43 protein-coding genes and 1 pseudogene (1 of these 44 only partly in view) are annotated in these 42,057 nt (G+C 57.0%); 24 read left to right on the top strand and 20 right to left on the bottom strand.

What is annotated here, in order from left to right:
* A partial coding sequence (locus HFD92_RS08025) for an aldehyde dehydrogenase family protein (RefSeq protein ID WP_167428705.1) occupies nucleotides 1–641 on the top strand: 641 nt, incomplete at its 5' end.
* A gap of 3 nt (nucleotides 642–644) precedes the next feature.
* Here the strand turns inward: HFD92_RS08025 and HFD92_RS08020 are convergent.
* Together HFD92_RS08020 and zigA are read right to left on the bottom strand one after the other, a co-directional pair.
* Nucleotides 645–1,823, bottom strand: a complete 1,179-nt coding sequence (locus tag HFD92_RS08020) for an FAD-binding oxidoreductase (protein ID WP_167428704.1) — start codon at nucleotides 1,821–1,823, stop codon at nucleotides 645–647.
* A gap of 93 nt (nucleotides 1,824–1,916) precedes the next feature.
* A complete protein-coding gene (gene zigA / locus HFD92_RS08015) occupies nucleotides 1,917–3,146 on the bottom strand; it encodes a zinc metallochaperone GTPase ZigA (protein WP_167428703.1) in 1,230 nt (409 codons plus the stop codon).
* Between the two features lie 90 nt (nucleotides 3,147–3,236).
* Between zigA and HFD92_RS08010 the strand changes: the two genes are divergently transcribed.
* Nucleotides 3,237–3,575 (top strand): hypothetical protein, encoded by a 339-nt coding sequence (locus tag HFD92_RS08010; protein ID WP_167428702.1) that lies wholly within the window; start codon nucleotides 3,237–3,239, stop codon nucleotides 3,573–3,575.
* Here the strand turns inward: HFD92_RS08010 and HFD92_RS08005 are convergent, their stop codons facing one another.
* Nucleotides 3,576–4,124: a helix-turn-helix domain-containing protein gene (locus tag HFD92_RS08005; RefSeq protein WP_046102838.1), complete on the bottom strand. Its 549-nt coding sequence runs from the start codon at nucleotides 4,122–4,124 to the stop codon at nucleotides 3,576–3,578. It abuts the gene before it with no gap.
* Between the two features lie 111 nt (nucleotides 4,125–4,235).
* Between HFD92_RS08005 and HFD92_RS08000 the strand changes: the two genes are divergently transcribed.
* The 3 genes from HFD92_RS08000 to HFD92_RS07990 all read left to right on the top strand — a co-directional run bounded on the left by HFD92_RS08000 (nucleotide 4,236) and on the right by HFD92_RS07990 (nucleotide 6,052).
* On the top strand, nucleotides 4,236–4,904 hold the full coding sequence (locus HFD92_RS08000; protein WP_185185195.1) for an AzlC family ABC transporter permease: 669 nt from the start codon (nucleotides 4,236–4,238) through the stop codon (nucleotides 4,902–4,904).
* Entirely contained in the window at nucleotides 4,901–5,224 is a 324-nt protein-coding gene (locus tag HFD92_RS07995; RefSeq protein ID WP_167428701.1) for an AzlD domain-containing protein, read from the top strand. The genes HFD92_RS08000 and HFD92_RS07995 overlap by 4 nt, the downstream gene beginning before the upstream one ends.
* A gap of 99 nt (nucleotides 5,225–5,323) precedes the next feature.
* Nucleotides 5,324–6,052 (top strand): DJ-1/PfpI family protein, encoded by a 729-nt coding sequence (locus tag HFD92_RS07990; protein ID WP_111207211.1) that lies wholly within the window; start codon nucleotides 5,324–5,326, stop codon nucleotides 6,050–6,052.
* Here HFD92_RS07990 and HFD92_RS07985 read toward each other — a convergent pair.
* Genes HFD92_RS07985 through HFD92_RS07975 form a run of 3 tightly spaced genes read right to left on the bottom strand, consistent with a single transcriptional unit; the run spans nucleotide 6,002 to nucleotide 11,113 of the window.
* Nucleotides 6,002–6,964 carry an acyltransferase family protein gene (locus HFD92_RS07985; protein ID WP_167428700.1) on the bottom strand — a complete coding sequence of 321 codons (963 nt, stop codon included), beginning with the start codon at nucleotides 6,962–6,964 and terminating at the stop codon, nucleotides 6,002–6,004. The genes HFD92_RS07990 and HFD92_RS07985 overlap by 51 nt on opposite strands.
* Nucleotides 6,957–10,025: an efflux RND transporter permease subunit gene (locus HFD92_RS07980; protein WP_167428722.1), complete on the bottom strand. Its 3,069-nt coding sequence runs from the start codon at nucleotides 10,023–10,025 to the stop codon at nucleotides 6,957–6,959. Before HFD92_RS07980 ends, HFD92_RS07985 begins: the two co-directional genes overlap by 8 nt.
* Nucleotides 10,025–11,113 (bottom strand): efflux RND transporter periplasmic adaptor subunit, encoded by a 1,089-nt coding sequence (locus HFD92_RS07975; RefSeq protein ID WP_167428699.1) that lies wholly within the window; start codon nucleotides 11,111–11,113, stop codon nucleotides 10,025–10,027. Before HFD92_RS07975 ends, HFD92_RS07980 begins: the two co-directional genes overlap by 1 nt.
* Here HFD92_RS07975 and HFD92_RS07970 point away from each other — a divergent pair.
* Nucleotides 11,100–11,414 (top strand): hypothetical protein, encoded by a 315-nt coding sequence (locus HFD92_RS07970; protein ID WP_167428698.1) that lies wholly within the window; start codon nucleotides 11,100–11,102, stop codon nucleotides 11,412–11,414. The two genes, HFD92_RS07975 and HFD92_RS07970, sit on opposite strands and share 14 nt — an antisense overlap.
* A gap of 287 nt (nucleotides 11,415–11,701) precedes the next feature.
* A complete protein-coding gene (locus HFD92_RS07965) occupies nucleotides 11,702–14,356 on the top strand; it encodes a cation-transporting P-type ATPase (RefSeq protein ID WP_255461707.1) in 2,655 nt (884 codons plus the stop codon).
* On the opposite strand, the gene HFD92_RS07960 is transcribed toward HFD92_RS07965, so the two are convergent.
* Entirely contained in the window at nucleotides 14,345–15,376 is a 1,032-nt protein-coding gene (locus tag HFD92_RS07960) for an AI-2E family transporter (protein ID WP_140029275.1), read from the bottom strand. The two genes, HFD92_RS07965 and HFD92_RS07960, sit on opposite strands and share 12 nt — an antisense overlap.
* Nucleotides 15,377–15,546: 170 nt before the next feature.
* On the opposite strand from HFD92_RS07960, the gene HFD92_RS07955 reads away from it, so the two are divergent.
* The 7 genes from HFD92_RS07955 to HFD92_RS07925 all read left to right on the top strand — a co-directional run bounded on the left by HFD92_RS07955 (nucleotide 15,547) and on the right by HFD92_RS07925 (nucleotide 21,616).
* Nucleotides 15,547–16,161 carry a TetR/AcrR family transcriptional regulator gene (locus HFD92_RS07955; protein ID WP_111207205.1) on the top strand — a complete coding sequence of 205 codons (615 nt, stop codon included), beginning with the start codon at nucleotides 15,547–15,549 and terminating at the stop codon, nucleotides 16,159–16,161.
* 51 nt (nucleotides 16,162–16,212) lie between these two features.
* A complete protein-coding gene (locus HFD92_RS07950) occupies nucleotides 16,213–17,109 on the top strand; it encodes an alpha/beta fold hydrolase (protein WP_167428697.1) in 897 nt (298 codons plus the stop codon).
* A 241-nt stretch (nucleotides 17,110–17,350) separates the two neighbouring features.
* Nucleotides 17,351–18,541, top strand: a complete 1,191-nt coding sequence (locus HFD92_RS07945; protein ID WP_167428696.1) for a M20 family metallopeptidase — start codon at nucleotides 17,351–17,353, stop codon at nucleotides 18,539–18,541.
* Nucleotides 18,542–18,554: 13 nt separating this feature from the next.
* The gene (locus HFD92_RS07940; RefSeq protein WP_185185194.1) at nucleotides 18,555–19,403 is read left to right on the top strand and encodes a transporter substrate-binding domain-containing protein; all 849 of its coding nucleotides are present in this window, start codon (nucleotides 18,555–18,557) and stop codon (nucleotides 19,401–19,403) included.
* A gap of 6 nt (nucleotides 19,404–19,409) precedes the next feature.
* A complete protein-coding gene (locus tag HFD92_RS07935; RefSeq protein WP_009092725.1) occupies nucleotides 19,410–20,135 on the top strand; it encodes an ABC transporter permease in 726 nt (241 codons plus the stop codon).
* 9 nt (nucleotides 20,136–20,144) lie between these two features.
* Entirely contained in the window at nucleotides 20,145–20,831 is a 687-nt protein-coding gene (locus HFD92_RS07930) for an ABC transporter permease (protein WP_046102848.1), read from the top strand.
* Nucleotides 20,828–21,616: an ABC transporter ATP-binding protein gene (locus HFD92_RS07925; RefSeq protein ID WP_058957239.1), complete on the top strand. Its 789-nt coding sequence runs from the start codon at nucleotides 20,828–20,830 to the stop codon at nucleotides 21,614–21,616. The genes HFD92_RS07930 and HFD92_RS07925 overlap by 4 nt, the downstream gene beginning before the upstream one ends.
* A 135-nt stretch (nucleotides 21,617–21,751) precedes the next feature.
* Here the strand turns inward: HFD92_RS07925 and HFD92_RS07920 are convergent, their stop codons facing one another.
* Nucleotides 21,752–22,414 (bottom strand): glutathione S-transferase, encoded by a 663-nt coding sequence (locus tag HFD92_RS07920; protein ID WP_167428695.1) that lies wholly within the window; start codon nucleotides 22,412–22,414, stop codon nucleotides 21,752–21,754.
* A 181-nt stretch (nucleotides 22,415–22,595) separates the two neighbouring features.
* Here HFD92_RS07920 and HFD92_RS07915 point away from each other — a divergent pair, with 181 nt between their 5' ends.
* Nucleotides 22,596–23,171 carry a TetR/AcrR family transcriptional regulator gene (locus HFD92_RS07915; protein ID WP_009092721.1) on the top strand — a complete coding sequence of 192 codons (576 nt, stop codon included), beginning with the start codon at nucleotides 22,596–22,598 and terminating at the stop codon, nucleotides 23,169–23,171.
* A gap of 76 nt (nucleotides 23,172–23,247) precedes the next feature.
* On the opposite strand, the gene HFD92_RS07910 is transcribed toward HFD92_RS07915, so the two are convergent.
* Nucleotides 23,248–23,847, bottom strand: a complete 600-nt coding sequence (locus HFD92_RS07910; protein ID WP_046102852.1) for a TetR/AcrR family transcriptional regulator — start codon at nucleotides 23,845–23,847, stop codon at nucleotides 23,248–23,250.
* A 141-nt stretch (nucleotides 23,848–23,988) separates the two neighbouring features.
* Here HFD92_RS07910 and HFD92_RS07905 point away from each other — a divergent pair, with 141 nt between their 5' ends.
* Entirely contained in the window at nucleotides 23,989–24,381 is a 393-nt protein-coding gene (locus tag HFD92_RS07905; RefSeq protein WP_009092719.1) for a RidA family protein, read from the top strand.
* A 59-nt stretch (nucleotides 24,382–24,440) separates the two neighbouring features.
* Here the strand turns inward: HFD92_RS07905 and HFD92_RS07900 are convergent, their stop codons facing one another.
* From HFD92_RS07900 to HFD92_RS07890, 3 genes are all read right to left on the bottom strand, one after another.
* The gene (locus HFD92_RS07900) at nucleotides 24,441–25,754 is read right to left on the bottom strand and encodes an FAD-binding oxidoreductase (RefSeq protein WP_167428694.1); all 1,314 of its coding nucleotides are present in this window, start codon (nucleotides 25,752–25,754) and stop codon (nucleotides 24,441–24,443) included.
* Between the two features lie 156 nt (nucleotides 25,755–25,910).
* Nucleotides 25,911–26,519: a dTMP kinase gene (locus HFD92_RS07895; RefSeq protein ID WP_009092717.1), complete on the bottom strand. Its 609-nt coding sequence runs from the start codon at nucleotides 26,517–26,519 to the stop codon at nucleotides 25,911–25,913.
* A gap of 95 nt (nucleotides 26,520–26,614) precedes the next feature.
* Complete coding sequence (locus HFD92_RS07890) at nucleotides 26,615–27,298, bottom strand: hypothetical protein (protein ID WP_167428693.1); 684 nt, start codon at nucleotides 27,296–27,298, stop codon at nucleotides 26,615–26,617.
* 278 nt (nucleotides 27,299–27,576) lie between these two features.
* Here HFD92_RS07890 and HFD92_RS07885 point away from each other — a divergent pair, with 278 nt between their 5' ends.
* Nucleotides 27,577–27,888, top strand: a complete 312-nt coding sequence (locus HFD92_RS07885) for a cupin (protein ID WP_167428692.1) — start codon at nucleotides 27,577–27,579, stop codon at nucleotides 27,886–27,888.
* A 100-nt stretch (nucleotides 27,889–27,988) separates the two neighbouring features.
* Here the strand turns inward: HFD92_RS07885 and HFD92_RS07880 are convergent, their stop codons facing one another.
* On the bottom strand, nucleotides 27,989–28,762 hold the full coding sequence (locus HFD92_RS07880; RefSeq protein ID WP_167428691.1) for a hypothetical protein: 774 nt from the start codon (nucleotides 28,760–28,762) through the stop codon (nucleotides 27,989–27,991).
* 393 nt (nucleotides 28,763–29,155) lie between these two features.
* Between HFD92_RS07880 and HFD92_RS07875 the strand changes: the two genes are divergently transcribed.
* Nucleotides 29,156–30,403 (top strand): sensor domain-containing diguanylate cyclase, encoded by a 1,248-nt coding sequence (locus HFD92_RS07875; protein ID WP_167428690.1) that lies wholly within the window; start codon nucleotides 29,156–29,158, stop codon nucleotides 30,401–30,403.
* Between the two features lie 74 nt (nucleotides 30,404–30,477).
* Here the strand turns inward: HFD92_RS07875 and HFD92_RS07870 are convergent, their stop codons facing one another.
* Entirely contained in the window at nucleotides 30,478–30,858 is a 381-nt protein-coding gene (locus HFD92_RS07870) for a helix-turn-helix domain-containing protein (RefSeq protein ID WP_167428689.1), read from the bottom strand.
* A 98-nt stretch (nucleotides 30,859–30,956) separates the two neighbouring features.
* Between HFD92_RS07870 and HFD92_RS07865 the strand changes: the two genes are divergently transcribed.
* On the top strand, nucleotides 30,957–31,685 hold the full coding sequence (locus HFD92_RS07865) for an SDR family NAD(P)-dependent oxidoreductase (RefSeq protein WP_150029274.1): 729 nt from the start codon (nucleotides 30,957–30,959) through the stop codon (nucleotides 31,683–31,685).
* Nucleotides 31,686–31,762: 77 nt separating this feature from the next.
* Here the strand turns inward: HFD92_RS07865 and bla are convergent, their stop codons facing one another.
* Nucleotides 31,763–32,659, bottom strand: a complete 897-nt coding sequence (gene bla, locus HFD92_RS07860; protein WP_167428688.1) for a class A beta-lactamase — start codon at nucleotides 32,657–32,659, stop codon at nucleotides 31,763–31,765.
* 160 nt (nucleotides 32,660–32,819) lie between these two features.
* Here bla and HFD92_RS07855 point away from each other — a divergent pair, with 160 nt between their 5' ends.
* Complete coding sequence (locus HFD92_RS07855; protein ID WP_140029261.1) at nucleotides 32,820–33,689, top strand: LysR family transcriptional regulator; 870 nt, start codon at nucleotides 32,820–32,822, stop codon at nucleotides 33,687–33,689.
* 70 nt (nucleotides 33,690–33,759) lie between these two features.
* Here HFD92_RS07855 and HFD92_RS07850 read toward each other — a convergent pair whose 3' ends face one another.
* Together HFD92_RS07850 and HFD92_RS07845 are read right to left on the bottom strand one after the other, a co-directional pair.
* A complete protein-coding gene (locus HFD92_RS07850) occupies nucleotides 33,760–34,245 on the bottom strand; it encodes a glutathione peroxidase (RefSeq protein ID WP_167428687.1) in 486 nt (161 codons plus the stop codon).
* 184 nt (nucleotides 34,246–34,429) lie between these two features.
* Nucleotides 34,430–35,230: an SDR family oxidoreductase gene (locus tag HFD92_RS07845; RefSeq protein WP_167428686.1), complete on the bottom strand. Its 801-nt coding sequence runs from the start codon at nucleotides 35,228–35,230 to the stop codon at nucleotides 34,430–34,432.
* Between the two features lie 355 nt (nucleotides 35,231–35,585).
* On the opposite strand from HFD92_RS07845, the gene HFD92_RS07840 reads away from it, so the two are divergent.
* The gene (locus HFD92_RS07840) at nucleotides 35,586–36,050 is read left to right on the top strand and encodes a GNAT family N-acetyltransferase (protein ID WP_167428685.1); all 465 of its coding nucleotides are present in this window, start codon (nucleotides 35,586–35,588) and stop codon (nucleotides 36,048–36,050) included.
* Nucleotides 36,051–36,114: 64 nt separating this feature from the next.
* On the opposite strand, the pseudogene HFD92_RS07835 reads toward HFD92_RS07840, so the two are convergent.
* Nucleotides 36,115–36,585 (bottom strand): annotated as a pseudogene (locus HFD92_RS07835) (DUF1203 domain-containing protein).
* Nucleotides 36,586–37,145: 560 nt separating this feature from the next.
* Between HFD92_RS07835 and HFD92_RS07830 the strand changes: the two are divergent.
* The gene (locus HFD92_RS07830) at nucleotides 37,146–38,486 is read left to right on the top strand and encodes an MFS transporter (protein ID WP_033736842.1); all 1,341 of its coding nucleotides are present in this window, start codon (nucleotides 37,146–37,148) and stop codon (nucleotides 38,484–38,486) included.
* Between the two features lie 551 nt (nucleotides 38,487–39,037).
* Here HFD92_RS07830 and HFD92_RS07825 read toward each other — a convergent pair.
* Entirely contained in the window at nucleotides 39,038–39,988 is a 951-nt protein-coding gene (locus HFD92_RS07825; protein ID WP_167428684.1) for a hydroxyacid dehydrogenase, read from the bottom strand.
* Entirely contained in the window at nucleotides 39,988–40,680 is a 693-nt protein-coding gene (locus HFD92_RS07820) for an RraA family protein (RefSeq protein WP_167428683.1), read from the bottom strand. Before HFD92_RS07820 ends, HFD92_RS07825 begins: the two co-directional genes overlap by 1 nt.
* 172 nt (nucleotides 40,681–40,852) lie before the next feature.
* Between HFD92_RS07820 and HFD92_RS07815 the strand changes: the two genes are divergently transcribed.
* Together HFD92_RS07815 and HFD92_RS07810 are read left to right on the top strand one after the other, a co-directional pair.
* On the top strand, nucleotides 40,853–41,563 hold the full coding sequence (locus HFD92_RS07815) for an IclR family transcriptional regulator (protein WP_009093107.1): 711 nt from the start codon (nucleotides 40,853–40,855) through the stop codon (nucleotides 41,561–41,563).
* 337 nt (nucleotides 41,564–41,900) lie between these two features.
* Nucleotides 41,901–42,057, top strand: partial view of a DUF1852 domain-containing protein gene (locus HFD92_RS07810; protein ID WP_046102876.1) — the 5' portion only. The gene runs 827 nt beyond the window's last position; the window shows 157 of its 984 coding nt (coding positions 1–157); it begins with the start codon at nucleotides 41,901–41,903; its stop codon lies off the right edge, out of view.

The raw sequence follows: 42,057 nt of genomic DNA, 5'->3' as shown, positions 1-42,057 counted from the left end.
ATGAAGCCGTGAAATCAGCCGTCATCGGACGTTTCCAGAACACCGGACAGGTCTGTATGGCTGCCAAGCGCTTTATTGTGGAAGCGCCAATCGCAGAAGCGTTTGAAAAACGCTTCACCGCAGCCGTGCAGGCCCTGACGATGGGCGATCCCCTGGACGAAAAAACGTTCCTCGGCCCGATGGCACGCGCCGATCTGCGCGATGAACTGGATGGTCAGGTTAAGGCGACACTGCGTGAAGGCGCCCGTCTGGTACTGGGCGGCGAGAAGGTAGCAGGGGAGGGGAATTATTATGCTCCGACTATTCTTGCCGATGTTACGCCTGCCATGACCGCTTTCAGAGAGGAGCTGTTCGGCCCCGTCGCCGCCATTGCGGTCGCACGCGATCCACAACATGCACTGGAGATCGCCAACGACAGCGACTTTGGCCTCAGCGCCACCGTCTGGAGCGGTAACGAAGCGATCGCCGATCAGCTGGCGCTGCAGCTGGAAGTCGGGGCCGTCTTTGTGAATGGCAACGGCGCATCCGATCCGCGTGTCACCATCGGCGGCGTGAAAAAAAGCGGCTACGGCCGTGAACTGTCACATTTCGGCGTACATGAGTTCTGTAACGTCCAGACCGTGTGGAAGAATCGCCGCTAAGCGTTACTGTGCAGCCGGAAGATAGGCATGTGCGGGTCTGGAACCCGCACTGAGCGGACGCAGCAGCCGATGAGGAGCAAAAGCACTCAGCATCGGTGAAGCTGTTCCGCTCAGCATCGCCTCTGCCACCAGCCTGCCCAGCAACGGGGCAAGGGTCATCCCGCTATGGCTGACCATCAGGTAGACACGTGAAGCATCACTGATATACCCCAGCGCAGGCAGTCCATCGGACGGCCGCGACCGCTGTCCCGTTTCTATCCGCTCAATCCTCGCGCCCTCGCACTGCCTGAAAAGCCGCTGCAGGCGTCGCAGCATCTCTTTTCCAATCAGCCCATCAGGAGAAGCCGGACGGGCCGGATCGGCGTGCTGATCCAGATCCAGTGCCTGCAGCATCAGACGACCCGCGCCATCCGGGCGCACATTAAGTTCCGGCGTAATCAGATTGCAGTTGAGCGAGACAGGTAACGGCTGCGTCTGTGCCAGAAAACTGCAGGCAACAGGATCGGCCCGGTTCGCATCGGTCATCGCCAGTTGCAGCCCGCACTGGCTCATCAGTTCCGGGGCCCAGCGGCCGCAGGCCAGCACCAGCTGATCCCCCTGCCAGGTTTCACCGCTGGCCAGGGTCAGCTGAACATCACGGTCTGATTCGGTCAGCGTGGTCACCTCATTGTTGCAGACCAGCTGGCCACCACTGGCCCGCAGGTCGGCTATCAGAGAGGCGATAAACAGGCTCGGATAGAGCAGGCATTCCGAAGGAAAAAACCATCCCTGCTGAACGCGGGGATCGAGTCGAAGCTCCGGCAGTGCGCTCAGCAGCGCGGCACGATCGCGGGTTTCGACGGGATAGTGCAGGGCAGAGAGTTTCGCGGCTCGCTGCTCCAGCTGACGCTGAGTGGCTTCATCGCTCGCCCACTCCAGCGTACCGGTTTCCAGCAGCCACTGTGGCGATGACGGGTGTGCAGCCTGCCAGCGCTTGTGTTCGTCAATCGCAGCGGCATTAAGCTCATGGTAACGGGCGGGATCTTTGCCGTTGGCGTTAACCCAGGCATAGCTGATCTGGCTGGTGCCGCAGCCGGGAAGGTTTTTATCAAAGACCGTCACCTGCGCGCCGCGGCAGGAGAGCGACTGCGCAACGGCTAAACCCAGCACGCCGGCACCGATAACGGCAATACGTTGTGGCATAGTTGGCTTCCCCGGAATGAAGATCGGCGGGCGAGGGTCGCCCGCCGGATCAGTCCACTATTACGGAGCCTGGAAGTGCCGTCAACTCTCCTGTCAGGCCGTCACCTCATCAAACCAGGCGGGCACCGGATCGGGCAGGGTGACCCACAGCTCCGGTCCCATCGCCATCTCCTCAGGGGTCAGCAGCGCCTGTTCCAGCGCGTCCCGTATATGTGTCTCGTCCATCTCAATACCGATAAAGACCAGCTCCTGACGTGCATCCCCGGCGCCTTCCTGCCACTGTTCAGCAATGAAGTTAAGGGTATCCGCATCCTGAGGCCAGTCGGATCGTGGCACGCTGGCCCACCAGCGTCCGGCGTAACCCTGGCGCGCTACCGCGCCCGCCTGTGACCAGAGCGCCGCATAACCCGGCCGGCTGGCGAGCCAGAAATATCCTTTAGAGCGGATCACGCCCTCCAACTGGTGATTGACCACCTGCCAGAAGCGCGCGGGATGAAAAGGACGACGGGCGCGCCAGGCAAAACTGCGAATTCCATACTCTTCTGATTCCGGCTGATGCTCACCGCGCAGCGTCTGCAGCCAGCCGGGAGCCTGCGCGGCCCGGTCGAAATCGAACCGGCCGGTGCTGAGCAGCGTCGCCAGCGGAACCTGCCCGAATTCGCTGTTTACGATGCGGGCATGGGGATTGAGAGCCCGCAGCATGCCCTGCAGCTGATGAAGCTCCGCCGGGCTGAGCAGATCCGTTTTGTTCAGCACCAGCAGATCACAGAACTCGATCTGATCCACCAGCAAATCCACCACCGCGCGCTCATCCTGCGCGCCCAGCGACTCGCCGCGCGACTGCAGATCGTCCACCGAACGGTAGTCGCGCAGGAAGTTAAAGCCATCCACTACGGTGATCATACTGTCCAGCCGGGCATAGGCGGAGAGGCTTTCACCCTCTTCATCCTCAAACGTAAAGGTTTCCGCCACGGGCAGCGGCTCCGAAATACCGGTGGATTCAATCACCAGATGGTCAAAACGTCCCGCCTGAGCCAGCCTTTTTACCTCTACCAGCAGATCTTCACGCAGCGTGCAGCAGATGCAGCCGTTACTCATTTCAACCAGTTTTTCATCGGTGCGCGACAGCTGCGCACCGCCGTTACGCACCAGGGCCGCGTCAATATTCACTTCAGACATATCATTGACGATGACCGCGATGCGGCGTCCTTCCCGGTTGTTGAGAATATGGTTAAGCAGGGTGGTTTTACCGGCACCGAGAAAGCCGGAGAGAACCGCAACGGGGAGACGCGGATCTTCTGATGTCAGGGGAGAGAGTGGCATAGTATTACCTGTAATGAGTGACCAATAGATATGTTATAACATAACATTTATGGCGCTCTTTTCAACCGGGACGCCAAAAAAGGAGAGGTCATGCAACAACTCACGCTCGTTCCGCGTCTGATGCCTGAAGTCAGGCGTGGCGAAAAAACCTCGACGGTGCGCTGGCAGGAGGGCGAGATCGTCACCGGTCCGTTGAGGCTGGTCAATCAGCAGAATGCGGCGGACTCGGTGGTGGTGTGGGTGACGCGGATCGACACCCTGCGGTTATCCGATGTCGCCGCCGCACTGGGAAAAGAGGCAGAGTGGCCGGATGCGGTGCTGCTGGCGGGGATGCGTGAGCACTATCCGGCCATCACGCTGGCGTGTCAGGTGCAGCTGATTACCCACCTGACGCCCGAACAGAGTCAGTCTCTCCTGACCGCAGGGTGATCAGTGATTCTCAATAATCATCATCGCCAGCGTATCCGCTTCCAGTGCGCGGAAAAGATGAGGTTCGTCACCCGGATAGGTAATGTAATCCCCGACGTTCAGTTCGACCGCCGTGTCGACCGGCCCGACCAGCGCCCGGCCGCGGGCAATAATAATATGCTCGACCGTATTGGGATTATGCGGATGTGAAACGCGCTCGCTGCCAGGCTGAACCTCCAGCAGGTAGATATCACGCCGGGCACCGGGAGGACAGGAAGCCAGTAAAATGGCCTGATAATCGGCCAGCTCAGCGGTCACTGACAGGCCTTCTCCTCGGCGGATCACCTGCAGCTGACGGGTGTCCGGCTCCATCAGGCGCGAAAAGGGGATGTTCAGCGTCACGCAGAGTGACCACAACGTTTCAATGCCGGGATTGCCCACACCGGCCTCCAGCTGTGACAGGGTCGATTTGGCAATCCCGGCACGGCGTGCCACTTCGGCCAGCGACAGGCCTGCCCGCTGACGTTCCCGCACTAATGCACTGGCGATAATGCTGATAGGGGTATTCACTTGCACTCCTGACAGATGCACTGTTTTTTATATCGAACGAAACGTTCGACTTGTAAATCGATTATAACGTGTTCATTATATCGGATTATATGTTCATTATGAGAGGGAGTGATGCTTTTTCCGCACATGCAGGTTCTGGACAAGGGGGTGATCAAAGCGATCTTTCTTGTCTGCGTCGCTGACGGTATTGTCGGTTTATCCTATGGCTCGCTGGCGTCTGCCGACGGATTCCCGCTCTGGGTGCCGCTGGCCCTCTCAACGCTGGTGCTGGCGGGGGCGTCAGAATTTCTGTTCATCGGCATCGTAGCCGGCGGAGGCAGTCCCTTTACCGCCGCCGCGGCGGGCCTGCTGGTGAATGCGCGTCATCTGCCGTTTGGCATCGCGGTCAAAGATTTGGTGGGTCAGGGACCACGGGGCTGGTTTGGCTGTCACATCATGAATGATGAAAGCGTGGTCTTTGGCATCTCTCAGCCGCAGCTGGCTCAGCGGCGCTGCGCATTCTGGCTGTGCGGCATCGGTATCGGGCTGATCTGGCCGACCACCGTGATGACCGGGGCGATGATTGGTCAGTTCATCCCCGATATTTCGGTCATCGGGCTGGATGCGGTGTTTCCGGCGATTCTTATCGCTCTGATCTTCCCGGCGCTGCGGCAGCGACGCACCCGGATCCCCGCCACCGTTGGCGCGCTGCTGTCACTGGTGGCGACGCCGCTGGTACCGGCAGGCATGCCGGTGCTGTTTTCGCTGCTTGGCCTGCTGACATGGAGATCGCGCAAATGACGCATCAGGGAACCCTCATCGCAGGCATCGCCCTGCTGGCCGCCGGCACCTGGCTGATGCGGTTTGCCGGTGTCAGACTGGGCAACCGTCTTCCTATCAGTGAGCGCTCACAGCAGATGCTCTCCGATGCTGCAACCATCCTGCTGCTGGCGGTGGCGGCGACCACGACGCTGTTTGAAGGTCACCATTTTGCCGGGGTGGCCCGGGTAGCCGGAGTCGGCTTTGCCCTGCTGCTGGCCTGGCGTCGGGCACCGCTGATTATGATTATTCTCGGCGCGGCGGTGATGACGGCGCTGCTGCGGTTTCTCGGTGTGCCCTGACTACGCGGGACTCCTCAGACCGAAAAAAGGGGCGGGACGTTGTATTCGGGTCTGGGATCACGGCATGATGATCCCTTATCTCCTGACAGGAAGTTTTCTATGCCTCGTCCGTTACAGATAGGTCTGCTGCTGTTCCCCGAACTCACCCAGCTTGATTTAACCGGTCCCTGGGAAGTCTTTGCGCGCACGCCCGGCGTGGCGTGCCATCTGATCTGGAAGGATACTCAGCCGGTGCGATCCGATCGTGGCCTGGCGATTGTACCGACCACCACCTTTGAAGCCTGCCCGCCACTGGATGTGATTTTTGTGCCCGGCGGGCCGGGCCAGATTGCGTTGATGTCGGACACGGAAACGCTGGACTTCCTCCGGAAGCGAGCCGGTGAGGCGCAGTGGGTCACCTCGGTCTGCACCGGTTCGCTGGTGCTGGGGGCCGCCGGATTGTTACAGGGCTACCGGGCCACCTCACACTGGAGTTCCCTCGATCAGCTGGCTCTGCTGGGTGCGCAGCCGGTGAGTGAGCGGGTGGTACGGGACCGCAATCGCATCACCGGGGCAGGCGTGACCTCCGGCATCGATTTTGCCCTGACGCTGGTGGCGGAGATTGCAGATGACGCGACAGCCAGAGCGATTCAGCTGCAGATGGAATACGATCCTGCGCCGCCCTATAACAGCGGTTCTCCGCAGAGTGCTCCCCCTCAGGAAGTCGAAGCAGCCCGGACGAAGATGGCGACGTTTATCGCCACGCGCCGTGCGGCCACCGAAGCGGCAGCAGCGCGGCTACAGGCTGATCAGTTTGCGCACGCCGGGGATACGCAGCAGCAGCAGTGACACTGTCATGCTGAATATCAGGGTCAGGGCGATAACCAGCAGCTTATCGCCCAGCGTCTCGATGCGGATTGCTGCGGCCAGCAGTCCAAAAATCAGATAGTGCAGGATGTAAACACCCGTCATGGTTTTTCCCAGTGTGGTCAGCAGCGGCGTCACCCACCGGGCGCGCGCCGGCAGCCGGATGGCGTTGATGCTGATGACGATCAGCACCACCAGCAGATAAACCTGTGAACCGGTCAGCAGCACCTCGTTGCTGGTCGCCAGGAAGCGCGCAATAAAGTAATACCGCTCGTAGAGCCAGGTAAACAGGTAGACCGCAGGCAGCAGCAGGCTGGTTTTTATCACCCGCGGTGAGGTGAAAAAAGGCATGACGGCGGGCGCGGCCATCAGCCGGCCCGACAGGTAGTAGAGCACCCATGTCCAGATGCGATACTGCGGCGGCAGCGATAAAAAGCGCCTCTCAGGAGAGAGACTGGCAAGCAGATCATAGGTAAACGCGAAAATCAGCAGCAGAAAAATGAGTGACGCCATCACGCCCGGCCGCCGGACCAGCCGGTCGATCAGGGGATGCGACACATAAATCACGATCAGCGCGATCACAAACCACGGCTGAATCAGATACCCCTTGTGGTGCATCCCGGCAAGCCAGAAAAAGCTGAACCAGAAGAGAAAGATCAGCAGAATGCGGCGAATCCTGCCGAGCTGCCACGCAGGGGTAGGCTGCTCACCCGCATCCATATAGCCGCTGAGCAGAAAATAGAGCGGCGTGGCGATGGTGGAGACGAAGCTCAGCACGTTGAGCGTCAGGCTGACATCGTAATAGTACCGGTCGTAACTCTGATAAAGCGTAAAAAACGACACCGCCGCGATGCAGGCCAGCGTCTTCAGCATCGCCAGCCCGCTCTTATTCACCCTGCGCCTCCTGCTCCCCATCGTGGAAGCAGCGATACAATACCGGCAGCACCAGCAGCGTCAGCACGGTGGCGAACCCCAGGCCGAAGATAATCACCACCGCCATGCTCTGGAAAAAAACGTCGCGCAGCAGCGGCAGCAGACCCAGCACCGTAGTGAAGGCGGTCAGCAGAATAGGGCGCAGGCGTGACGTCGCGGCATCAGTAATCGCCTGCTGCAAAGGTTTCTCCTGGCGGAACAGCCGGATCTCTTCAATCAGCACGATCCCGTTGCGGATCAGCATACCCGACAGACTCAGCAGGCCAATCAGCGCCATAAAGCCAAACGGAATACCGGTAAGAAGAAAGCCACAGGTCACGCCAATCAAAGCCAGTGGTACCGTAATCCAGATAGCCACGGCGTCGCGCAGCGAGTTGAACATCAGCACGGTAATGATGAACATCGCCAGAAAGCCCACCGGCAGCGAACTGAGCAGGCCGCTCTGCGCTTCACGCGAGCTCTCCAGCTCGCCACCCCATTCCAGCCGGTAACCTGCGGGCAGTCTGAGCTGATCGATCTGCGGCCGGACCCGGGCCACCACCTGGGCTGCGGTCAGCCCCGAAGCCGGATCGGGATCGGTCTGAACGGTCAGCACGCGCGTCCGGTCACGACGCATAATCAGCGGATTTTCCCACTCCAGCCGGAAGTCCGCGATCACATTACTCATCGGGACAACGTGTTGCAGGGCGCTACTCCAGAGCTGGATATTCTCAATATGATCGACGCTCTGCCGCTCCTCATCGGCGGGGTAGAGCATCACCGGCATCAACCGCGAACCGTCACGGAAAAGGCCGACGGCGTCACCGCTGAAATTCATCCTCAGCGCCTGGTCAATATCCCGCTTATCGATGCCCAGCTCCTGCCCGCGCAGCACCGAATAGAGCGGGCGGAGCACCTTGCTGCGCTCCTGCCAGTCGTTACGAACCGGGAAGGCTGAGCCATCAGCCAGGAAAATCGCATCCAGCTGGCTGCCGATATGACGCAGGACTTCAGGATCGGGACCGATAACCCGCAGTGCAATCGCGCTGTCGCTGGCGCTGCCAAACTGGATGCGCTTAATGCGTGGCCTGACCTGCGGATAGTTCTGCTGGATAAACCTCTCGGTTTTCAGCGACAGCGCCTCCATCTGCCTGCCATCCTTCACCCGCACCATAATCTGGGCGAAGTTGCTGTACTGACGTGCGGCGTCATAGGTAAGCGTAAAGCGCAGCGCGCCCTGGCCGACGGTCGTTACCGTCGCCGCGACGTCCGGTTGCTGATTGATAAAACGCGCAATATCCGCTGCCGTCCCGGCGGTATAGTGGATATCGGTGCCGTAGGGCAGCCAGAGATCGGTAAAAAAGATCGGCGTGCCGGAGGAAGGAAAGAAGTTCTGCTTCACCAGGGTAAAGCCATACAGCGACAGGGCTAACAGTGCCACCATCACCGTCAGCGTCGTCAGGCGAAAACGCAGCAGACCACCCAGCGCCTTGCGATAGAGCCGGAAAACCACCCCCTGATAAGGCGCAGAGGCGGCGTTCTGCTCAGGCTGAATCGCACCCCGTCGCCGTTCACTCCAGTGGATAAAGACCGGCGTCAGGGTGAGGGCGGTTATCCAGCTCAGCATCAGGGAGATCAGCAGCACCTGAAACAGCGATTTGCAATATTCACCGGTGGAATCCTGCGACAGTCCAATCGGCGCAAAGGCAAGAATCGCGATGACCGTGGCACCCAGCAGCGGCAGGGCACTGCGACGCACCATGCGGGCAATGGCCTGTTGCAGAGGGCGGCCGCGCTGATGATCGATCTTTATCCCTTCCACCACCACGATGGCGTTATCCACCAGCATGCTGAGTGAAATAATCAGCGCACCCAGCGACACCCGCTGCAGCTCCAGGTTAAAAAGAAACATGATCAGAAGCGTACCGAGCACGTTAAGCGCCAGCGAGGCGGCAATCACCATGCCGCTGCGCAGGCCCATAAACAGCAGCAGCGTGCCCACCACGATGGCAAGCGCCATCAGAAAGTTGAGGATAAAGCCGTCGACCGACTGCCTGACTTCGTGCGCCTGGTTATAGAAAACCTTCAGGCTGATCCCCACGGGGGTGTCCTGCTGATCCTGCTCCAGCTTCGCGGTGAGGGCATTGCCGACGTCGATCACATTGACGCCTGGCGCAAACGAGACGCCAATCGCCAGCGCCGCTTCCCCGTCAGCAAAGTAGAGGTTGGCCGGATTATCGGTCACGCCGCGTGTCAGGGTCGCGATATCACGCAGATGGAGATTCTGCGGACTGCCGGCGGGCAGAAGGGGCAGATCAGCCAGATCGTCAGGCGTCACCAGCTCGCCGGTGGGATGAAAGCGGATCGACTCGCTCTCCACCCGCAGCGCACCGGCACTGGCCACGCCATTGTTGCGGCTCAGCAGGTCCGCCACGCGCTGCGGCGTTATGCCGTAAGCGGTCATCTTGCTGGTAGAGAGCGCGATGCGGATCTCCTCCTGCTCAACGCCTGCCACCGCCACTTTCGCCACACCGGGCACCAGCACCAGATCGCGGCGCAGCTGATCGGCATAGTTGCGCAGCTCGCTGTTGGTAAAGTCTTTGCCGTGGATGACGAAGAAGTAGCCGTAGACGTCGCCAAAGTCGTCGTTGACCAGCGGTGCCTGCACGCCAGGGGGAAACTGCCGGGCCGCATCGCCAACCCGGCGGCGCAACTCATCCCAGATTTGCGGCAGCTGATCGGCCAGATAGCGGGTGTGAATATTCACGGTAATCTGCGACAGGCCATTGCCTGAAATCGAGGTGACGTTGTCCAGATAAAGCAGACGTTGCAGCGCATTTTCCAGCGGCAGCGTAACCTCCTCCTCCACCTGCTGCGCGGATGCGCCGGGATAGTGGGTGACAATCACCGCCGACTTAATGGTAAACAGCGGATCTTCGAGCCGGCCAATATTCAGCAGGGCGTAGATCCCTCCCACGCCCAGCAGCAGAATGACCAGCCAGATGCGGACGGGCTTATCAAGAAAATGCGCCTGAATACCCATCATAACCCCCGCTCACGTTGCCAGATGCGCACCGCTTCACCCTGGCGCAGCTCCCCCACACCAGCGGCGACAATACGGTCGCCCGGCTTCAGCCCGCTCAGGATCTCGATGCCCTGAGCGGTGAGGCGGCCCGTGGTGACCGGCCTGTCAGTGACGCGCAAGCCGTCGCCCGCTTCGTCGACCAGCCAGACGTGCGTTTGATTCGTCGGGCTGCGGTCCGGATTGAACACGGCGGCCACCGGCACCACCAGCCGCGGCTGGGCGGCGGCATTCGGCAGATTATGCAGCCTGACGCGAACCGAGCCGCTGAGGCCGCTGACGCCCGGAAGCTCGGCCGGACGCGGCATGGTCAGCACCACCTGCCAGGTCAGCGTCGCGGCGTTGGTCTGGCTGGTGTGCTCTTTGTACTGCGCGGTAAAAATGCGGCCCGGCAGGGCGTTAAACTGCACTTCGGGCTGATAGTGACGGTTCTGAACGTCCAGCGCGGAGAAGAGGGTTTCCGGCACGGTAAAGATAACGTCCAGCAGATCGGATCGCGTCAGCAGCGCAATGGGTTGCCCGGCGGCCACCACCTGATGATTTCGCGCCTGCACTTTTGCTATCACCCCGTCGAACGGCGCGCGCAGGGTGAGAAACTGCAGCTCTTCCTGCGCGATTTTCAGGGCCGTCGCGGCGGTGTCGCGGTTCGCTCGCTGCACGTCCATCTCTGACTTCGACACGGCGCTGCGCTGCTCCAGCGTGCGGAAACGCTGAAACTGCCGCTCTGCCAGTTGCAGCGCCGTCTGCCGGTCCCGCACCCGCAGCTTCGCATCGGCATCGTTCAGGCTGGCAAGAACCTGTCCCGCTTTCACCGCGGTGCCATCCCGTATATCGAGCTGACTCAACTGGCCCGGCCGTTTAAAGGCGAGATCGGTATTATCTCCGGCCTGAATACGCGCAGGAAAGACCCGGATATTTTGCGCCATGTCCGAATCAAGCGTAAAAACTTTAATTACGCGGGGGGGTTGATCTTCCGGTTCTTTTTTTTCATCGCACGCTGTCATAAAAAAACAGCAGAGAAAAACAGAGATAACTTTGCGTTTAATCATTGTCTTCGCCTTAGCTGCAGCTATTTCACGGCGGCACGATAAACACCAGGGCGTGATTCGCCCTGATGCTTTTCGCAACCGGGATAAAATAAAGTTTAATATTCACTGTCTGCGTCTGCGTCTGCGTCTGCCGCAACGGCAAAAGGTTTGTGAATCCGTTTTATGCCGCCAGCTGCCTCACCACCAGCCAGGTCAGGAGGCCTGTCAGCGTTGTGGCGGTGACCGCGAAAATAACGAAACCGCAAAGCATGATAATGCTCTGATTTTTCATCAGCGTTTCCTTTTTCAAGGCGAAATATAAGCCGAAGCACACTGCCTCAGATGACTTAAACCGTAGTTAAACGAAAAGCATCTTGTCATTCTCATAATATAAGTCAGATTTAATTTAGCCTGTTTATGTTATCCATCGGACGTTTCTTACCTAAATATGATATCGGTCATAACCGGCGGGCACGGCTTCCCGCAAAATGCGTGCCTTTAATTGCGCCTTTAATTCATCGCTAAATGGCACGAGGTTTATATATGCTAAATAATGATAAGCAGGATAAAGCATCAGCTTTATCTGAGCGCCCCTAGTATCAGCGCAGTGTGACAGAGATATTTTCTGATCTGAAAAGCTCGCCCGCCGGATTATCGACTGCCGAAGCCCAGGAACGTCTGCGGAAGCAGGGCCCGAACGCCCTGCCGCAAAAGGCTGACCAGTCTGCGCTGCTCAGATTCATCGCCCATTTTAAAGATGTGCTGATCTATATCCTGCTGGCGGCGGCGGTGATCACCGCGATGATGGGGCACTGGGTGGATACCTTTGTCATTATTGGCGTGGCCGTGATTAACGCCCTTATCGGCTTTGTCCAGGAGAACAATGCCGAGAAATCACTGAAAAGCATCCAGAATATGCTCGCCAGCGAAGCGATGCTGATTCGGGATGGCAAACAGGTCACGGTGCCGACGCGCGATATCGTGGTGGGTGACGTGGTCATGCTGCGGCCCGGCGATAAAATTCCGGCCGACCTGAGACTGTATGAAGTGAATAATCTGCGGGTTGAAGAAGCCATTCTTACCGGCGAATCGACCGTGGTCTCAAAAAACAGCGATACGCTCAGCGGTGAAAAATCGCTGGGCGACCGACTGAATCTGGCCTTCTCCGGCACCACCGTCAGTTCCGGTACTGCATCAGGCGTGGTCATTGCCAGCGGCGGCGACACCGAACTGGGTCATATCAACGCGATGATCAGCGGCATCAGAGAGGCGAAAACCCCGCTGCTGGTGCAGATCGATAAACTTGGTAAGGCAATTTTTCTCATCATCCTGGCGATGATGGTGGTGCTGTTTATCTTTGGCTATCTGCTGCGGGATATCCCGCTGGGCGAACTGCTGCTCTCCGTGATCAGCCTCGCCGTTGCTACCGTGCCGGAAGGTCTGCCCGCCATTATCTCCATCATCCTGTCGCTGGGCGTCCAGTCGATGGCGCGATCCAATGCGATTATCCGGAAATTGCCGACTGTGGAAACGCTGGGCGCGATGTCCGTGATCTGCTCCGATAAAACCGGCACGCTGACCATGAATGAGATGACCGTGAAAGCAGTGGTGCTGGCAAAGAGCCGCTGGCGTGTCAGCGGTAACAGCTACGAACCCAAAGGGAAGATCGTGGCGGAGCAGGGCAGTGTGAATGCGGCGCAGGACCCTCTCTTCCAGCAGTTCCTGCAGGCGGTCGATATCTGTAACGAGAGCCAGCTGCGTCAGGACAGTCAGGGACACTGGTCCATCGTCGGTGGCCCGACCGAAGGGGCGCTCAAGGTGCTGGCGGCCAAAGGCCTGACAACCCCGCAGCCGGTGGAAGTGGTCAGCAAACTGCCGTTTGATTCCCTCTACAAATATATGTCCGTCAGCTGTGTGGTTAATGGCGAATCCTGGGTGCTGCTGACCGGCGCGCCAGATGTCCTGCTGACGCTGTGCCAGCAGCAGCAGACTCCGGACGGCCCGGAACCGATTGATCGCGCATACTGGGATGCGGCCATTACCACCTACGCCAGTGAAGGGCTGCGCACCGTCGCTGCCGCCTGGAAAAAAACCTCCGCTCCCGTGACGTCGCTGGATCACGCCGATCTGAAAAGTGAGATGGTTCTGCTGGGGCTGGCCTGCATGATGGACCCGCCACGTCCGGAAGCCATTGCGGCCATTGATGAGTGCCAGAAAGCAGGCATCCGCGTCAAAATGATCACCGGCGACCATCAGGAAACGGCGATGGCGATTGGTCAGATGCTTGGGATCGGTAACAGCCAGGCCGCCATCACCGGTTATGAGCTGGAGCATATGAACGACGCCGAACTGGCCACGGCCGCGAAAACCTATGACATTTTTGCCCGCACCAGCCCGGAACATAAGCTGCGCCTGGTAAAAGCGCTGGAGGCGAGTGGGGAGATCGTCGGGATGACCGGCGACGGCGTGAACGATGCCCCCGCCCTGAAACAGGCTAACGTGGGCATTGCGATGGGCATCAAAGGCACGGAGGTCACCAAAGAGGCGGCCGATATGATTCTGGCTGACGATAATTTCGCCACTATCGCGGCGGCGATCAAAGAAGGGCGTCGGGTTTATGACAACCTGAAAAAGACCATTCTGTTTGTCATGCCAACCTGTATGGCACAGGGGCTGCTGATCATCATCGCGATTCTGATGGGCAATCTGCTGCCGTTAACGCCGGTTCAGATTCTGTGGATGAACATGGCGACCTCGGCCACGCTGTCATTTGGTCTGGCGTTTGAGCCTGCCGAAGCTAACGTGATGCGCCGGCCACCGCGCAATGTTAAGGCCCATGTTATGGATGTCTACGCCATCTGGCGCGTGGTCTTTGTCAGTCTGCTGATCGCGGTCAGTGCCTTTGTGCTGGAAGCCTGGCTGCAGCCACGCGGCTATACCCCGGAGTTTATCCGCACCGTGCTGCTGCAGATGCTGGTAACGGCGCAGTGGGTCTATATGCTGAACTGCCGTAACACCGATGGCTTCTCGCTGGATCGCGGTCTGCTGAAAAACCGGGGCCTCTGGCTCGTCACGCTGGTGCTGATTATCCTGCAGGCGATCATCATTTATGTGCCATTGATGAACACGCTGTTTGGTACCCGCCCGCTGCCGATCAACTACTGGCTGATTTCGCTGCTGGTCTGCATCGCCATCTTTGCCGTGGTAGAGATTGAAAAACGTCTCACCCGCGGCTGGCGGGTGAAAACGCCGTCACTGCGTTAACTCAGAAATCGGGTCCTGCCGGGGATAACTCGCCAGCAGGACTTTTTTGATCAGAAAGGTCAACGGAATGGCCAGTATCCCGCCGGTAATCCCCAGCAGCGACTGCCAGAACAGAAAGGCCAGCAGCTGCGTGGTCAGTGCCAGATTCAGTCGCTTGCCAATCAGCAGCGGTTCAATCACCGAACTCAGACAGAGATTCAGCACCACAAAGAAAAGGGCTACCGCCAGTGCGACCTGCAGATCGAACAGGAGATAGCTCTGGATCACGGGCGGAATGGCCGCCAGAAACGAACCCAGCACCGGCACGTAGTTAAAAATGAACATCAGCACGCCCCAGAAAAAGGCAAACTTCAGCCCGATCAGATGTGCGCCGGCGCCCACGATCACCCCACCCAGAATGCTGGTCAGGGTTTTCACCCGGGCATAAACAATGACGCTCTGAATCCCCTCATGTAACGCCAGATAAAAGGCCCGTTGCTCTCCCTGCATACGCATTTGCAGCGCCTTTTTCAGCAGCGGCATCTCATAGAGCATAAACAGCAGCATCAGGAACACCATAATCCACCAGGAGATCACGCCCGGGATCTGCGTCAGAAAGGCGGTGACGATACGTACTATCGCCCCCGCATCCACAAAGGCCAGTAATCTGTTGGGGGTGACCGCAATATCCAGCCGGGCAAAAGCCAGCGTCAGCTGATCCAGTCGGGCGGCCAGCAGCACCGGCGCCTGACGACTGAGCTGCATCAAATCCGGTGTCAGCACCGAGAGCTTGAGGGTAGTGATGACCATGATAAACAGCATCAGGCTGATCACCAGCAGTGACGAGACGATGCGGGGGATGCGCTTTTTATCCAGCCGGGTAATCAACGGGTCAAGCATGATAGCCAGCAGCATCGCCAGCAGAACCTGGTTGATGAGCGGAGCGGCCAGATAGAGGCCTGTCAGAATAAGGGTCAGGCAGGCGAGCATAAACAGCACGCGTGCCAGCGGTGACCCGGGAGTGAACCAGCGTAGTCCCATGATGGGGCTCCTTCAGCTAACAGAAGCAGCAGTATAGATGAGGCGTCAGCCTGACTGCTTTGCGTCAGGTCAGGGGTGAGAGGCCCTCCACAGGCGGATGAGAAAGGGTGTTAAAAAAGCTTTGCCCGCAAAGTTAAAACGGCTATCTTAAAGGAAATGATCATTTCCTAATGGAATCGACGATGAATAACAACCCCCATCACGAGCGGGGACGACCCCGGGCATTCGATACGGATGCCGCACTGGACAGGGCGATGCTGCTGTTCCGGCAGAAGGGGTATCACGCGACGTCAGTCGGCGATCTCGGGCAGGCGATGCAGCTGACCACCGGCAGCATCTATAAGGCCTTTACCGACAAGCGCACGCTGTTTGCAACCGTTTTTGCCCGCTATCTCTCACTGCGGAACAGCAGTCTGGCCGCGCGGCTGGCTGAATGTGAAACGGGCCGGGAGAAGCTGGCGGCGCTGCTGCGTTTTTATGTCGATTCCGTGCGCGACGTTGAAGGTGAACGCGGCTGTCTGGTCGCGGTCAGTGCCGTTGAGCTGCACACTCTGGATGAGGAGCTGGCTGATGCGGTCAGCGCCGCCCTGCTGCGCAATCAGCAAAATCTGCAGCAGCTTATCCGTCTGGGTCAGCAGGATGGCTCAGTCAACCCGTCACTGGAGTGTGACTCCACTGCCTCACTGCTGCTCTGTCTGGTGCTGGGCATGCGGGTGGCGGGCAAAGTGGCGGCCACCCGGCCCGATGCCAGCATCATTCCGCTGGCGCTGAAAATCGTCGACTGAACTTTTTTGCTCATTAAGGAAATGACCGTTTCCTTATTATCAGGAGGTTTTATGCACGCTTTTGCTCCCTATCAGCACCATTTTGTCCGGACAGATTCACAGCGGCTGCACTACCTTAGCGCAGGCCATGCGCAGGCAGAAACTGTGGTGCTGCTCGCCGGATTTCCGCAGAGCAGCTTCGCCTGGCGGGAGGTGATCCCCCGTCTGGCGAGCCGTTTTCAGGTGATTGCACCTGACCTGCCTGGCCAGGGGGATTCAGACTTTCCGCCCGATGGCTATGACACCGACAGCGTGGCGCAGCATATCGTGGCGCTGCTGGATCAGCTGGGTATCAAACGCTTTCATCTGGTCGGGCATGATATTGGTGCCTGGGTCGCGTGGGCGCTGGCCGCGGGCTTCAGGGAAAGGGTGAGCTCTCTTGCACTGCTGGATGGCGGCATACCCGGTGTTACCCTGCCAGATTCACTGCCTGTCACGGGTGAAAACGCCGCTAAAATCTGGCACTTCGCCTTTCATGGCCTGAATGATCTGCCGGAAGCGCTGATTGCGGGCAGAGAGGCGATCTACCTGGAGTGGTTTTTTAACCGTAAGGCCGCGAATCCGCATCATATTAATGCGGCGGCGCGTCGTGAATATCTGCGCATCTTTCAGCAGCCCGGCGCGCTGCGCGCCGGACTCGCTTTCTACCGTTCGTTTGAGCGCTCTGCAGAGCAGAATCGCCAGCGCGCGCTAAAAGGGAAACTGGAGATACCGCTGCTGGCAGTCAGTGCCGATCAGGGGTCGATACCGGATATGGCCACACCGTTACGCGCGGTGGCGCAGCCGGTTTACAGTGAAAATATTCTCAACTGTGGCCACTTTATTCCGGACGAACAGCCGGAGAAATTAGCGGAAATACTCTCACTCTTTTTTATGCGGCATCCGGATAAGCCGGAACGGATAAATTAATATCAGGGAAAGTAATGTTGCGAAGTGGATTATTAATATTATTACTTATCCACGATTCTCTCATACGGCTTTCCAATAAATAATTCTATCTTATTGATTTATATTAATTCCTGAAGGCGCATTACGCGTTGCTTTCTGTCACGTGCTGTGAATAAATAAACGGTCATCACCATCCTGTATCAGGATGAAATAAAAATAAGGACCGGCATAGGCATGCCGGTCTGCTATTGCCGGGGCGGCTATGAATCAGGAAAAAGCACGACTGGCCGGGGAAATAAAAGCCAGAGTCAATGAACTTGAATCGCAGTTGGTTGCGATTCGCCGTGATATCCATGCGCATCCGGAATTAGGATTTGATACGCTGCGCACTGCCCAGGTGGTGACCGACTACCTGCGGGCTCAGGGTCTGGACCCGCAAACCGGCGTCGGCCGCAGCGGCGTTGTTGTGGATATTGTGGGCGCAGAGCCTGGAAAGACGCTGCTGTTGCGCGCCGACATGGATGCGCTGCCCATCCATGAGCAGACGGGTCTGCCGTTTGCCAGCCGCTATCCCGGCAGGATGCACGCCTGTGGTCACGATATTCACACCGCGACGATGCTGGGTGTGGCCACACTCCTGCCGCACTATCGACAGCAACTGAAAGGCTGCGTCCGGCTGATCTTCCAGCCCGCAGAAGAGACGCCTGAGAGCGGTGCCGCAGCGATGATCGCCGATGGCGCGGCAGACGGCGTCGACTGGGCGATCACCCTGCATAACAAGCCTGAACTGACCGCGGGTGAGATTGCGCTGACCCGCGGCGCCAGCACCGCCTCCAGTGACGAGTTTGATGTCACGGTGCAGGGCGTTTCAACCCACGCGGCGCGTCCGCACATGGGCACCGATCCGATCATCGCCACCGTGCATCTCATCAGCCAGTTACAGAGCATCATTTCGCGTGAACGCGATCCGGCGCACTCTGCCGTGTTAACCATCGGACACATTGAGGGCGGCACCACCCACAACATCATTCCTGACAGCTGCTTGTTCCAGGGCACCATCCGGACCAAATCTCCCGAGGTGCGTGCTGCGATGGAAGCCTCGTTTAAACGGATGTGCGAAGGCGTGGCGCTGGCGCAGAATGTGCGGGTTGAGGTGAATTTCCAGCGGGGTGTTCCGCCCCTGATGAATGACGATCGCCTGATTGACGCCCTGGAAGAGATTTTGTCTCATCAGTTCGGTAAAGCCATCATCGCTCAGCCGAGCGCCAGCTTTGGCGCCGAAGATTTTTCACTGTTTACGGAACGGGTACCGGGATGTCAGATCCATATCGGTTCGGCAACCCCGGGCCGTGACGATCACCTGCATAACTCCGACTATCAGCCGGATGAACGCAGTATTGCCGCCGGGACGCAGGCGCTGACCCGCCTTGCCATTGATTTACTCTCCGAATAATAAATGAGGTTTTATGATGATGCGTAACCGTCTGTTCACGGCTTCTCTGACCGTGGCCCTGCTTGCCACGTCTGCATTCAGCCAGGCAAAAGATTTTGGCACCCTGAAGTTTGCTACCGAAGCGGCTTATCCGCCGTTCAATCAGACCACCCCGAGCGGAAAAATCGTCGGCTATGAGCCCGATATGGTGACGGAGCTGGCTAAGCGGGCTGGCTTTAAATATGAAATCATTGCCCAGAAATGGTCAGGCATGATCCCGGGCCTGATCGACGGCAAATATGACGCGGTGGTTGATGCGGTGACCGTGACGCCGAAACGGGCTGAGGCGATTGACTTCACCCATCAGTACACCGTCAGCGTCTCCAGCTTTGTCACCGCCAAAAACAGCCCGCTGGCCACGCTGCCAGGCAGTGGCACGGTGGTCACGGCCGTTGATGACGCAGGCATGAAAAAAGCGATCGACGATCTGAAAACCACCTTCAAAGGCAAAACCATCGCGGTACAGGTCGCCACCATTCAGGCCGATTTCCTGCAGAAATACCTCGGCGATGTCGCCACCATCCGGACCTATCAGGCCGGCCCTGAAACCTTTGCTGACCTGATGAACGGGCGTGTTGACGCGGTAATGGCGTCCCGCACCAACCTCAACGCCTTTGTGAAAAAGCATGCGGATGCGATCAGCAGCAGCGGCTACGGCTTCTCAGGTGGCGTACTGGGCGCGGGCTCGGCGATTGGCCTGCGCAAAGGGAACAGCGAGCTGCAGCAGGTGCTGAATCAGGCGCTGGAGTCGATGATCAAAGATGGCACGCTGAGCAAACTGTCGATCAAATGGTTTGGCGAAGACGTCGCGCCAAAAGCGTAACCGCGGATGCTGATGAACATTGACTGGCAGATGCTGGGTTTTGGGGACGAGGGCTGGGGCGGCGTGCTGCTTAACGCCGCGGCCGTCACCGTCAGCGTTTCACTCTGCGCCTGGCTGCTGGGTGCGCTGCTCGGCAGCGTCCTCTGCTGGATGCAGATCGCCGGCGCGCGCTGGCAGCAGCGGCTGGCAGCCGGTTACATCACGCTGTTTCGTGGCGTGCCGGAACTGCTGGTGATCTATCTGTTCTACTTCGGCGGACGCCAGGTAGTTTCCGCCGTCGGCACCGCGCTGGGCCTGCAGGGGCCGTTCGATGTGAACGGTTTCGTGGCGGGAGCGATTGCCATCGGGCTGATCTCGGGTGCCTATCAGAGCGGCGTATTCCGGGGGGCCTTCTACGCTATTCCGGGTGGAACGCTGGAAGCAGCGACCGTCACCGGGATGGGGCGACTGATGATGTTCCGTCGCATCATCGTCCCGCAGGCGCTGCGCACGGCGCTGCCCGGTATGGGCAACCAGTGGCAATCGGTGATCAAAGAGTCGGCACTGGTGTCGGTGACCGGACTGGTTGAAACCATGAATCAGGTCTCAACGGCGGCCAACTCGACCCAGATGTCCTTTTTCTTCTACAGCGTGGGTGCCGTGATCTATCTGATTATCACCACCTGCTCCGATATGGTGTTCCGCTACGTGGAGAAATTTGCGATGCGCGGTCAACAGCGCGTGAAAAGCTAGGGAGTCCACGTGGATATCAACTTTTTACAGCAGACGCTGCTGGCGCTGCTGAAGGGATTGCCGCTGACCATCAACCTGGCGCTGCTGTCGCTGCTGGGAGGGGGCGTACTGGCGCTGCTGCTTAATCTGCTGCGCATGACGCGAGTCGGCAGCCTGTTCTGCCGCTTTTATGTCTGGCTGTTTCGCGGCACGCCGTTGCTGATCCAGATCTTTATGGTCTACTACGGACTCGGCAGTTTACCGGCGGTGCGGGAGAGCCTGTTCTGGCCGCTGCTGCGCGATCCTTACTGGTGCGGCTTGCTGGCGCTGATCCTCAATGATGCCGCCTATACCTCGGAGATCCTGCGCGGCGGGTTGCGGGCTGTCAGCTCGCAGTCACTGGAAGCCGCCAGGGTGTCGGGCATGTCGTCGTACAAAATCTTTACCCGCATCACTCTGCCGATTGCGATCCGTCAGGCGCTTCCGGCTTACAGCAATGAAATCATCTCTATGATCAAGGCGACCTCGCTGGTCAGCACCATCAGCCTGATGGAGATGACCGGCATTGCGGATTCCATCGTCTCTTCCACGTTCCGGGCGCTGGAGGTATTCCTGAGCGCGGCGGTGATCTACCTGATACTGACCATGCTGGTCAGCAAAGGCGTATCAATGCTGGAACGACGCCTGTCACCTTACTATTTTGGAGCACGCTCATGACGGCCCCCACGATTATGCTGAGCCATCTCAGAAAGAGTTATGCGGGACACGAAGTGCTGCACGACATCAGTCTGACTGCCCAGGATGGCGACGTGATTTCGCTGATTGGAGCCAGCGGATCGGGCAAAAGTACGCTGTTGCGCTGCATCCCGTTTCTTGAAGTGCCTCAGGCCGGTGAGATAGCGGTAGGCGAAGTCAGCGTCACGCTGGATAATGCCGATGAAAAACTGAACCGGGAGCAGCGTCGGCGCATTAAGCTGATGCGCATGCAGCTCGGCTTTGTGTTTCAGAGCTTTAATCTGTGGCCGCATAAAACCGTGATGCAGAACATTATTGAAGCCCCGGTTCATGTGCAGAAGCGCAGCCACCGCGAGGCTGTCGAAGAGGCGGAAGCGCTGCTGCACAAGGTCGGGCTGTATGCAAAGCGCGACGCCTGGCCCTCTCAGCTCTCCGGCGGACAGCAGCAGCGTGTGGCCATTGCGCGGGCGCTGGCGCAGCAGCCGAAAGCGATTCTGTTCGATGAGCCGACCTCGGCGCTGGATCCGGAGCTGGTGGGCGAAGTCCTGCGGGTGATCCGCGGCCTGGCGGAAGAGGGGCGCACCATGATTATCGTCACGCATGAGATGGGTTTTGCGCGTGACGTGTCGAACAAGGCGGTGTTTCTGCATCAGGGGATCATCGAGGAGTCAGGTTCGCCGGAACAGGTGTTCCTCGATCCCATTTCGCCACGCTGCCGCGCCTTTGTGAACAGTCACTTTGAGCGTAACACCGGCCAGGCAGGCTGAAGCAGGCAGGGCCGCGCAGCGCGAACGACACCTTAAGAATGTCAGCAATCCCCGGGCGAACGCCGGGGATTGTTACAGCAGCGAACGGGAAGGTTTCATTCAGACAAACCGCTCCCGCCACTATCTCACCCGGGACTAGGCTTCTCCGCCGGGACGGCCTGCGTCTACCATGGCCTGCCACTGCTGATAGCTGGGACGCTGCTGGATCTTCAGGTACCACGCTTTCAGCGCCTCACACTCCTCCGGAATAGCCAGATTCACCAGGGCGGCGAATATCATTCCACCGGTGACGGCGATATCGGCCATTGAGAAGGTGTTGCCCGCCACATAGGGCTGTGAGCGTAAAACGCGGTCAAAGTAGTGCATGCCCCTGAGCGCTTTTTCGCCCATCTTCGCACCCCATTCCGGATTCTGATAAAGCTCAACCTCGGGTCCCAGACCTGCCGTGGCATGATGGAAATAGACGCTTACCGCATCCAGAAATTCAATCTCGGCCCGTTTAGTCATCATATGAATTACCCCCTGTTCCAGCGGGGTCACACCCGTAAGAAGGGGATGCTGATCCTGCCGATCCAGATATTGCGTGATTGCCGTACATTCCGCGATCAGCGTCCCATCACTCAGTTCTAACACCGGCAGTGTGCCTGAGTAGTTGATGGCTAAAAAATCCGCCTTTTTATGTTCCCCTTTCCAGAGATTGACCGGAATAAATTCGACCTGAGAAAGCAGACCTTTTTCCGCCAGGGCTATTCTGACCCGGGCAGGATAGGGGCCGTCATACCAGTCGTAGATTTTCATCGAAGGTTGAGTTGAAACGTGTGATACAGCGTCTGAAAAAGTCATGATTTATTTACCTACCTGTCAAATGGTAGGTAGATTGTGGCCAGGGAAATTCAGCCTGTCAACATCTGTCTACCAGTTGGCAGGTAAAAATTTTTTCCCTATACTTCCTCCTCACGTTTCAGAGGAAAACAGCGTTATGAGCTTGAATGCGCGTGAGGCCATCCTGGCAGCCGCAAAGCGTGCTGCGCAGAATCATGGTTACAACGGGATAAATTTCCGCACCATTGCTGACGAAGTCGGCATAAAAAATGCCAGTATCTATTATCACTTCGCCAGTAAAGCAGACCTTGGCGCGGCTGTGGCAAATCGCTACTGGCAGGATACTGCACAGGCGTTACAGACCATCCGGGAGCAAAGTGCCTCTCCCGCTGAAGCCCTGAAGCACTATCCGCAAATTTTCCGGCGTTCTCTGGCTGACGCCAACAGGCTCTGTTTATCCAGCTTCATGGCGGCCGAATATGATGATTTGCCTGAAGAAGTGAAGCGTGAGGTGCAGTGTTTCGTCGACGCGAACGTGGCATGGTTGCATCAGGTGCTGAATGAAATGACGCCCGATGACGCACAAAAAAATGCGCAGCGTGCGCTGGCCATCTATACCGCGGTTGCCGGTGCGCAGTTAATTGCCCGCACGCGGCAGGATATTACCCTGTTCGATCATCTGATGGCGACCTATGAGGAGAGCGGCCTGATTCCGCAGCCGACGCAAGCCTGAATATCCCCGCCGGAACGCGTTGTTCAGCGACGGGCGGCAGCCGCTGAGCAGGATTCGCGTCACGACGGATAACGCCTCAGGTCTTAACCGCCTGATGGCGCAGGCCGCCTGCCAGTAGCGTGAAGGCTTCAAGCATCTCTGGCAGCGCCTTTTCCGGGTTGCTGCTGGCTGCAACCCAGAGTGCAGCATTGAGGGCGCTGCTGTTAAGCAGATGTGCGGCGGCGTCGGCATCGACCGGCTTAACCGCACCGCTTTCAATCAGCCTGACGAGACGTTCCCGTGTGGCCGCCAGGCAGCTGTTCTGGCTGGGCCACTGTGCAGGATCGCCCAGGAAAGCCGGGCCATCCCGCAACACGATGCGCTGGACTTCGGCATCCATCGCCAGACGAATGTAGGCGATCCCTTCGGCGATCAGCCTTTCCCACTCATCCGTTACCGAAGCGGCCGCCGCCTGAGCCCGCTGCGCCATTTCCCCATCGACCTGCGCCACCACCGCTGCCAGCAGCCCTGTTTTGTCGCCAAAATTGTGATAAAGCGCGCCGCGAGTCAGCCCGACGCTCGCCGTAAGTTCATCCATTGAGGCCCCGGCAAAGCCCTTTTCAGCAAAGGCTTTCCGTGCTGCTGCGATCAATTTTGCACGGTTTGCTTCCATCGTTTCAGCGCGACTGGCTGCCATAAACTCCTCCAGCTCACATACGCCGCGTATATCATTTGACATACGGCGCGTATGTATTATTAATGTGACATACGCGGCGTATATTAAATCATTCCGGTTTATGCCGCATCCTGCATTCATTCCGTAACCCGAGGAAACACGATGATCACGCGCGAACCCATTTTTCCCGCTCACCGGCACGCACTTTATCAGCAGCATGGCTATTCCGCGGCAATCCGCTCAGGCGATCTGTTGTTTGTCTCCGGCCAGGTCGGCAGCCGGGCTGACGGCACGCCGGAACCTGATTTCGCGGCCCAGGTCGCCCTCGCATTTGACAATCTGGCGGCGACGCTGGCGGCGGCAGGATGCACCTTTGATGATTTGATCGACGTCACCACATTTCACACCGATCCTGAAAATCAGTTTGCGACGATCATGCAGGTCAAAGCGTCCATCTTTCCGCAACCGCCTTATCCCAACTGGACCGCTGTCGGCGTGACCTGGCTGGCGGGGTTCGATTTTGAGATCAAGGTCATTGCCCGCATTCCCCGATAACGGAAAGTTTTCGTCACACCATCCTCTGCCAGCGACACTGGCGTTCAGCGGGGCTGTGATCAGTTCTCTTTACGTCCCAGGAAACGCTCTTTCATCAGCGTAAGGGCAATGCCGATATCCAGCACGGGCGAGGGCGGCATGAAACTGGCCTGGCCCAGCGACAGCATATCCGCAAGGTGCGGGTTATCCTGCTTCAGCATGAAGTCAGCCAGCAGCGAGCCCGCCACGGTCTGTTTCGATACGCCCGCGCCGTTACAGCCGCCCGCCGTGCAGATAAATCTGTTCAACACCCCCCATTGCGGCGCGCCGTTGCGTGTCACGCTCAGGGTGCCGGACCAGGTGTGAGTGATCTTCACGCTGTTCAGGGTGGGATAGAGTTTGCTGAACAGGCGCTGATGGTGTTGCGTCGCCTGATGGGTTTGTGCCGCAGTGACCTGTCCCCGAAGCGCGGGAATCACATGCTGGCGAATCAGAAAACGGCGGTCGGAGGTGAAACGAAAGGTGGCACCGGCAATGGCATTCACCGGCGTGACGCCCCAGCTCTGCATCGGGGGCAGCGTCGCCAGTTGCGCGTCTGTCAGCGGTTCGGTGATGCTGGCGAAGGTGGCCATAGCGGCCTGACGGGCCAGGCCAGGGCGCAGTTCTGGCGATAACGCGTTGGTCGCCAGCATGACCTGAGCTGTTCTGATTGTGCCAAAAGGGGTCACCACCTCCGCCAGACTGCCGGTACGAATCCCCAGTACGGGTGTATTTTCGAAGCGCTGAACATTTTCCGGTAAATGGTGGTGCAGGCCGGCAATCAGCTGCGCCGGATTAACCAGCACACAGCCCGGCGTGAAGATCCCTTTGCTGTAAAAGCGGGTACCGAGTTTATGGTACAACTCATCGCTGTAAGCCAGCGTCCAGGGTTCATCCATGAGATCGAGATGTCGGCTGTATTCATTTAAAATACGATCGTTGCCCCGTTCCGCCTGACAGTGATATTTGCCCACCTTCTGCCAGTCGCATTGAAGGTTATGCTGCGAAATCTCCTGCTCCAGCTGCCGGATGCCTTCCTGAAGCAGATTCCGGTAAGCATGCGCCTTTTTTAACTCCGCCGTGGAGCTGCCAATATTGTGGGGCAGTCCGATAACAAACCCTGAGTTGCGCGCCGATGCGCTCTCCCTTGTGGTACAGGCATCGACGATAACGATTTTCAGCTCGGGTTTAATTTCTGCCAGGCGGCGCGCAAAAGCGACACCGGCGAACCCCGCGCCGACGATAACCCAGTCTGCCGTGATATCGCCTCGCAGAGCCGGTTGCGGTGCATAAGCGTGCCCGCCCGCAGGCCAGCCCGGTTCATTATGATTAAAAGGTAGTGATGCGTAGCGCAATTCCCTGTGCCCTATAGAAAAATAAAGGAATTTTATAAGGGAAAGCAGGATCGCAGTGCCAGCGGTAACCTGACGAAGATTGATTTCAGACAAATTTCGCGGGCAGAGGTCGCTATTCTCTTTACCGCCTTGCCAGCAGGCGATAAGGATTTCAGATTAAATCACCCGGATTATCTCAGCCGTGACCTGCATGGCGGCTTCATCCAGCGTGCCTTCATTACGGCATAAAACCCAGCCGGTGCGGGCAATTTCACGCTCGAACGCCCGCGTGCATTCGGCATGCTCTTCCAGCCTGTGAAGGACCGTGCTTCCCAGCCCGCGGGAGCGTGCTGCCGCCCGTGACCATGAAATCTCAGGCGCGGTGACCACGCCGACATGCAGGTCCGGTATGCGCACGTCCTGCGCGTGGTTCATCTGCAAAATCTCTGCAAACGGGATCCGCCGGCGAAAGGCCGCGTCGGAGGGATACCAGCGATCCATCAGGATAATGCTGTCGGGCGGCTGGCGGGTCAGCACGTTGCGGGAAATCCACGCCCGGCTGGCCGCTAAGCGCTCACAAACTTCCCGTTCCAGATCCACAGAGGGATCTCTGGCGAGCCGGTTAACCAGCGCCATGGTCTGCGCTCTGTCAGGATCGCTTTTTTTCTCGCAAAGCCGGACCACCTTTCGGTTGTCTGCCCTTAACCGTGCCGTGATCGCTTCCAGCAGGGTCGTTTTACCGGCACCTTTGGGGCCATCCAGAGAAACAAACAGCTGACGATTCATGGTCTGACTGACGGATGAGAGGGGATGTGGGTGAAATCTTTCTTTGCCAGAGACATCTTCTTTCCTGATTGAATGAGCTGATTCTGATCGCGCAATTAATCCTGCAAAGGATAACAGGTTGTCCAGTTGTAGTTGACCTCTGCCAGCATCAGTTCGCCTTCTACCTTCCCGTACTTGAGGGTCTGGCGTGCCAGAAAGAACTGCCGCAGCGGCGCGGGTAAATAAGCCGCGCCGTAGCGCAGCAGGGTCGAGTGCCAGAAGGGGGCCGGCAGGGCGCTGCCGGTGTGACGCTTCAGCAACTCTTCTTTCCAGCGGGAGTTGAGAACCTTTTCACAGAAGGCGTGACGCAGGTCTGTTGCCGGCGCGTCGGGGATGCCCGCCAGCAACAGCTGTCCCGGCAACGCGACTAAACGAAGATCTCTGATAACAATGTTTTGCGCGTGAAAACCGGACCAGAGCGCCCTGAGTTCAGCTATTTTTTCCGGCAAAGGTGCGTGCTCAATATAGAGCGGCAGGGTCAGGGGTAAAAAGGTAAAGTGCAGACCCCGCTCCGGCAAGGTATCGGCCAGAGGGTCATCCCCGGTAAGCTGTTTCAGTTCATCCAGCAAACGTGAAACCGCGGGGGGAACGGCGGGCTGAATGCCGGTTGCCAGGGCCAGCTTCTGCGGGTCGTAATAGCTCTCTTTCTTAATCTCCCCAATCCCCGCGTTTTTCGCCCACATCGCGAGCGTTTTCTCACTGGCAGCGTGATAGAGGTTTTGCAGAGTCGCTGAATTCATGACACTCCTTCTGACAGTCGGGGGAAACAGAGACGCATCGTCAATATTATCCCTGCCATCGCGTTCGGGCCAGGCGATTCATTCAGTGATCATTCCGGAAGCGGTAAACCTCACTACTTACCGGGCTTTATCGGGGCTACCGGATCTCCTGATACCGCCTTAACCGGACAACATCGGGACAGATCGGGACAAGCGCGGGCATGAGTCTGGAATCCATGTTGTTGCTCTGCTATTCATGAGGCCGATGACGAAAACGTATGTCTGCTACCGGAGATAAAATGAATTTTTACCGCAGCACAGAATTTACCGGTTCGAAGGCCTGGGACGCTCAGCACATCGCGAGCTTCGGCAATACCAGCGTGAAACTTCACTGGACCGATCGGCCCTATAAGTGGCACATCAACGATGGGCAGGAGGTTTTTGCGGTGATGGATGGGTGTGTTGAAATGCAATATAAAGAACAGGGTGAGATTAAACGCAGGGTTCTGAATACAGGCGATATTTTCTATGCCAGTGAAGGTACAGAGCATATTGCGCGTCCCCAGGGCGTTGCCCGCGTGCTGGTCATCGAGAAAGAGGGATCGGTTTAAGTGGGGGCGTCATCCCTGTCAACCAGCTAAAGAAGCCGCCGGTGCAGGCGGCTCTGCCAGGGACTGAAGCAGGCGTGCGCCCGTTTTCCCGGTCGCGCGGTTAATGCGCGGTGGCGGTTTTCGCGGCCGGGCGCTGGGGCAGCAGCACCAGCAGCGCGATGATGATCAGGCCCAGCGTCAGCGAGGCACCGTAGCGACTCAGCGCGAGCCCGCCCGAGGCAAGCGGTTTGTCCAGAAAATCGCCCACCACTGCACCCAGAGGCCGCGTGAGGATAAAGGCCGCCCAGAATAGCGCCGTGCGCGAAAGCGAGGTAAAGCGACTCGCCGCCCAGATAAGCGCCAGCGCACCCGCAAACAGCAGAATACCGCCATCGTAACCCAGCCCTTCAGTGTCTGCCGCCCAGTCACCTAATGCCGTGCCCAGCGTCTGGGAAAACATGATGGTTACCCAGTAGAAGGTCTCAGTGACGCCATTGTTCACCGAACTGACCGCCACCGTGCCGCAGGTCATTTTCCAGAGAAACAGAGAGAGGGTCAGCAGCGTGATCAGCAGCAGAGTGCCCCCCGGATAGCCAATATTCAGAGAGCGGTCGGCAAAATCCGCCAGCGTGGTGCCCACCGTGGTGGTCGCCACCACGGTGAACCAGTAAATCCATTTATTGAAACCGGGACGGTTAATCTGCACCACCACCGCGACAAGAAAGATAATGGCGAAAATCAGCGTTCCGGTCAGATATCCCAGATTCATTGACATAGTTACCGCATCGCCGCCGGTTTCACCCAGGGTTGTCGCCGCGATTTTGGTTAACCAGAATGCCGCGGTTACGGCAGGCACTTTACTCAGAGAAAGCGATGCTGTGTTGTTATTTTGCATAGGGTCACGCTCCGGAAAAAGCCCAATATGAGCTAACAGAGCAGGGATGTTATAAGAGTATTCTTAAGGAAAGATGAAGCGCCGGAAAGTGGGGCAGTTAACGCGACAGGGCTAAAGATTCCGGCCTGATGAGCCGATAAACAGGAGCTGATACCTCAGAGACTGCACCCTGTCATAAACGTTCTGCGCACATCCCTGTAAGGATCGCGGCCTCAGAAACAACGGCCAGCCAGGTCCGGGCGCCCGCCATACGCGATGGCCGGTTTCGCCTCAGGCTCACCCAGTGACTGTTGCCTCCTGCCGCGTCAGACGGACATTTACGGTTATAATCAGGTCTGTAGCGACGAGTATTGAGCTTGTTTAGTATCGTCAGCAACATCGGAGTCGGCCGCCATGAACTTAATGATTGAACCATCTTTCACTGCCGTCTGGTCTACAGACGCTCAGGGTATCTGCGTTGCCAGTCAGGAAACACCGGCTGGCCTGATGCCTGCTCTGAAGGGGGTGACGCTGAGTTCCTGGCTGGAACTGGCGCAGGCTGACGATGATGCAAAGATCGCGCTGCAGCTGACCGCGGCGCTGGAATATCTGACCCCTTTCTACTTTGAAGTGCCTATCCACTGTCTGGACGGTGAAACACGCCGCGTCGTGGTTTCCGGCCTGCCGGAGAGTCTGCCTGGCACCTCCCACCAGAAGTACAACGGCTTCATCCTGGATGTGACTGCACAGCGTAAAGCGCTGGAGGATGCGGTGCGCACGGCGGCGGAATATCGCCTGCTGATCGAGAACAGTACCGATCTGATTGCCCATTGCGATGCGAATGGCAGATACGTCTCGATCTCGCCCTCCTACAGCGAAATGATAGGCTGGAGACCTGAAGAGGTGGTTGGTCAGTTGGTGGTCGATTTCCTGCATCCTGACGATCGCGAATCTGCCTCGGCAGCGCTGGCACATATCTTCAGCGGCGGAACGCTGCCGGATGTGGTTGAAGTACGTAAACTGCATCGTGACGGCCACTACCTCACGCTGGGCACTAAAGCCTGTGGCGTCAGCAATCCCTCTTCAGGCAAAAATATCGGTGCCGTGCTGGTTTCGCGTGACATCACGCGTGACAAGGAAAGGATGCGCAATCTCGAAGAGCTGGCGACCCGCGACCCGCTGACCGGGCTGCCTAATCGCGCCTGGATTAACGAGCAGATTGGCCGAATGCTGGCGGAGACAGAGGACCCGGCTTTCACCACCGTGATGTTTATCGATCTCAATGGATTCAAGGCAGTGAATGATCTCATGGGCCATGCGACAGGGGATGCCTTACTGCAGCAGGTCGGTGAACGGCTGCAGCGCTGCATGCGCCCGGGCGACTCGGTGGCCCGGATGGGCGGCGATGAGTTTATTGTGGCAGCAAAGTGCAGTCATCGCGGGGTGGCATCGGCCATCGCCCTGCGCATTATTGACAGCCTGGAGGCCCCCTTCGTCATCGATAACATGGACGTGCGCATCGGTGCAGCGATTGGCATCAGCCTGGCCCGCTTCGGAACGGCAACGGCGAAAATGCTGTTCGAGCGCGCCGACAAAGCGATGTATCAGGCTAAAGCCCGCCGCGATGGCTCCTATCAGTTTTTTGAGCAGGCAGCCCTGTGATCACTGGCTGTCCGAATCCTGTCAGCCGCTGCGCTTAGCGCCATCTCACTCCTGTCTCACGCGTTCAAAAATGTTCACATCTGCTGTCCCGGCTCACGCTCATCATACCCCTCCTGAGCCTGCTGCATGGTTTCGCCATGTTGCTTCGCCCAGTTGACCAGCGCGACAAACGGCTCCTGCAGGGTTCTGCCCAGAGGCGTGATCGCATACTCCACCGCGACAGGTGAGGAGGCGATCACGTGCCGGCTTATCAGTCCGTTTCGCTCCAGACGGCGTAATGCCTCAGTCAGTGATTTGTGGGTAATGGGATCGAGCCTGCGCTTAATGGCATTAAATCGCGACGGCTGTGAGCACAACACGGTCAGGATTAACACCGACCATTTGTTGGCAACCTGTTCCAGGATCGGGCGGGTACTGTTGATCTCTGCCAGCAGAGCGGTGATATCGGTAGCCATGCGGTTTCCTCAAGGATATCTGATGTACATCAGGTGCGTAATTGACACTAAATATACGAAATGTATCATCCATCGTTCAACCTCTTTACGGAGTGGCAATGATGAAACTGAGTGGAAAAGTGGTTCTGGTGACCGGTGGCAGCAGCGGTATCGGTCTTGCCATCGCTCGCCGTTTTGTGCAGGAAGGCGCACGGGTTTTTATTACCGCCCGACGCGAAGCTCAGCTGGCAGAGGCCGTTACGCTAACCGGCGGTCAGGCTGAAGCGATAGCGGGTGACCTGACAGATGCCAGCGATCTCGCACGTTTGTTCGGGACGATTCAGGCCAGAGCCGGTCGCCTCGATATCCTGGTTAATGCATCAGGTGTGGCTGTACCGGCAAACCTGGATGAGACCTCAGCAGAGCATATTGACCTTATTTTTGGTCTGAACGTGCGTGCCATGGTGCTGACGGTACAGCATGCTGTCAGGCTCATGGAGGAGGGAGGGGCCATTCTGCTGATCGGTTCCATCGCGGGGGGAATCGCCAATCCGGGTTATGGAACCTATTCTGCCAGTAAGGCCGCTGTTCGCGCTTATGCCCGCACCTGGAACAGCGAACTGGCACCGCGCGGTATCAGGGTCAACACACTCAGTCCGGGCCCGACGGATACGCCGATGTTCGACCAGGCCAGCGATGAGCTAAGGCAGGCACTGAGCGCGCGAATACCGGCAGGGCGGCTGGGCGATCCGGATGAAGTGGCTGCAGCGGCCCTGTTCCTGGTCTCAGACGAAAGCCGTTACATCTGCGGCAGCGAACTGGTGATTGATGGTGGCATGACGGCCTGACGGCCCTGTGCTGAAACCGTAAACCGGCCGGCCGGGGGCCGGTTTTGCTCACAGAACAGCTCTGAACCTGTCCGTCTTTATTGCTGGACAGCGTCCGCAATCACTCTGGCTGCGCTGGCGAGCACATCTTTACGCGCGGCGGCGCTTTTATCGTGCTGCGTAAAGTAGGTGGTCAGGACGAGGGGGGCGTGATTTTTCGGCCAGATAACGGCGATGTCATTGGTGGTGCCGTAGTCGCCACTGCCGGTTTTATCGGCCACTATCCAGTCTGCCGGAAGGCCCGCTTTAATACTGGCTGCCCCCGTGGTATTGCCCTTCATCCAGGCTGTCAGTGTGGCTTTCTGATCGTCTTTAAGCGCAGGACCTAAAACAAGTTTGTTAAGACTCGCTGCCATCGCTGAAGGAGTAGTGGTATCGCGAGGATCACCCGGAATCGCGGTGTTGAGGCCTGGCTCGTTTCTGTCCAGCCGGAACATCGTATCACCAAGGGTTCGCGCAAACTGCGTGGCATACTGCGGGCCGCCCAGATACGCCAGCAGCTTGTTCATCGCCGCGTTATCGCTGTATTGCAGGGCCGCCGCGCTCAGCTCCGCGAGGCTCATCGCCGAACCGATATGCTTCATGGTGACAGGATTGTAATTCACCATATCGTGCTGACTTATATAAATTTTCTTATTAAGTAAAGTATCAGCATTTTTATTTTTTTTTAACCCTTCGCTCTTTTTTAATATCGCAGCAACGGCCATCACCTTACTGGTACTGCACAGTGGAAATCTTTCGTTGCCGCGCCAGGAATATTGCACACTATCAGACGTATCAATGACGGCCAGGCCCAGCCGGCCTCCGGATTGACGTTCAAGTTTCTCAAACTGATTGTTCAGGGATTGCTGATCGAAAGCCGCATGTGCTGACGCTGAACATCCCGCTGCGGCGAATAACACTATTCCGGCCAGGCGGTTTTTAAATTTATTCATTATTAAACGTTCCCTATACAAAAATTAATTAAATCTGAATTGTCACAAGGCCGTGACTGAATATCGTTCCCCTTAATTACGGACTCCAAAATAAATCAGTTTTACGGCGAGTCAAAACGGTATAAATTGATGCCAGTCATAACTTTTTCTGGGGGCTATAGTGAAAGGGGATATTCCGCTTAACGCTCTGCGCGCATTTGAAGCCTCTGCCCGCCATCTCAACTTTACCCGGGCAGGCATGGAACTGTTCGTTTCGCAGGCGGCGGTCAGCCAGCAGGTCAGATTGCTTGAAGAGCGGTTAGAAACCACATTATTCAGAAGGCTTTCGCGTGGTCTTGAAATGACCGATGAGGCGCGATTGCTGTTTTCTGAGATTTCTGATGCCTTTCATCGGATTGAGAAAGCCTATCGTCAGTTTGAAGGGGGTGAAGTCAGGGAGGCGCTCACGCTCTCCTGTGTGGGCACCTTTGCGCTGGGGTGGCTTCTACCGAAAATTGACGATTTCCGGCAACGCCATCCCGCTATCGAACTGAGTATTCAGACCAATAACAATGTGGTGAGCATCGCCGGAGAAGGTGTCGATTTTGCTATAAGATATGGTTCTGGCAACTGGTCGGCATCACATAATCAACTGCTATTTGATGCACCGCTGACGCTATTATGTCGGCCAGATACGGCGAAAAGACTTAACCGGCCTGAGGATATTACGGGCGAAAATTTATTGCGCTCTTATCGTCATGAAGAGTGGGAAAACTGGTTTGCTGCGGCGGGTATTCCCCCCTTCAGAATTAACGGGCCTGTTCTGGATTCATCGCGTCTGATTATTGATGCCGTATTGATTACCGGGGGCGTTGCGCTGGCACCGGAAATTATGTTTGAACCCGAAATAAAGCGCGGGCTGCTCGTCAGGCCTTTTGATATTTATTCCGGCAATGACGGATACTGGCTGACCTGGCAAAGAGCCCGGAAAATGACGCCGTCGATGCAAATATTCCGTGAGTGGATTATTCAGACCATTATCAGACAGTAGCGCCTGATATCGCGGCGCTTCAAAACAGGGCAGAAACCTGTCGGCGGGCTTCGATCTTCAGAAGGCGCGCTCATCGCCCTGACAGCGCAGCGACAATGGCCGACTCCATCTTCTCCGGGGCGGTGATGGGGGCAAATCGTTTTAGCGGTGTGCCGTCGGGTCCAATCAGGAATTTCGTGAAGTTCCACTTGATTCGGCCACCTGGAATGCCGGGTAGCGCCTCTTTCAGGTAACGAAACAGCGGGTGTGCCGCGGCCCCGTTGACCTCCACTTTGCCGAACATCGGGAAACTTACGCCGTAATTGATGTGGCAGGTTTGTGCGATATCGTCAGCACTGCCGGGTTCCTGCCTGCCGAACTGATTGCAGGGGAAACCCAGTATCACCAGTCCCTGATCGGCATATCTGCGATAAAGGGTTTCCAGGCCAGCATACTGCGGTGTGAACCCACAGCGGCTGGCGGTGTTGACCACCAGCACCGTCCTGCCTGCGTAGTCTGCCATGGAGGCCATCTGACCGTTCAGAAGCGGGGCCGTGAATTGATAAAAGGACGTCATGTCGGAAACCTCAGAACAAAACCGTGTAAGGCGCGATTGTCGCATGGCGCGGCGGGCGGATCACCTGCTGAGCGGCAGCCACCGCAGAGACAAACGCCCGGAGAATGCACTGCTTCGGGCGCCGGTCACTCCCAGGGGGGCGGATAAAACCTGCCGCCCTGATCCTCTGCGCGAGGCAGATGAATCAGCCGTTGTCGCGGAATCCGGGATAAAGACTCATGCCGCCATCTATAAAGAGCGTTGTGCCATGAACGTAATCGGAAAGATCGCTGGCAAGCCAGACTACCGCATTCGCCACATCTTCAGCCGCACCGATGCGGCCATAGGGGATCAGTTTTAACAATGCTTTGCCCGCCTCACCCTGGGTGGTCTCCTCATTGATGGCGGTCGCGATAGCGCCAGGCGCAACCGAGTTAACGCGGATACGCGCCTCACCCACCTCCTGCGCCAGCGTTTTCATCAGCAGGTCTACGCCGCCTTTGGAGGCGGCATAGTTAACGTGTCCGGCCCAGGGAATGAGCTGATGAACCGAACTCATATGAATGATCTTCCCTGCCGCTCTGCTGATCTCCGGACTGTGTCCCTGATCGCGGAACTGGCGCAGCGCAGCCCGCGCGCACAAAAACTGCCCGGTCAGGTTTACATCCAGAACGGTATTCCAATCCTCCAGCGTCATTTCGATAGAGGGGGCATCTTTCTGCAGGCCTGAGTTAGCCACCAGAATGTCCAGTCTGCCAAACTCAGCAAGGGTCTGCGCAAAGAGATTATCGACATCTGCCTCTTTCGACACATCACCTTTCACTGCGATAGCACGACCGCCACCGGCCCGGATTTTTTCTGCCAGCTCTTCGGCAGGCTCGGCCTGACTGTGATAGTTAATGACCACAGCGGCCTCTTCCCTTGCGAGGGCTTCTGCACAGGCATAGCCGAGGCCTGAACTGGCACCGGTCACCAGCGCAACCTGATTTTTGAGAGATAGATTCATGAGGCTTCCTTATTCAGTAAAGAGTCAATGTATGTTGTGACCGGCCGTTCTGTTCTGTGCGTCACTCAGCGGGAGCCGCGCCGTAAGAGGCTGGGGCACTCAGCTGTTTTTGCCACCAGTCTCTGCGTAAGGCGGAACCGCGACCTCTCGCTGCCACGATTAAAAAGGGCGCAGGGTGATGAATCACTGAATTATAGATGCGAAGTAGAGGCTTAGCCGTGAATGCGCGATGAGCCCTCATCCGGGCATTGTGAGACGGGTCCAGTCTTATTTATCCGGTGCATGAGTGCCAGGGGGGATGTTGCTGACCGGATTTCGTTTTATTCTGACGGTTAAAAGAAAAACGGAGGCTGGCATGATTAGGGTAGAAAAAGCCGATCCCTGCGCCCCGGAGTCGCAACGGCTGATAAATGCGCTTTCAGCCGAGCTCGCGGCGATAACCGGCGATGATGGCAGGCGTCACTGTGCAGTGGCTGCTATGGATGAGGAGAGGGCGCTCTGGGTGGTGGCCAGAAATCATCAGGGTGTGGCTGTAGGCTGCGGCGCTATCCGACCGCTTACAGAGACGGTTGCCGAACTGAAGAGAATGTATTCAGACCGCAGTGACGCCGGAATCGGCAGGGCATTACTGACCTTCCTCGAAGAGTCGGCGCTGGGAATGGGATACACGGAGATCTGGCTCGAAACCCGTGCTGTGAACCATAAGGCTGTCCGTTTTTATCAGAACAGCGGATATAACCGCATCGCAAATTATGGGCCCTACATAAACCGGGAAGAGGCGGTGTGCTTTGCTAAGGTGCTGAGCGATGAGCGGGAATAACGTTCAATCTATGGCGGCTATGCTGATGAAGATTTCAGGATAGCGGCACGTGAGCGTTGGTTCTTCATTCACATCTTTCAGCGCAGCAGGAATAGCATCCGCGTTTTGCATTGTGTATCTGGATATAGCTTACCTGAGGATCGTTAAAAAATTGCGCAAAGAGATCTTCAGCCCCTTTTCCCTCCACAATATCCGTCAGTTGTAAAAAATGTTTTTTGTCATAGGCCCGTAATGACAGTGCTCTATTGCGCATGACTTCGGGTAATTCGTTAAGGTAAATGCCCTGTCAGGTGCACCCCTCCCGGATATAGATCGCATGGGTGCCAAAATAGGGTGAGTCTGCAGGCTGATAAATATGATTGATCAACAAAGCGGTTTCACCGACGGGGATGTCGCACAATGAAATTCTGTCGGGATAACCAGGATAGCACTCTACCGTTTGTCGAATTGCATTATGCTTTTTCAGATAACTTTCGCTCTGTCCATAAAGATGAGCAAACGGCTCTGCTTTCAGGCCTGAAATCCTGTAGTTCATCCTGTCCTCTCTGGTTGTCATCGTTACACCCTCAGTCATGACTTTAACGAAAACCTTCAGGAGCCACTCGCCGTTTTCGGTCAGGAGAATGCAGTTACATCAAATGCAGCGCGTTTCAGGCAGAGCCTCCATCCGACGCTAATAAGTCAGCAAGGTTGTGATTGAGAGTCCGCATCCATACGCTATATGCGTTTAAGCAGTCAGTCTCGCCAGCAGAGCCGTTTTGAAGGAAATACCTGAAACCAGGCTGTCCCCGGAACAAGCGGTATAAAAGCAAAAATTATCCCTGGATGACGGCCTTTGTTCTCATTACTCTCTCCCGTCGCATCAACCCCGCAAAAAATCTGTCCGGTCTTTATCCTGGTAACGACTTGCCCGTCACATAAACCAGATGTGCTGAATACTTTTTTGTGACAAATAACACAACCTGATTACATCTTCCGGCGGAGACGCTTTTTTATCGTGATAATGGTTTTACTGAGTACATTAATGTTTTACAGAGTACAACAATGCGTTTTGCGTATCACGCGCAAAACGATGACAAAAATGTGAGGATCATCATGTCTGAAAAACAGCACATCACGACTTTCTCTGCCGATATCGAGCAGCAGACCGTAAAAAAGGTGGTCTGGCGCATTTTGCCATTTCTGATTGTCTGTTATCTGATTGCCATTATTGACCGCGGCAACATAGGCATGGCTTCGTTGCAGATGAACGAAGATCTGGGGTTGTCGAAAGCGGTGTTTGGCCTGGCGAGCAGCCTGTTTTTCGTTGGTTACTTCCTGTTTGAAGTCCCCAGCAACCTTGCGATGCAGAAGATTGGTGCAAAGATCTGGATCTCGCGCATCATGGTCTCCTGGGGCATCATCTCGGTCTGTACGGCCTTCGTCGAAAGCGCCAATACGCTCTATGTTCTGCGCTTCTTACTGGGTGCCGCTGAGGCAGGATTCTTCCCGGGCGTCATTCTTTATCTGACCTACTGGATCCCTGGCAAATACCGTGCACGCGTCATCGCGACCTTCATGGTGGCTATCCCTGCCGCGAACTTTATCGGCTCACCTATCTCAGGTCTGATTCTGTCACTCGATGGCTGGCTGGGCATGCGCGGCTGGCACTGGCTATTCATCCTGGAAGGCATTCCGGCCGTGGTGCTGGGTGTGGCCGCTTTCTTCATGCTGAGCAACCGCCCCTCTGATGCCAGCTGGCTGAATCAGGAGCAGAAAGCCTGGCTGAATACCACGCTGGAAGCGGAAAACGCGAAGAAAAAAGCGATTGGACACATCTCCCTGTGGAAGCTGCTGCGCCATAAACATATCTGGGTAATGGCGCTGATTTATGCAGGTGCCTCGGCGGCAGGTTCAACGCTGAGCGTCTGGTCTCCGCAGTTGCTGAAATCTTTCGGTCTGGACAACTTCACAACCGGTTTAGTGAATGCGATCCCTTACGGTCTGGCTTCTGTTCTGATGATTGTCTGGGGCAGAAGCTCTGACCGCAGCGGCGAACGTCGCTGGCACACCGCGCTGACGCTGTTTTTAATCGCAGGCGGTCTGCTCTCTGCATTCCTGACCAACACGCTGACCGGCAGCGTCGTGATTCTGTCGCTGGTGCTGATTGGTGCTTACTCAATGAAAGGGCCTTTCTGGGCGCTGGCTTCGGGCTGGATGTCATCCACGACGGCTGCGGCGGGTCTGGCTGCTATCGGGGCGATGGCTAACCTGATTGGCGGAGGATTGATGGTTAACGTTTACGGCATCATCAATCAGGCCACCGGCAGTCACACCCTGGCAATGCTGCCACTGGCTGTGCTCTGCAGCGTCGGCGGCATCGCCGTGCTGGTTATGGGACGCACCAAAAAATTAAACATTGAAGTTGAGAATACCGCTTCACCCGTCAGTAAATAACGTTGTCAGCCCGGAGATGCTGCTCGCCGCGTCTCCGGGCTTCTCCCTTCATTCATCGTCCTGCCGCCTCTTTTTCCTGATCGATCTCTTTGTGTGCAACACCCCCTCGCTTATTCAACAGCCATGTTAACTCGCCCATCTTTTCACTAAGCCACGCCTGGCGCTCCTGTAAGCCTGTGGCGGGTTGTCATCCCCCCTGAATGCCATCTGACGAAAGCGGGCCGTATGCAGGGGCTCACCTTCGGCGGGAGGAAGAGTGGTGTAAGGAGCGCTTGTTCAGCCAGAAGGGAGGTGCTGACAGTGAGTCTGGCCCTGCAGGGACAGGTGACGCTATCTGCGGGTGTTTAAAGCTGGAGTGGCGCGATGTGGCATCTGAATGCTGAGCGCGTTTGCAAGGTTGTGGCAGGCCACTGGGAGGGCAGAGGGAAAGTTTCAGAGGACAGGGCGGTAAAGCGGCAAGGGCATAGCCTGAAAGCCAGACAAAAGAGAGAACGCATAAAAAAACCGGCTAAACGGCCCAGGCGCCTGTTTAGCCGGTCAGAAAAAGCCGATCAGGAAACCGGACTTTCGTCTTTCACCGGTTCTGCCAGCACGTTCAGCACGTTTGTGGCTGCCACGGTGCCCATCTTCACGTAGGAGTTATCACTGACGCCACCAATGTGTGGCGACAGAATCACGTTGTCGACATTCTGCCAGATATGCGGGGCGGTCAGCGGTTCTGTGGCAAAGCTGTCCAGCGCCGCTGAGGCGATCGTGCCGTCATTCAGTGCCGCGATCAGGGCTTCATCATCGATCAGACCCCCGCGAGCCGTATTCACCAGAATGGCGCCTTTTTTACACAACGCCAGCGACTCTGCGTTGATCATCTTTTGGGTCTGTTCCGTCAGCGGGCAGTGCAATGAAATCACATCTGACTGACGCAGCAGATCGTCCAGCGAGGAGGAGACACACTCATCCGGGAAAGTGCGCGCATAGGGATCATAGGCCAGGACGTTCATGCCAAAAGCGCGGCCGATACGGGCCACGCGACCCCCTATCGCCCCCAGACCCACCAGTCCGAGGGTTCTGCCCTCCAGCTCCACGGATTTGTGGGTCGATTTATCCCAGTGTCCCTGACGCATGCGTTGATCCAGGGGGATCACCGATTTAGCGCAGGCCAGGATCAGCGCCCAGGCGTGCTCTGACACGGCAGCCGCGTTGGCACCCGGGGCCGACTGAACACTGATATGACGCTCAGCGGCGGCTTTCTGATCGATGACATCGATGCCACTGCCGTGTTTGGAGATAACGCGCAGAGCGGGGGCGGCGTCCATGATGCGGGCGTTAATCTTGCCGTAGCGGACGATAATCCCCACCGGGTTATGCTCCTGGCAGAGCTGAACCAGAGTCTCTTCGCCCGGCTGTTTGCCTGCATACACAATCGTGAAATCGTCGAGCAGGCTCACTGCCTGCGGTGCCAGATCGCTGGCGGTGACCAGAATGACAGGAGAAGAGGTCGTCATTACAGCACCTCCCCGTCAACCAGCATGCCAGCCGTAAGCAGCGCTTTCTCTAACCAGGGCGCGCGGAGATCGCCATCGCGAATGGCGGCGATGCGGCTGGTTTCGAAATCCAGTTTTTTCTGCGCGAGCTCGATCAGGGCCGGAACGGCTTCACGAGGCAGCACAACCACGCCATCGATGTCGCCAATCACCAGATCGCCCGGCTGAACTGCTGCGCCTGCTACTGAAACAGGGAAGTTAACCCGTCCCGCCACCGATTTGGTCGGGCCGCAGGGATTCAGGCCCGCGGCAAATACCGGGAAGCCATTGGTGCTCAATGCATCGGCATCACGAACCGCGCCATCGATAATAATCCCGGCAATGCCAGAGGCCTGCGCCTGAGTAGACATAATTTCGCCGATTAATGCGCAGCTGATGTCGCCTTTGCCATCAACCACAATCACATCGCCCGGCTGGGCAATAGCCAGTGCGGCGTGGATAGCGAGATTGTCACCCGGTCTGACTTCAACAGTGATAGCGGGGCCGGCAACTTTCATGGTGTGGGAAAGCGGTTTTACGCGTCCGTGCAGCGTTCCGCGTCGCCCGGCAACATCTGCCAGTATCGCGGCCTGAAACTGAGCAGCCTGTTTTACGAGCTCTGGCGCGATACGGGTAATGTCGCGATTGATGAAGGTATTATCTGCATGTGGCATAGATCATCCTCTTTCGTTTTACCAGGTACAACTTTGTTGTACAATATAAAACTACTATATCTATGTTAATTTGGATCACACCAGTGTTAAGCATTCATTTGTGATGTAAATACGATGTGAATCACAAATTACAGGGTAAACTGCCTGCCGTCGCAAACAGGAGAACCTGCTAATGGGGAATGAAGGCGTAATTGCCGTAGAAAAAGCGCTGGCGCTACTGGATTGTTTCAGGCCTGGCGAAGAGTCACTCACGCTGACCGCGCTGGCCCAGCTTTCCGGGTATCACAAAACGACGGTTTATCGCCTGATGAACTCACTGGAACGCATGAATTACGTTATCCGGCGCGACAACGGGGTTTATACCCTGGGACCGAGACTGCTCTATCTGGGCAAGCTCTATGAACAATCCTTCCATCTTGCCACTATCGTCCAGCCTGAGCTTCATGCCCTGGCGACGGCCACGGGTGAAAGCGCCACCTGGTATGTCATCGAGAAGGATCAGCGACTCTGTCTGTTCCGCGCGGAACCGTCAGAAGGCTTGCGGGAAACGCGTCTGCCCGGAACGTTTCTGCCGCTGGATAATTCAGCCATCGGAAAGGTGCTTCGCTGCTGGGGACGCAGAGAACCGCTGTTTGAGACTCAGCCGGAACTTCCGTTGTTTACCTCTGGTATCCGCGATCCGCATATCGCCTCATTATCACTTCCGGTGTTTGGTGAGGGCGACAATATGCTCGCGGCCCTGGCCCTGACCGGGCCCGCTTCACGCCTGACAGAGGCGAAACGCGACGGCGGTCTGGGTAAACTGATGAAAGAGGCGGCGCACAGGCTTTCCCTGAAATCGGGTGCGCGAAAAGCCTTCTGCGATGATTTTTATAAGATCTAGCGCAGCGCACCAGCGGTAACGTTACCGCTGGTGAGATAAGCCCGGCACCCGTGCAGATTTGCCGCGACGCCGGGTTCTGTGCGAAGGTTAAAGGCCCGCGCACGGGTGCGGGTAAATGAATGTCCCGCCCGATCGTGAAAAATCCCCCGCTTTCCCGTCTCAACATGAATTTCCTTCATGTTCATTGAAATTTAATCACTTTTTTTCACCCGCCCGTTGAGGCATAAAGTAAGAATTGTTAATAACTTTGAGAAATATGAATGCTTGTTAAGGGATAGCAAAGCTGCATAACCCTCTCAGCAACAATTCATATCAGCGACCAGGATACCCGATAGCGATGAACAACGATTTTGCCTTTACCATCAAGCGTATTCGTTTCGACGAAAATTATAACCCTTCAAAAAATACGCGCGCGACGACGAACTTTGCGAATTTAGCGCGTGGCGAAAAGCGTCAGGAAAATCTGCGCAATGCCCTGGTGATGATCGATAATC

The sequence above is a fragment of the Pantoea sp. EKM101V genome (assembly GCF_011800325.1).
Lineage (GTDB): Bacteria > Pseudomonadota > Gammaproteobacteria > Enterobacterales > Enterobacteriaceae > Pantoea > Pantoea anthophila.
The sequence above is the reverse complement of the archived record's forward strand: the minus strand, read 5'-3'. Positions and strand labels throughout refer to the sequence as shown.

Coding starts and splice junctions, on each gene's coding strand:
- HFD92_RS07980 (WP_167428722.1), bottom strand. CDS start 10,025: ATGGGTATTCAGGCGCATTTTCTTGATAAGCCCGTCCGCATCTGGCTG.
- HFD92_RS07945 (WP_167428696.1), top strand. CDS start 17,351: ATGAATCAGGAAAAAGCACGACTGGCCGGGGAAATAAAAGCCAGAGTC.
- HFD92_RS07845 (WP_167428686.1), bottom strand. CDS start 35,230: ATGAATCTATCTCTCAAAAATCAGGTTGCGCTGGTGACCGGTGCCAGT.
- HFD92_RS07885 (WP_167428692.1), top strand. CDS start 27,577: ATGAATTTTTACCGCAGCACAGAATTTACCGGTTCGAAGGCCTGGGAC.
- HFD92_RS07850 (WP_167428687.1), bottom strand. CDS start 34,245: ATGACGTCCTTTTATCAATTCACGGCCCCGCTTCTGAACGGTCAGATG.
- HFD92_RS07815 (WP_009093107.1), top strand. CDS start 40,853: ATGGGGAATGAAGGCGTAATTGCCGTAGAAAAAGCGCTGGCGCTACTG.
- HFD92_RS07890 (WP_167428693.1), bottom strand. CDS start 27,298: ATGAATTCAGCGACTCTGCAAAACCTCTATCACGCTGCCAGTGAGAAA.
- HFD92_RS07975 (WP_167428699.1), bottom strand. CDS start 11,113: ATGATTAAACGCAAAGTTATCTCTGTTTTTCTCTGCTGTTTTTTTATG.
- bla (WP_167428688.1), bottom strand. CDS start 32,659: ATGAATAAATTTAAAAACCGCCTGGCCGGAATAGTGTTATTCGCCGCA.
- HFD92_RS08000 (WP_185185195.1), top strand. CDS start 4,236: ATGCTTTTTCCGCACATGCAGGTTCTGGACAAGGGGGTGATCAAAGCG.
- HFD92_RS07865 (WP_150029274.1), top strand. CDS start 30,957: ATGATGAAACTGAGTGGAAAAGTGGTTCTGGTGACCGGTGGCAGCAGC.
- HFD92_RS07840 (WP_167428685.1), top strand. CDS start 35,586: ATGATTAGGGTAGAAAAAGCCGATCCCTGCGCCCCGGAGTCGCAACGG.
- HFD92_RS07875 (WP_167428690.1), top strand. CDS start 29,156: ATGAACTTAATGATTGAACCATCTTTCACTGCCGTCTGGTCTACAGAC.
- HFD92_RS07870 (WP_167428689.1), bottom strand. CDS start 30,858: ATGGCTACCGATATCACCGCTCTGCTGGCAGAGATCAACAGTACCCGC.
- HFD92_RS08020 (WP_167428704.1), bottom strand. CDS start 1,823: ATGCCACAACGTATTGCCGTTATCGGTGCCGGCGTGCTGGGTTTAGCC.
- HFD92_RS07905 (WP_009092719.1), top strand. CDS start 23,989: ATGATCACGCGCGAACCCATTTTTCCCGCTCACCGGCACGCACTTTAT.
- HFD92_RS08010 (WP_167428702.1), top strand. CDS start 3,237: ATGCAACAACTCACGCTCGTTCCGCGTCTGATGCCTGAAGTCAGGCGT.
- HFD92_RS07935 (WP_009092725.1), top strand. CDS start 19,410: ATGCTGATGAACATTGACTGGCAGATGCTGGGTTTTGGGGACGAGGGC.
- HFD92_RS07990 (WP_111207211.1), top strand. CDS start 5,324: ATGCCTCGTCCGTTACAGATAGGTCTGCTGCTGTTCCCCGAACTCACC.
- HFD92_RS07895 (WP_009092717.1), bottom strand. CDS start 26,519: ATGAATCGTCAGCTGTTTGTTTCTCTGGATGGCCCCAAAGGTGCCGGT.
- HFD92_RS07825 (WP_167428684.1), bottom strand. CDS start 39,988: ATGACGACCTCTTCTCCTGTCATTCTGGTCACCGCCAGCGATCTGGCA.
- HFD92_RS07955 (WP_111207205.1), top strand. CDS start 15,547: ATGGAATCGACGATGAATAACAACCCCCATCACGAGCGGGGACGACCC.
- HFD92_RS07880 (WP_167428691.1), bottom strand. CDS start 28,762: ATGCAAAATAACAACACAGCATCGCTTTCTCTGAGTAAAGTGCCTGCC.
- HFD92_RS07995 (WP_167428701.1), top strand. CDS start 4,901: ATGACGCATCAGGGAACCCTCATCGCAGGCATCGCCCTGCTGGCCGCC.
- HFD92_RS07830 (WP_033736842.1), top strand. CDS start 37,146: ATGTCTGAAAAACAGCACATCACGACTTTCTCTGCCGATATCGAGCAG.
- HFD92_RS07915 (WP_009092721.1), top strand. CDS start 22,596: ATGAGCTTGAATGCGCGTGAGGCCATCCTGGCAGCCGCAAAGCGTGCT.
- HFD92_RS07910 (WP_046102852.1), bottom strand. CDS start 23,847: ATGGCAGCCAGTCGCGCTGAAACGATGGAAGCAAACCGTGCAAAATTG.
- HFD92_RS07820 (WP_167428683.1), bottom strand. CDS start 40,680: ATGCCACATGCAGATAATACCTTCATCAATCGCGACATTACCCGTATC.
- HFD92_RS07920 (WP_167428695.1), bottom strand. CDS start 22,414: ATGAAAATCTACGACTGGTATGACGGCCCCTATCCTGCCCGGGTCAGA.
- HFD92_RS07940 (WP_185185194.1), top strand. CDS start 18,555: ATGATGATGCGTAACCGTCTGTTCACGGCTTCTCTGACCGTGGCCCTG.
- HFD92_RS07925 (WP_058957239.1), top strand. CDS start 20,828: ATGACGGCCCCCACGATTATGCTGAGCCATCTCAGAAAGAGTTATGCG.
- HFD92_RS07950 (WP_167428697.1), top strand. CDS start 16,213: ATGCACGCTTTTGCTCCCTATCAGCACCATTTTGTCCGGACAGATTCA.
- HFD92_RS07960 (WP_140029275.1), bottom strand. CDS start 15,376: ATGGGACTACGCTGGTTCACTCCCGGGTCACCGCTGGCACGCGTGCTG.
- zigA (WP_167428703.1), bottom strand. CDS start 3,146: ATGCCACTCTCTCCCCTGACATCAGAAGATCCGCGTCTCCCCGTTGCG.